The organism is Rheinheimera marina (genome assembly GCF_042654345.1).
GTDB lineage: Bacteria > Pseudomonadota > Gammaproteobacteria > Enterobacterales > Alteromonadaceae > Pararheinheimera > Pararheinheimera marina.
This window is the reverse complement of record NZ_JBHSGB010000017.1, coordinates 228,975-285,321: the sequence shown is the minus strand read 5'-3', so window position 1 is coordinate 285,321 and position 56,347 is coordinate 228,975. Positions and strand designations below refer to the sequence as shown.

56 protein-coding genes and 3 tRNA genes (2 of these 59 only partly in view) are annotated in these 56,347 nt (G+C 52.5%); 31 read left to right on the top strand and 28 right to left on the bottom strand.

The features are described 5' to 3' along the window. The 9 genes from ACFO3I_RS17640 to galE form a co-directional block, all read left to right on the top strand. Positions 1-97, top strand: partial view of a nitroreductase family protein gene (locus tag ACFO3I_RS17640; protein ID WP_377336305.1) — the end only. 980 nt of this gene lie to the left of the window's left edge; only the last 97 of its 1,077 coding nucleotides appear in the window; the start codon falls outside the window, past its left edge; it ends in the stop codon at positions 95-97. Positions 98-160: 63 nt separating this feature from the next. Next, positions 161-1,327 (top strand): polysaccharide pyruvyl transferase family protein, encoded by a 1,167-nt coding sequence (locus ACFO3I_RS17635; protein ID WP_377336303.1) that lies wholly within the window; start codon positions 161-163, stop codon positions 1,325-1,327. A 95-nt stretch (positions 1,328-1,422) separates the two neighbouring features. Further along, positions 1,423-1,779: a hypothetical protein gene (locus tag ACFO3I_RS17630; RefSeq protein WP_377336301.1), complete on the top strand. Its 357-nt coding sequence runs from the start codon at positions 1,423-1,425 to the stop codon at positions 1,777-1,779. A gap of 84 nt (positions 1,780-1,863) precedes the next feature. Beyond that, positions 1,864-2,544, top strand: a complete 681-nt coding sequence (locus ACFO3I_RS17625) for a YjbF family lipoprotein (RefSeq protein ID WP_377336299.1) — start codon at positions 1,864-1,866, stop codon at positions 2,542-2,544. Continuing rightward, positions 2,544-3,278 carry a capsule biosynthesis GfcC D2 domain-containing protein gene (locus ACFO3I_RS17620; protein ID WP_377336297.1) on the top strand — a complete coding sequence of 245 codons (735 nt, stop codon included), beginning with the start codon at positions 2,544-2,546 and terminating at the stop codon, positions 3,276-3,278. The genes ACFO3I_RS17625 and ACFO3I_RS17620 overlap by 1 nt, the downstream gene beginning before the upstream one ends. Then, positions 3,275-5,374, top strand: a complete 2,100-nt coding sequence (locus ACFO3I_RS17615) for a YjbH domain-containing protein (protein WP_377336295.1) — start codon at positions 3,275-3,277, stop codon at positions 5,372-5,374. The genes ACFO3I_RS17620 and ACFO3I_RS17615 overlap by 4 nt, the downstream gene beginning before the upstream one ends. A gap of 12 nt (positions 5,375-5,386) precedes the next feature. Then, complete coding sequence (gene rfbC, locus ACFO3I_RS17610; protein ID WP_377336293.1) at positions 5,387-5,941, top strand: dTDP-4-dehydrorhamnose 3,5-epimerase; 555 nt, start codon at positions 5,387-5,389, stop codon at positions 5,939-5,941. Beyond that, on the top strand, positions 5,938-6,816 hold the full coding sequence (gene rfbD, locus ACFO3I_RS17605) for a dTDP-4-dehydrorhamnose reductase (protein WP_377336291.1): 879 nt from the start codon (positions 5,938-5,940) through the stop codon (positions 6,814-6,816). Before rfbC ends, rfbD begins: the two co-directional genes overlap by 4 nt. A 188-nt stretch (positions 6,817-7,004) precedes the next feature. Further along, positions 7,005-8,030: a UDP-glucose 4-epimerase GalE gene (gene galE / locus ACFO3I_RS17600; RefSeq protein WP_377336289.1), complete on the top strand. Its 1,026-nt coding sequence runs from the start codon at positions 7,005-7,007 to the stop codon at positions 8,028-8,030. 337 nt (positions 8,031-8,367) lie between these two features. Here the strand turns inward: galE and ACFO3I_RS17595 are convergent, their stop codons facing one another. From ACFO3I_RS17595 to ACFO3I_RS17585, 3 genes are all read right to left on the bottom strand, one after another. Next, positions 8,368-9,987: a response regulator gene (locus ACFO3I_RS17595; RefSeq protein ID WP_377336287.1), complete on the bottom strand. Its 1,620-nt coding sequence runs from the start codon at positions 9,985-9,987 to the stop codon at positions 8,368-8,370. A 95-nt stretch (positions 9,988-10,082) separates the two neighbouring features. Then, the gene (locus tag ACFO3I_RS17590; RefSeq protein ID WP_377336285.1) at positions 10,083-11,093 is read right to left on the bottom strand and encodes an MJ1255/VC2487 family glycosyltransferase; all 1,011 of its coding nucleotides are present in this window, start codon (positions 11,091-11,093) and stop codon (positions 10,083-10,085) included. Between the two features lie 10 nt (positions 11,094-11,103). Further along, entirely contained in the window at positions 11,104-11,685 is a 582-nt protein-coding gene (locus ACFO3I_RS17585) for a thymidine kinase (protein WP_377336283.1), read from the bottom strand. A 128-nt stretch (positions 11,686-11,813) separates the two neighbouring features. Here ACFO3I_RS17585 and ACFO3I_RS17580 point away from each other — a divergent pair, with 128 nt between their 5' ends. The 4 genes from ACFO3I_RS17580 to ACFO3I_RS17565 all read left to right on the top strand — a co-directional run bounded on the left by ACFO3I_RS17580 (position 11,814) and on the right by ACFO3I_RS17565 (position 14,032). After that, positions 11,814-12,233: an MAPEG family protein gene (locus ACFO3I_RS17580; protein ID WP_377336281.1), complete on the top strand. Its 420-nt coding sequence runs from the start codon at positions 11,814-11,816 to the stop codon at positions 12,231-12,233. A gap of 30 nt (positions 12,234-12,263) precedes the next feature. Further along, positions 12,264-12,704 carry a YqaA family protein gene (locus ACFO3I_RS17575; protein WP_377336279.1) on the top strand — a complete coding sequence of 147 codons (441 nt, stop codon included), beginning with the start codon at positions 12,264-12,266 and terminating at the stop codon, positions 12,702-12,704. Beyond that, positions 12,701-13,570: a peptidylprolyl isomerase gene (locus tag ACFO3I_RS17570; RefSeq protein ID WP_377336277.1), complete on the top strand. Its 870-nt coding sequence runs from the start codon at positions 12,701-12,703 to the stop codon at positions 13,568-13,570. Before ACFO3I_RS17575 ends, ACFO3I_RS17570 begins: the two co-directional genes overlap by 4 nt. Positions 13,571-13,639: 69 nt before the next feature. Next, positions 13,640-14,032, top strand: a complete 393-nt coding sequence (locus ACFO3I_RS17565; RefSeq protein ID WP_377336275.1) for a DUF2750 domain-containing protein — start codon at positions 13,640-13,642, stop codon at positions 14,030-14,032. 130 nt (positions 14,033-14,162) lie between these two features. Here ACFO3I_RS17565 and queF read toward each other — a convergent pair whose 3' ends face one another. Then, a complete protein-coding gene (queF, locus tag ACFO3I_RS17560) occupies positions 14,163-15,002 on the bottom strand; it encodes an NADPH-dependent 7-cyano-7-deazaguanine reductase QueF (protein ID WP_377336273.1) in 840 nt (279 codons plus the stop codon). A gap of 54 nt (positions 15,003-15,056) precedes the next feature. On the opposite strand from queF, the gene syd reads away from it, so the two are divergent. Continuing rightward, positions 15,057-15,584 (top strand): SecY-interacting protein, encoded by a 528-nt coding sequence (syd, locus tag ACFO3I_RS17555; RefSeq protein WP_377336271.1) that lies wholly within the window; start codon positions 15,057-15,059, stop codon positions 15,582-15,584. 4 nt (positions 15,585-15,588) lie between these two features. Here syd and ACFO3I_RS17550 read toward each other — a convergent pair whose 3' ends face one another. Next, entirely contained in the window at positions 15,589-16,359 is a 771-nt protein-coding gene (locus ACFO3I_RS17550) for a DUF2310 family Zn-ribbon-containing protein (RefSeq protein WP_377336269.1), read from the bottom strand. Beyond that, entirely contained in the window at positions 16,359-16,640 is a 282-nt protein-coding gene (locus tag ACFO3I_RS17545; RefSeq protein ID WP_377336267.1) for a hypothetical protein, read from the bottom strand. Before ACFO3I_RS17545 ends, ACFO3I_RS17550 begins: the two co-directional genes overlap by 1 nt. A 158-nt stretch (positions 16,641-16,798) precedes the next feature. On the opposite strand from ACFO3I_RS17545, the gene ACFO3I_RS17540 reads away from it, so the two are divergent. After that, a complete protein-coding gene (locus ACFO3I_RS17540; protein WP_377336265.1) occupies positions 16,799-17,164 on the top strand; it encodes a DUF3192 domain-containing protein in 366 nt (121 codons plus the stop codon). Between the two features lie 24 nt (positions 17,165-17,188). On the opposite strand, the gene ACFO3I_RS17535 is transcribed toward ACFO3I_RS17540, so the two are convergent. After that, a complete protein-coding gene (locus ACFO3I_RS17535; RefSeq protein ID WP_377336263.1) occupies positions 17,189-17,416 on the bottom strand; it encodes a DUF2789 domain-containing protein in 228 nt (75 codons plus the stop codon). A 150-nt stretch (positions 17,417-17,566) separates the two neighbouring features. Between ACFO3I_RS17535 and ACFO3I_RS17530 the strand changes: the two genes are divergently transcribed. Then, the gene (locus ACFO3I_RS17530; protein ID WP_377336261.1) at positions 17,567-18,226 is read left to right on the top strand and encodes a GNAT family N-acetyltransferase; all 660 of its coding nucleotides are present in this window, start codon (positions 17,567-17,569) and stop codon (positions 18,224-18,226) included. Beyond that, complete coding sequence (locus ACFO3I_RS17525; RefSeq protein WP_377336259.1) at positions 18,227-18,550, top strand: Mpo1-like protein; 324 nt, start codon at positions 18,227-18,229, stop codon at positions 18,548-18,550. Here ACFO3I_RS17525 and ACFO3I_RS17520 read toward each other — a convergent pair. Further along, a complete protein-coding gene (locus ACFO3I_RS17520) occupies positions 18,547-18,843 on the bottom strand; it encodes a DUF3301 domain-containing protein (protein WP_377336257.1) in 297 nt (98 codons plus the stop codon). The two genes, ACFO3I_RS17525 and ACFO3I_RS17520, sit on opposite strands and share 4 nt — an antisense overlap. A gap of 97 nt (positions 18,844-18,940) precedes the next feature. On the opposite strand from ACFO3I_RS17520, the gene ACFO3I_RS17515 reads away from it, so the two are divergent. The 5 genes from ACFO3I_RS17515 (at position 18,941) to ACFO3I_RS17495 (ending at position 21,804) form a co-directional block, all read left to right on the top strand. After that, on the top strand, positions 18,941-19,282 hold the full coding sequence (locus ACFO3I_RS17515) for a YqcC family protein (RefSeq protein ID WP_377336255.1): 342 nt from the start codon (positions 18,941-18,943) through the stop codon (positions 19,280-19,282). Continuing rightward, the gene (gene truC, locus ACFO3I_RS17510) at positions 19,236-20,075 is read left to right on the top strand and encodes a tRNA pseudouridine(65) synthase TruC (protein ID WP_377336253.1); all 840 of its coding nucleotides are present in this window, start codon (positions 19,236-19,238) and stop codon (positions 20,073-20,075) included. Before ACFO3I_RS17515 ends, truC begins: the two co-directional genes overlap by 47 nt. Further along, positions 20,072-20,512 carry a flavodoxin gene (locus ACFO3I_RS17505; RefSeq protein ID WP_377336250.1) on the top strand — a complete coding sequence of 147 codons (441 nt, stop codon included), beginning with the start codon at positions 20,072-20,074 and terminating at the stop codon, positions 20,510-20,512. Before truC ends, ACFO3I_RS17505 begins: the two co-directional genes overlap by 4 nt. Positions 20,513-20,586: 74 nt before the next feature. Continuing rightward, positions 20,587-20,808: a bacterioferritin-associated ferredoxin gene (locus tag ACFO3I_RS17500; RefSeq protein ID WP_377336248.1), complete on the top strand. Its 222-nt coding sequence runs from the start codon at positions 20,587-20,589 to the stop codon at positions 20,806-20,808. Positions 20,809-20,913: 105 nt separating this feature from the next. Beyond that, complete coding sequence (locus tag ACFO3I_RS17495) at positions 20,914-21,804, top strand: aspartoacylase (protein WP_377336246.1); 891 nt, start codon at positions 20,914-20,916, stop codon at positions 21,802-21,804. Between the two features lie 43 nt (positions 21,805-21,847). On the opposite strand, the gene gloA is transcribed toward ACFO3I_RS17495, so the two are convergent. From gloA to ACFO3I_RS17435, 12 genes are all read right to left on the bottom strand, one after another. After that, positions 21,848-22,249: a lactoylglutathione lyase gene (gene gloA, locus ACFO3I_RS17490; protein ID WP_377336244.1), complete on the bottom strand. Its 402-nt coding sequence runs from the start codon at positions 22,247-22,249 to the stop codon at positions 21,848-21,850. 38 nt (positions 22,250-22,287) lie between these two features. Continuing rightward, positions 22,288-22,920, bottom strand: a complete 633-nt coding sequence (nth, locus tag ACFO3I_RS17485; RefSeq protein WP_377336242.1) for an endonuclease III — start codon at positions 22,918-22,920, stop codon at positions 22,288-22,290. Next, entirely contained in the window at positions 22,920-23,615 is a 696-nt protein-coding gene (locus tag ACFO3I_RS17480) for an electron transport complex subunit E (protein ID WP_377336240.1), read from the bottom strand. The genes nth and ACFO3I_RS17480 overlap by 1 nt, the downstream gene beginning before the upstream one ends. Then, complete coding sequence (gene rsxG, locus ACFO3I_RS17475; RefSeq protein WP_377336238.1) at positions 23,612-24,244, bottom strand: electron transport complex subunit RsxG; 633 nt, start codon at positions 24,242-24,244, stop codon at positions 23,612-23,614. Before rsxG ends, ACFO3I_RS17480 begins: the two co-directional genes overlap by 4 nt. Beyond that, positions 24,244-25,308: an electron transport complex subunit RsxD gene (gene rsxD, locus ACFO3I_RS17470; protein WP_377336236.1), complete on the bottom strand. Its 1,065-nt coding sequence runs from the start codon at positions 25,306-25,308 to the stop codon at positions 24,244-24,246. Before rsxD ends, rsxG begins: the two co-directional genes overlap by 1 nt. Beyond that, positions 25,305-27,698, bottom strand: coding sequence for an electron transport complex subunit RsxC (gene rsxC / locus ACFO3I_RS17465; protein WP_377336234.1), 2,394 nt, complete (start codon positions 27,696-27,698; stop codon positions 25,305-25,307). The genes rsxD and rsxC overlap by 4 nt, the downstream gene beginning before the upstream one ends. A gap of 1 nt (position 27,699) precedes the next feature. Beyond that, positions 27,700-28,254, bottom strand: a complete 555-nt coding sequence (rsxB, locus tag ACFO3I_RS17460; protein ID WP_377336232.1) for an electron transport complex subunit RsxB — start codon at positions 28,252-28,254, stop codon at positions 27,700-27,702. Further along, complete coding sequence (gene rsxA / locus ACFO3I_RS17455) at positions 28,251-28,835, bottom strand: electron transport complex subunit RsxA (RefSeq protein WP_377336229.1); 585 nt, start codon at positions 28,833-28,835, stop codon at positions 28,251-28,253. The genes rsxB and rsxA overlap by 4 nt, the downstream gene beginning before the upstream one ends. Positions 28,836-28,923: 88 nt before the next feature. Then, entirely contained in the window at positions 28,924-30,774 is a 1,851-nt protein-coding gene (locus tag ACFO3I_RS17450; RefSeq protein WP_377336227.1) for an EAL domain-containing protein, read from the bottom strand. A 91-nt stretch (positions 30,775-30,865) separates the two neighbouring features. Further along, positions 30,866-30,942: transfer RNA gene (locus ACFO3I_RS17445), tRNA-Asn, on the bottom strand. 24 nt (positions 30,943-30,966) lie between these two features. After that, a tRNA-Asn gene (locus ACFO3I_RS17440) sits at positions 30,967-31,043 on the bottom strand. A gap of 29 nt (positions 31,044-31,072) precedes the next feature. Further along, positions 31,073-31,149 (bottom strand) — tRNA-Asn (locus tag ACFO3I_RS17435). 533 nt (positions 31,150-31,682) lie between these two features. Here ACFO3I_RS17435 and ACFO3I_RS17430 point away from each other — a divergent pair. From ACFO3I_RS17430 to ACFO3I_RS17410, 5 genes are all read left to right on the top strand, one after another. After that, positions 31,683-33,035 carry an MATE family efflux transporter gene (locus ACFO3I_RS17430; protein WP_377336225.1) on the top strand — a complete coding sequence of 451 codons (1,353 nt, stop codon included), beginning with the start codon at positions 31,683-31,685 and terminating at the stop codon, positions 33,033-33,035. Positions 33,036-33,046: 11 nt separating this feature from the next. After that, complete coding sequence (uvrB, locus tag ACFO3I_RS17425) at positions 33,047-35,038, top strand: excinuclease ABC subunit UvrB (RefSeq protein WP_377336223.1); 1,992 nt, start codon at positions 33,047-33,049, stop codon at positions 35,036-35,038. Between the two features lie 204 nt (positions 35,039-35,242). Continuing rightward, complete coding sequence (locus tag ACFO3I_RS17420) at positions 35,243-36,022, top strand: putative porin (protein WP_377336221.1); 780 nt, start codon at positions 35,243-35,245, stop codon at positions 36,020-36,022. Between the two features lie 187 nt (positions 36,023-36,209). Next, a complete protein-coding gene (locus ACFO3I_RS17415; protein ID WP_377336219.1) occupies positions 36,210-37,622 on the top strand; it encodes a mannose-1-phosphate guanylyltransferase/mannose-6-phosphate isomerase in 1,413 nt (470 codons plus the stop codon). 2 nt (positions 37,623-37,624) lie between these two features. Beyond that, positions 37,625-39,049, top strand: coding sequence for a phosphomannomutase (locus tag ACFO3I_RS17410; protein ID WP_377336217.1), 1,425 nt, complete (start codon positions 37,625-37,627; stop codon positions 39,047-39,049). 12 nt (positions 39,050-39,061) lie between these two features. Here ACFO3I_RS17410 and ACFO3I_RS17405 read toward each other — a convergent pair whose 3' ends face one another. Beyond that, positions 39,062-39,949, bottom strand: coding sequence for a LysR family transcriptional regulator (locus tag ACFO3I_RS17405; protein WP_377336215.1), 888 nt, complete (start codon positions 39,947-39,949; stop codon positions 39,062-39,064). A 189-nt stretch (positions 39,950-40,138) separates the two neighbouring features. On the opposite strand from ACFO3I_RS17405, the gene ACFO3I_RS17400 reads away from it, so the two are divergent. From ACFO3I_RS17400 to ACFO3I_RS17390, 3 genes are all read left to right on the top strand, one after another. Further along, a complete protein-coding gene (locus tag ACFO3I_RS17400; protein WP_377336213.1) occupies positions 40,139-41,221 on the top strand; it encodes an efflux RND transporter periplasmic adaptor subunit in 1,083 nt (360 codons plus the stop codon). A gap of 3 nt (positions 41,222-41,224) precedes the next feature. Further along, positions 41,225-44,281 (top strand): efflux RND transporter permease subunit, encoded by a 3,057-nt coding sequence (locus ACFO3I_RS17395; RefSeq protein ID WP_377336211.1) that lies wholly within the window; start codon positions 41,225-41,227, stop codon positions 44,279-44,281. Positions 44,282-44,518: 237 nt separating this feature from the next. Continuing rightward, positions 44,519-46,294: a M14 family metallopeptidase gene (locus ACFO3I_RS17390; RefSeq protein ID WP_377336209.1), complete on the top strand. Its 1,776-nt coding sequence runs from the start codon at positions 44,519-44,521 to the stop codon at positions 46,292-46,294. Positions 46,295-46,441: 147 nt separating this feature from the next. Here ACFO3I_RS17390 and ACFO3I_RS17385 read toward each other — a convergent pair whose 3' ends face one another. The 7 genes from ACFO3I_RS17385 to ACFO3I_RS17355 form a co-directional block, all read right to left on the bottom strand. Continuing rightward, positions 46,442-49,195, bottom strand: coding sequence for a diguanylate cyclase domain-containing protein (locus tag ACFO3I_RS17385; protein WP_377336207.1), 2,754 nt, complete (start codon positions 49,193-49,195; stop codon positions 46,442-46,444). Beyond that, on the bottom strand, positions 49,192-50,160 hold the full coding sequence (locus ACFO3I_RS17380) for an ABC transporter substrate-binding protein (RefSeq protein WP_377336204.1): 969 nt from the start codon (positions 50,158-50,160) through the stop codon (positions 49,192-49,194). The genes ACFO3I_RS17385 and ACFO3I_RS17380 overlap by 4 nt, the downstream gene beginning before the upstream one ends. 76 nt (positions 50,161-50,236) lie before the next feature. Then, positions 50,237-51,574 (bottom strand): O-antigen ligase family protein, encoded by a 1,338-nt coding sequence (locus ACFO3I_RS17375; RefSeq protein WP_377336202.1) that lies wholly within the window; start codon positions 51,572-51,574, stop codon positions 50,237-50,239. A 105-nt stretch (positions 51,575-51,679) separates the two neighbouring features. After that, entirely contained in the window at positions 51,680-52,228 is a 549-nt protein-coding gene (locus ACFO3I_RS17370; RefSeq protein WP_377336200.1) for a hypothetical protein, read from the bottom strand. An 18-nt stretch (positions 52,229-52,246) separates the two neighbouring features. Next, positions 52,247-54,271: a bifunctional diguanylate cyclase/phosphodiesterase gene (locus ACFO3I_RS17365; RefSeq protein ID WP_377336198.1), complete on the bottom strand. Its 2,025-nt coding sequence runs from the start codon at positions 54,269-54,271 to the stop codon at positions 52,247-52,249. A 5-nt stretch (positions 54,272-54,276) separates the two neighbouring features. Beyond that, complete coding sequence (locus ACFO3I_RS17360; RefSeq protein ID WP_377336196.1) at positions 54,277-54,930, bottom strand: transglutaminase-like cysteine peptidase; 654 nt, start codon at positions 54,928-54,930, stop codon at positions 54,277-54,279. Then, the gene (locus ACFO3I_RS17355; RefSeq protein WP_377336194.1) at positions 54,872-55,210 is read right to left on the bottom strand and encodes a hypothetical protein; all 339 of its coding nucleotides are present in this window, start codon (positions 55,208-55,210) and stop codon (positions 54,872-54,874) included. Before ACFO3I_RS17355 ends, ACFO3I_RS17360 begins: the two co-directional genes overlap by 59 nt. A gap of 282 nt (positions 55,211-55,492) precedes the next feature. On the opposite strand from ACFO3I_RS17355, the gene galU reads away from it, so the two are divergent. Then, positions 55,493-56,347: the 5' portion of a UTP--glucose-1-phosphate uridylyltransferase GalU gene (gene galU, locus ACFO3I_RS17350; protein WP_377336192.1), read on the top strand. 78 nt of this gene lie beyond the right edge of the window; only the first 855 of its 933 coding nucleotides appear in the window; it begins with the start codon at positions 55,493-55,495; the stop codon falls past the right edge of the window.

The window sequence follows — 56,347 nt, the reverse complement described above, 5'->3', positions numbered from 1 at the left end:
GATGCTGCTGGCGATAGGCTATGCCGATCCGCAAGGTGGCATTGCGTTTTCTCAGAAGAAAACAGATGCACTGTTGGTGCGTGAGGTGACGTTATAAGCAGCTGCGTGTGTTTTTGTTCAGTAACAGGCTGGCTGGTTCAGGCCATAAACAAGGAATAATGTGACTTTTATAGAAATTCGTGGCGTGCAGTTTGTGAACAAGGGAGCAGAGCTGATGTTGCATGCCGTGTTGCAGCAGCTTCGGCAGCGCTGGCCACAAGCCCAGGTGGTGCTGCAAACAGGAGCGAACTCGCCTTATCAGGCCAGAGCCCTGTTAGGCGCTTATCAAAAAGCAGGTTTGCGGCTGTTTGGTGTCGAAATGAATGCGTACAGCCACTATCTGCCAAAAAAGCTGCGGCAGTGGTTAATCCGGCAGTTCGGTATTGTCACTGAAGCGGATATTGACGTCGTGCTGGATGCCAGTGGTTTTGCCTATGGCGACCAATGGCCGGAAGCGCATGGTTTGTACCTGGCCGATGAATTAAAACGTTTTGCTAAACGCGGCAAGGCCTATGTGTTTTTGCCCCAGGCCTTTGGGCCCTTTAGCCGGGAAAAAGAGCGGCAGGCTCTGGCAGAGGCGTTGCCGTTAGCACGGCTGGTGCTCGCCAGAGACCCACAAAGCCTGCAGCATTTGCGTGCGCTTTGCCCGCAAGGCAACATTCAGCAAGCGCCGGATTTTACCAACCTGGTGCAGGGGGCGTCGTTGGTGCCCGCCTTGCCTGCCAATACCCTGACAATGATCCCGAATTATCAGATGCTGAGCCCACGTAATTCGGATCAACGTTGGCAGAACAGTTATTTGCCGATGCTCATCCATCTGATGTTAAGGGCTCTGGAGCAGGGCATGCAGGTGCTGGTGCTGAACCACGAAGGCAACAAAGACCAAGAGTTGTGTGAGGCATTAGTGGCGGCCAGTCAGGGCCGGGCGACACTGCGTCAGGAAGCCGCTCCTTTAGTGGTGAAAGCCTTGATTGGACAAAGCAAAGCGGTGATCTGCTCGCGTTTTCATGGCTGTGTCAGTGCCTTGTCGCAGGGCATACCTTGTATTGGTACCAGCTGGAGCCACAAATATCAGGCCTTGTTCGCTGACTATCTGCAACAGCGGTTTTTGCTTGACCCAGGGCTGTCAGAGAGTCAGTTGGCTGAATTGATGGATGAACTGCAGGACTTACCGGCAGAACCATTATTGCAGGCCTCCGCGTTGCTGAAGCTGCAGTCAGAACAAATGTGGAACCTGGTGATGCAAGCATTGTCAGAGCAACGGAGCCCGAGTGCGGTGAATGGCTGAAGCCTTTGATTTCACCGCATTTACTCAAACCAGCTCTTGCCGCGAGGTTTTTTTTTCTCTATCCTGTGGGAGCTTTTTAAAAAGGGATGATAGTCATGACTAAATTAAATGCGTTATTCGCTGCCGCTCTGCTGGTTGCTGGTACTGCTTCTGCTCAGGAAGAAGCTGCTGCTGGTTCAGGTGCGTTCGGTGGTACTATCGGTGGCGTTGCTACTGGTACTGTGGTTGCTGGTGTAGTCGCTGCTGGTGTAGTTGCTGCCATTATCAGCAACTCTGACAGTGATTCAGTAACTCCACCACCACCACCACCAGAGAAGGAGTGGACCTGTAACGGTTCTGACCCACTGATCAACACCAACCAATGTGTTGGCACGTCAGTGACTGTAACTGGTACTGGTACTGCTACCCGTACAATGGCAGTAACCTACACTTACGCAGCTACGCTGCAATAAGTCGTCAGGTTCTGAGAAAGCCGCCAGTAGGCGGCTTTTTATTAGCTGTGTATCCAGTTAGCTGTGTATCCAGGGTGGATTGTTATGGTGATTTTCCGGTTGTGTCTGCTGGCCTTGACCTTCAGCTCTTTAGTTTCCTGTACTTCAACGTATCAAAATTATGCCTATAGCTTTGAACAAGCTTTTTTTCCGGACTCAGGCGTCAATTTAACCGCTGACGAGATTGCTGCGCAAAAATACGACGTGCTTTATGTCACCTCTGGCAACAGGCCTCGGGCTTTGGTGGTGCTGGCGTATGTTGAGCAGGATGATCGCAAATGGGTTTCCAACGATAAAGCCATGCTGGTTACCCGCAATGGCCGGGTGGTGAAGACTGCTGGTTTCAGCACAGATTTAGTCTACAGCGAAGCCACAGTGGCCGACCCGCTGCAGCATCAGGCGTTAGAGCTCCGACAAGGGCTGAGCTGGAATTCACTCAGTGACTGGTCTTCAGGTGACAGCTCTGTACAGACTTCCTATCGCATTAGCGATGTTCAGGCTGAAACCCTGGAGATTGCCGGCATGAGCTTGCCCACACGCAAAGTGACTGAGCAGGTTACTTTTGGCAACGGCCAAACGGCCGAGAATGTGTTTTGGTTGGACCCGTCTTCAGGGCAGGTACTAAAAAGCCTGCAATATATCGCGCCCTTCTTTTCCCCTTTATTAATTGAACATGTGACTGCTGCAGCCAAACTGCAGGCATTAACCAAACAAGGAGAAGCCTGATGCGGTTATGGCTCAGTGTTTTAGCCTTCTGCTGTGTACCTCTTCAAGCGGCAGAACCTTTTGCTTTGGTTGAATGGCAGGGGCAGTATCGTGGGTATTTTGAAGCACCCCGTTTAGCGCAGGTGCTGGAACAGGCGAGTCAACCACAGATTTATTGGCCTGCAGCCCGGTTGTTCAGAACCGATGCCGAATCGCTGGCGCAAGCTGCATCGCAGCAGTCCCTGGTACTGGCTCAGTTAGAAAAAGCCAGAGCGTATTACCTGGCTGACAATGATCAGGCTGAAGCTCAGGCGGTTGCCCAACTTATTGCCTCCATCAGTCAGTGGCAAGTTGGTTTGCCGGTGCCGGGTTCAATGGACATTGACCGAGTGCGGACTCAGCTCAAATTTAACCCCAAGCTAAACGCCGGCCATTACAAACTGCTGGCTGGAAAAAGACCTACGCAATTGACTGTGCTTGGTATGGTGGCAGAAAACACCTATCCGCTGCAGCAAGGCTTACGCGCCAGTCAATTGCAGCTCACTACGCTGCCCGGCGCCAATAAAGACATTGTTTATGTCGTGACGCCAGCTGACGTCAAAACTGTGGGTGTCCGTTTTTGGAATGCCGAAACAGAGCCGCTGGCGCCCTGGATGACCTTGCTGGTCGGATTGGATACAGATGCATTACCGGATGAGCTGGCCGAGTTAAACACCCAGCTGGCCATCTTAGTCGGCTACAGGATGGTTGAATGAAGACGTTGAATTACTTGACGCTGAGTCTGTTGGCTTGCTCAGTACAACAGGCGCTGGCCGCCGATTATTTCTGGCAGTCTCCGGCTGGATTGTCGCAAATGGCCCAAGGTGGCACTGGCTTAATTCAGATGCCGACAGCGCGTCATACCAAAGAAGGTGATTTTCACCTCAATTACAGTGACAGCCAGGAATACCGGTTTTGGACCGCGTCGTTACAACTCTTTCCCTGGCTTGAATCAACCATTCGTTACACTGATGTCCGGACCAAGCTGTACAGTGAGGATCCCAGCTTTAGCGGCGATCAGACCTATAAAGATAAAGGCATAGACCTGAAACTGCGCTTATGGCAGGAATCACTGTATTTACCCGAAGTGTCAGTCGGCATTCGTGATTTTGGTGGTACTGGCTTGTTTGAAAGCGAATTTATTGCCGCCAGTAAACGCTTTGGCCCTGTCGACCTGCACCTTGGCATTGGATGGGGCTATTTGGGCCGGCGCGACAATATTTCCAACCCGTTTTGTGATTTGAACGACCGTTTCTGTGAACGCCCAGGCGGTGTTTCAGGTTCGGGCGGTAAGGTTGAATATAAAAAGTTCTTCCGCGGCCCAGCGTCACTCTATGCAGGCATCGAGTATCAGACGCCATGGGCGCCGCTGCGGTTAAAGGCCGAATACGACGGCAACACCTATCAGCAAGATTTTGCCGGCGCTTTGGCGCAGGACTCGGATTTTAACGTAGCGGCTGTCTACGCGGTCAATGAAGCATTTGACATCAACCTGAATTACCAGCGTGGCAATACCTTTGGTTTTGGTCTGAGTTACAAGATTAATTTCCATACTGCCAGCCAAATTAAACTGGACCCGCCGCCGGTAGAGGTGACTGAGCAGCGGCCGGTCAGTGCTCTTGACCAGATTGATAAGGCAGAGCTGTCCAAGCAGCTCTACTTCAATGCGGGTTTTGTGGTCAACAATTACCAGCTGAACGACGAACAATTGGTACTGACAGGCCGCCAAGTAGCGTTTCGGGATGAAAACGTCTCGATGGAACGTATTGGCCGGGTGTTAGCGCAACACTTGCCGGAATCCGTCAAAGACTACCGTATCGTGCTGGAAGCGGGCGGTATGCAGATGGTGGAGACAAAAATTGATGCTCCGGCCTTTATTGCTGCGGCCACGGCACAAGAGCCAGAGCTGGCTATTAGTGACAGTTTTACCCGGCAAAACCCCGGAAGCTACCAGTGGGTGGGCGAGGTTGAACCATCCGGGTTTGGTTATGGCAGTAACCTGTTTTGGATCCAATCCTTTGGCAGTCCGGAAGACTTCTACATGTACCAGGCCGGCTTGTTTGCCAATGCGGCTTACCAGTTCAATTCGAACTTCGGTATTTATGGCACAGCCAAGATTAACTTACTGACCAACTTTGATGAGTTCAATTACAAGCTGGATGATTTTGACACCGATTTGCCGCGGGTCCGTACTTATGTTCGCGAATATGTAACCCGCAGTGACATCACCATGGAAAACCTGTACGGCCAATGGAAAAGTGAATTGGCGCCGGATTGGTTTGGTCAATTATACGCCGGTTACCTGGAAACCATGTTTGGTGGGGTTGGTGGCGAAGTCTTGTACCGGCCTGTTGACTCGGAGTTTGCCGTAGGCCTGGACCTGAACTACGTCAAGCAGCGCTCCTACGAAAAAGAACTGGCATTCTTTGACTACACAGCCTTTACCGGACACGTCACTGCCTATTGGCAGCCTCAGGATGGCTGGTTGAAAGACAGCATGGTGAAAGTCAGTGCAGGTCAGTACCTGGCGAAGGATAAAGGCGTGACGCTGGAATTTGCCCGGCGCTTTGACAGCGGCATTATTGTCGGTGCTTATGGAGCATTTACCAATGTCTCTTCTGAGCAGTACGGCGAAGGTAGCTTCACTAAAGGCATGTATGTTTCTATTCCGTTTGACCTGTTCTCCTTGAAATCGGCGACAGGCCGGGGTTTATTGCCTTGGGTGCCTATTTCCAGAGATGGCGGTCAGATGCTGAATCGTCCTGTACGCTTAATGGACGTGACCGAACTACGGTCGACCTTTAACCGTTAACACAGGCTGCCTATGAAAATCACTGCTGTGCAGGGATCTGAACTGTTATTGCTGGAACCTGAACTGCTGACGGACTCGCGGGGAAGTTTTGCTGAAGCTTGGCGCGAGTCTTTGCTCAATGCCCAGGCAAAACATCCTGTCCACTTTGTGCAGGAGTCGTTTTCGGTATCTGCCCAATATGTGCTGCGCGGTTTGCATTACCAATTGGATCAACCGCAGGCCAAGTTGATCCGGGTGATCAGCGGCGAAATTTTTGATGTCGCGGTGGACTTGCGACCTGATTCGGCCAGTTTTGGCCAGCACTATGGCTTAACGTTAAAGGCGAGGGACAGACAGATGCTGTTTGTCCCAGCTGGCTTTGCTCATGGCTTTCAGGTGTTGTCAGCCGAAGCGGAGGTGCAGTACAAGGTTTCGGCGTATTATGACGCGCCATCGGATCGGGCGTTGTTATGGAATGACCCTCAATTAGGCATTCGCTGGCCTTTCCCCACACAAGCGGTATTGTCGGAAAAAGACAAACGCGCACCGGCATTGGCGCAGGCAGAGTTGTTTAAGCACGGCTTATGACGATGAAGATTCTGGTACTTGGCAAAGCCGGGCAACTGGCACAGGCGCTGGCGTTCAGCCAGCCTGCTCATTTAGAGGTGCGGTATCTGGGGCGCGACAGCCTTGGCTTATTAAGCAATGCCGTGCTGAATGAACAGCTGCAGGCGTTTACACCGGATCTGATTATTAATGCAGCCGCCTGGACCGATGTGGATCAGGCTGAACGGCAGAGCGCAGCGTGCACCTTAGTAAACACAGCCTTGGTGCAATGGCTGATACAGTGGGCAAAACAGCAATCGACTCCGCTTATTCATATTTCCACTGATTACGTCTTCAATGGCGACGCATCGCAACCTTACACAGAGCAGTCAGCAACGTCGCCTTTGAACCACTATGGGCAAACAAAGCGAGACGCTGAATTGTGTTTGCTCAAAGACTACGCAGCGCAGACACTGATCCTGCGGACCTCGTGGCTTTATTCTGGCTTTGGCAGTAATTTTCTGGTAAAACTGCTCGCCATTTTGCAGAAAAATCCGCTGCAGGAGCTGCCTATGGTAACCGATCAATGGGGAAGTCCGACCTCGGCTCTCGATCTGGCCAAGCGGATATGGATGTTGGTGCAACAACAGTTCAGGCCTGGTCTCTACCATTATGCAGGAGCGCAGTGCGTCAACAGGTTTGACTTTGCAACCCTGATTGCAGAGAGGGCTCACCAAGCTGGCTTGCTAACAGAAGACGCCCGGTTTGCACCTGTCACTCTGGCTTCTTTTGGTGCTGTAGCCAACAGACCATTGTACTCTTGTCTCGACTCTTCACTGCTGCTGGAGTTACAAGGCTGGTCTCAGAGTGGATTATCTGCAGATATTGATCGCGAATTGCAGCGACTGCTGCCGTAGAGTGATTATTCATGGTAGCTTCAGGCTGGATGAGTTTCACTCTGCAATCAGATAAGCAAAACCTTGCTGAAAAGGGGCTTTGTGTTGGAATACGACCTGAATGGATTCAACGAAAGAGGTCTACGGCAATACTAAGGCGTGAATGACTGTATCGTCTGTTAGCCGATGTAGAAAGATGGGACGAATGAATGAAGAAAGTATTAGTGACAGGTGGCGCCGGCTATATTGGCAGTCACACTATTTTGGCTTTATTGAAAGCAGGTTATCAGGTTGTCAGTTTTGACAACTATTGCAATTCAAGTCCACAGGCTTTGCAACGGGTAAAAACACTGGCCGCAGCTGACGACAACGCCTTGGTGGTCGAGCAGGGCGATATCCTTGACGCTGCACGGTTAAAAGAAGTGTTTGTGGCCCACCAGCCTGCAGTAGTTATTCACTTTGCCGGCTTAAAAGCGGTCGGCGAATCTGTCCGCTTACCGTTGAATTATTATCAAACCAATGTGGCTGGTACCTTAATTTTGTGTCAGGTAATGCAAGAGGCTGGCTGCACCGATTTGGTGTTCAGTTCTTCTGCCACTGTGTATCGCCCGGAACAGCAAATGCCACTCTCCGAAGAGAAGGACCGCTTTGCGGTTAACCCTTATGGCCAGTCCAAACTGATGGTGGAATACATTCTGGAAGACTTTGCTAAGGCAAATCCTGAGTGGAACATCGCGCTGCTGCGTTATTTTAACCCGGTGGGCGCCGACGTTAGCGGTCAGATTGGTGAAGACCCCAATGGTTTGCCAAACAATCTGATGCCGTTTATTTCCCAGGTCGCTGTCGGCAAATTGGATAAACTGAGTATTTTTGGTGATGACTACCCGACGCCAGACGGCACGGGCGTGCGTGACTACATCCATGTCAGTGACTTGGCCGATGGTCACCTGGCGGCGATGCGTTACCTGGAAAGCAAACCCGGCCTGGAAGCTTTTAACCTGGGATCCGGTGCTGGCCATTCGGTGCTGGAAATTGTGAAAACCTTTGAACAGGTCAATCAGGTGTCGGTGCCGTATCAAATCGTCGAACGTCGACCAGGCGATGCACCGGTCAGTTATGCCTGTCCTGATAAGTCGCTGCACTTACTGGGCTGGAAGACGAAGAAAACCTTGGTGGATATGGTGCGCGACAGCTGGAACTGGCAGAAACAAAACCCAAACGGTTACACGTCTTAGCCGTTACTGCGCATCTCTGGCAAAAAGCACTTCTTTGGAAGTAATGCCAGTCAGATAAGCAGTTTTTATGCAAAAACTGCTTATCTATTCACGAGTTGGTTCAGCTGCAGCGGAAAAGGCAAAGCCCACGCAGACACGCCGTGAATACATTCCCTGTAGGCTCGGCTTTGGCATCCCTGCCAAAGACGGTCTGCTTAGTTCTTTACCTTTCCTCGCTTTGGATAGATTCAGTTCGTTTACAGTTTTAGTTCAGGTGAATGCTGATAGTGTGCGGTAAAAAGTAATGCCAGTCAGCTTAACTGACTGGCATTACTTCTTCGGAAGTGCTTTTTTGTTATTAAATCATCTGCTCAATTTGTTTGCGGATGTACTGATAACGTTTGCGCTGATCCTTGGGCAGCTCAGCTTCCTGTTCAATCACATTCATGCATTTGTGTGCCAGAAACAGCAAATCCTCGTTCAGGCGGCCGCGTTGGCTGATGGCCTGCAACAGATTCAGCGCAATATTGGCATTGGCCGGCATGGATTTCTGCGCTTCAATAAAATAGTTGATGGCTTCGGAATAATGGCCTTGGCCATAGGCTTCAATGCCGGCGTTATGGCTGGACAACATGGTGTTGCGCTTCTGCGAGTATTTTTGCTGCTCGGATAACAGCATGGTGCTAATGGCTTTGTGGTACAAATCAGCACTTTGCGATTGCGAGTTCAGCGCTTCCATATAATGGTCGCTCATCGCCAGATTGCCGCTTTCAAAATAAGCACGGGCCCGGTCAAGCAGGCCAGAAGCACTGGGGGCTTTATGCTGGCTTAAGTCTTCACTTTGCTTCAGGTACTGTCTGGCTTGTTCGGTTTTACCTTCAAGGGCCGCCACGCGCGCATCCAGCACCAGCCGATCGGCTTCGTAGGTACTGGGGTGAAAGCGTTTTTTAATGTCTTTCAGAAAGTGCTCAATACGTTGCAAGGTATTGCGCCGCTCACCTGGTTTTTGCTGCTGGGCTTGCTGCAAAAGCGCCCTGGCGTAGTTCAGCATATTGTCGGCGGTGTCGTGAATGGAGTAACGGGCGGCTTCCAATAAACGGCGGTGAATTTGTACCGCAAGCTCCGGCTGATTATTGACGACAGCCAGGTTCGCCAGCACATGCTGGCGCAGGTAATTCTTCGGCGAGGCATCAGCAACCGTACGCACCGTGTCAAAGGCTTGTTCCAGCTTATGCTGGCTGAGGTAAAGCCGGGTCAGCCAGTCCAGTGCTTCAATCCGGGTTTCATTCTGATCGGACAATTCAAGCAGCATCTCTTCAGCTTCTTCGCTTTTGTCCAGGTACCCCTTGGCGACTGCCAGGCCCAGTTTGGCCCATGCCAGCTCGCGTTCTGCCAGCATGGTCTGATACAACAGCTCGGCTTCATTAAAACGGCCAAGCTTGACCAGCAATTCACCTTTTAAGCGGATAATGTAATTACGGTGCTGCGGGTGTGCCAATTCGGCTTCGTTGCATTTGTCCAGCGCCGGTTCAAACTGCTCTTCGGCAATGGCTTCGTAGGCGTGTTTCAGGCTTTGTTTGATATGAAAAGCGCGCTCAATGCGCCGCTGCAATTCGGCATAACTAAAGGGTTTCAGCAGGTAATCATCGGGCAAGAACTCAATCATGCCGTACACCGCCTGGCGCTGACGTTCACCACTGATCACAATAAAACAGCTGGATGGCTTTAAGCAGCGTTCTGCTTTCATCGCTTCAAACAGCTGATAACCGTCACGGCCTTCGCCTAAATTGTAATCACAGAGCACAAAGTCAAATTCATGACGACGGCAGGCCGCAATAGCCGTTTCCGCATTGCGGGCGAAGATCACCTGCTCAAAGCCAATCAGCGTCAGCATGCTGCGCATATAAGCAATGACCTGTTCGTAATCTTCAATCACCAGCACTTTTTTGCTGCGGTAAAACGCCTGTTTTGTTGCCACGACCTGTTGTCCCTGATAACCCAAGGCCAGACTAACACAAAGTTTTCCGCTTTATGCAGCAGGAATGTGTAACAGCAAAAGAATTAACCTGTTGTTTACCACCAGCTTTTTGGATCAAGGGTTGTGGCTTCTGCGCCCTGTGCAATCCAGGCAGACAGTCGCTGCGCCACATTCGGGTACTGCACTTGCTGATACGCTGCGTCACTGACTAGCCAGCGGCCAATCTGCTCAGTGTTTAGCTGTGACACTGCACTGCCAAGTTGAAGCTTGGTCAGCGCCAGCGCATTAGATTCTTGTTCCATCTGGCGGTGCAGCGGTTTGACCAGAATACGTTTTTTCAGCTGCAGCGCTTCACTGACCAGCTCAAAACCGGCATTGCAAAGGACAAAAGCGCTGCGGTGTAAATCCTGCTTAAAATCGGCCAGACAGGGCGGGGAGGTGCTGATATGACCCAACTCCGCTTTAGCGAGACCAGGGCCGTACAGCTTAAAGCGAAAATCAGTCAGCGGGGAGAGCCAGTGCAACACCTGCTCTGGTGCTTCAAAGGGCAGATACACCAACACCTGCTTTGGCTCCGCGCTGTGGCAGGTGGGTTCCAGGTCGACTATGGGCGGTAAAATCGGCTGATCAAAGTGATGCCAGTGCAGGCCAATTTGTTGCCGGGCCGGCGCATAGTGTTGAAATACGCTGCGACTGACCCAGTTGTCATGCGTCATCGGGATTTGATGCAAAAAGGCGTATTGGTGACCAAAGGCGACTGAGCGTACCTGCTGACGCCGGGCGGCCAGCGCTGTGACGGGTTCAAAGTCGGTGAGCACCAAGTCGTAGGCGCGGCAGTCAAGTGCGCGCACATCCTGCCAGAGTTGCCATGGCTTCGATTGCAGTGCTGTTTTCAGGTAATTGATCTGGCCTTGTTCTGTGACAAAACTAAGGCCGCTGCGGGTCTGGAACTGACCAAATTGCTCCATGGCAAACAACTGATCGGTGGGGCGGCCGGAAAACAGATAATCGACCTGCACCCCGTGTTGCTGCAGATATTTGCCCATGGCACGGGCTCTGCTGATATGACCATTTCCAGTGGCTTGCACGCCGTACAACACCCGCATTCAGGCTCCGTTAGTCTCTCCAGACCAACGCTTTAAAATGGGCCCGGCACATCGAGACGTATTGATTGTTACCACCTATCTGCACCTGGCTGCCCGCCGTTGCCGGCTGGCCCTGTTCGTCCAGCCGCACCACAAAGTTGGCTTTCCGTCCGCAGTGACAGACTGTTTTCAGTTCAATAAGTTTGTCGGCCCAGGCCAGCAGCGCCTGACTGCCGGAAAAGGTCTCGCCGAGAAAATCCGTTCTCAGGCCAAAGGCCAGCACAGGCACCTTCAGCTCATCGACAATATCCGTCAACTGGCGAACCTGGGCTTTGCTTAAAAACTGCGCTTCGTCAATCAGCACGCAGTCCAGGGTTCCTTGCGCAAGCAGCGCCTTGCAATGGCTGACAAAATTAAAGTCGGCGTCAAAAATTTGCGCGTCCATCGACAAGCCAATACGGGAGCTGATTTTGCCCACGCCGAAACGGTCATCAATGGCGGCGGTAAACAGCGCGACCTGCATGCCGCGTTCCTGGTAGTTGTAGGCACTTTGCAGCAGGGCCGTCGATTTACCGGCATTCATCGCCGAATAATAAAAATACAGTTGCGCCATGGAAGCTTTCCTTCTGAAAATCCGGCGCACTATAACAAAAACCAATCTAACGGGGGAACATGACAGATTCGCGACAAGCACGTACACTGCGCTCAACAACAATGGCGGGTGGCCTGGAGTAAGAAAATATGGATAAGTGGTTATTCGGTTCTGTGCTGGTGCAGGTTCTGCTGACCCTGGCGGTGATGGTGCTGATGGGGCGGCGGCGTTTTGCCTCAGCCCGCAATAAAGAGATTTCACTCAAAGCCTTTCGTACTATGGACCTGGCGGGTGCCAATGAAGGGGTAATCACGGCCAGCCGTAACTTTGATAATCAGTTCCAGTTGCCTGTGCTTTATCTGGCCGCGGTGGCGCTCACACTGCCGGCAGGACTGGCAGAGTTGCCTTTAGTCTTGTTGGGCTGGTGTTTTGTGGTTAGTCGGGTGGCCCATTGTCTGGTGCATACCGGCAGCAATAACGTCCGGTTGCGTTTTAGCCTGTATTTGCTGGGCGCGGTGTTTTTACTGCTTTACTGGGTGAGGCTCAGTGCCTTGGTATTGCTTGCGTAAATTCATCGTTGCAGTGCTGGTGACTGGCTGATGTGGACTGAGCTGCTGGCGTACGCCAGTCTGGCCGCCAGTGCTTTTGTCTCAGCAACTTTATTGCCCTTTGGCTCCGAGCTGGTGCTTCTCGGTTTGTTGCAGCAGGGCTATCCGGCGCTGCTGCTCTGGTTGTTAGCGACGTTGTTTAACACATTGGGTTCTGTGCTTAATTGGTACCTGGGTGGCAAACTGAGCCTGTTTCAGCACAAAAGCTGGTTCCCTTTTACGGCCGGACAAATGCAGCGCGCCAGTGCGCAGTTTCAGCGTTATGGCCAGCTCAGCCTGTTGTTTGCCTGGCTGCCTGTGCTTGGCGACCCACTAACCCTGATTGCCGGCACCTTAGGCACCCGGCTGCGCTGGTTTTTACTCTTGGTTGCTTGTGGTAAAGGCCTGCGGTACGCTGCCTTGATTTGGTTGTTTCCTCTGGAGTTTTCATGAAGACATGGATAAAACTGGCGCTGCTGTCGGCCAGCCTGGCCTTTGGCAGTGCCGCTGCACAATCGCAAAACAAAGCCCCTGCCTGGCAACTGTTGCCGCAGCAGGATTTATTGTATCTGGATACCGACCAGGGCACTGTGGTGATCCTGCTGGCCAGTCAGTTTGCGCCGCGCCATGTCGAGCGGGTGAAACAGCTGACCAAAGCAGGGTTTTATGATGGTGTCAGCTTTTACCGGGTGATTGAAGGCTTTGTCGCCCAGTTTGGTGTGCCAGAGCATGAATGGGGTAAACGTGCCCAACTGGAGCCGATGAAAGCCGAATTCAGCTGGCCGGTGCGCTCCGGCGATGATTATCTGCTGGTGCAAAAGCCTGATTTATTGGCGGAAGAAACCGGCTTTAACCAAGGTTTTGCGGTGGCGCGGGAAAAAGGTCAGGAATGGCTGGTGCACTGTGCTGGGGTGGTGAACCTGGCGCGTGCTAATGAGCCGGACACCGGCGTGGCCGATTTAGCCATTATGATGGGGCAGGCGCCGCGTCATCTGGACAAAAATATGTCGGCGTTAGGCAAAGTGGTGTGGGGTCAGTCCGTACTGAACCGTATTCGCCGCGGTGATGCTGAGCAAGGTGGTGTCATTGCTACCGCGGCTCAGCGTACCACTATTAAAACGGCTCGCCTTGGCAGCGACCTGGCGAATGACCGGCAACTGCCACTGGAATGGATGTCCACCTCCAGTTCTGAGTTTGCTCAGGGCCTGGCTGAACGCCGCTCGCGCACCCATGTGTTTTATCAGCACAAAGGCAATGGTAACCTTGATGTCTGTTACCCGCAGGTGCCGGTGCGGTTGGCAAAAGCGCCAACGCCATAAAATTCGCTGGCAGGGCAACCGAGTTTCAGTCATCATACGCGCCTTTTCTGGCGCCTGAGGGGAAAACCTATGAACTATGAATTAACAGCGGACGATCTGAACAAACTGGCTGAGCTGGATGCTGAGCAGCGTTATGATTATTTCGTAAACGCGGTCGCTGATACAGAGCAAATCTGGATCCTGGTGGACGAAGAAGGCTTTGTGCTGGTCGATGCAGACGACGAACGTTGTATTCCGGTCTGGCCTCATGCGGAGCTGGCTGAGCAGTGGATCAATGGCGACTGGGCGCAATGTCAGGCGCAAGCCGTGGACGTTTCTGTGTGGCTGGACAAGTGGACAGCTGGCCTGAATGGCGACGAACTGGCCATTGCCGTGTTCCCGCATGCACAGCAACCTGGTGTGGTGATTGGCCCTGAAGAGTTCGCTGAAACCCTGATTGAAGCGACCGAAGACAACAACTAAGTTGAGCTTTCGCCAATAAAAAAACCGCCTGAATGGCGGTTTTTTTATTGGCGTATTTGGGGTCACATCTTTGGGGTCAGGTCTTGTATTTTGCATTGAAACGCAAAATACAAGACCTGACCCCAACTCATTACTGTCGGGTTAGCCGGAATTGCGGCACATCGCAGGCTGATGAACTGCGAAACGGGTTGATGTCGAGGCCGCCCCGTCTGGTGTAACGGGCGTATACGGTTAACTGCTCTGGCGCCGCCAGTTGCCAGATATCCAGAAAGATCCGCTCGACACACTGTTCATGAAATTCATTGTGGCTACGAAAGCTAATCAGGTATTTAAGCAGGCTGGCATGGTCCAGAGCTGGCCCTTTGTAATGAATGTACAGACTGGCCCAGTCTGGCTGGTTGGTGATCAGGCAATTGGATTTCAGCAAATGCGAATGCAGTTTTTCTTCGACCGGCTCAGCCTGCGCTTTCAGTTGCAGCAAGTCCGGGTTGTAGCCGTATTGATCGACCTCAATGTCAAGCTCGTCGATGCAGCGCCCTGGCAGCCAGGTTGGTTGAAACGCCGACAACTCATTGACGTTATGCAAAGTGACCTGCACCAGGCCACCGGCACAGCGGCTTAAATCATCACGTAACGTGCGGTACAGCTGGCTGATATCGGCAAACTTGCTCTGATTCAGGCTGTTCAGATACAGCTTAAAAGATTTGGATTCAATCAGGTTCGGCGTATCAAAAGGCACCACAAAAGTAGCCAAAGCCACCATCGGCTTACCTTTGGGGTTGAGCCAGGATAATTCATAGCCATGCCAGATATCCTGGCCGACAAAAGGCAGTTCAGCTGTTAAACCAATGGCTTGACGGCCCAGGCTGCGCGGCACGCCTTGCAGCAATTCGGGGTGGTACTGGTCGATGTAAGCGGTGCTCTGGCCCAGGGTTAAACCGGCCAGAGCTTCAGTCTGGATTTTTGTCATCTGTGCGGGAACCAAGTTAGAATGGCGGCAATTTTAGCACAGAAGTGAGTTGTGATGCCGAGCGCCTTCCTTGTTCAGTACCAGCAGTTTATTGGAGCCTACCTGCAAAAACACCCAACCTTGTGGACCTGGGCCGATCCTGCCCAGCTTTCACCCTGCCAAATCGGTGAGGTGGTTGATGAGCAGGTGCGTTGGCAACCTGTGGCTCAGCCTGAACTGCAGAGTTTTTCTGCCCTGGAGCAGGCGCTTGGTTTGCAGTTTCCGCAGCAGCTGACTGAGTTTTATGGCAATTGGTTTGGCGCTGGTTTGTCGGTGCAGCATGAACGTGGTGGGGTTGAGCTGCTAATGGCCTGGCATCAGGCCGACTTTGAGCGCTTGCAGCAAAATATAGTCGCTCACGTGCTGATGAAACGGCGTCTGAAGCAGCGAGAGACGGTGTTTATTGCGGCGACCGACGATGACCATTATCTGATTTCCATGCTGCTGAGCAGCGGCGAAGTCTACCTGGAACGGGTGGGTGCAGAGGTCAGTGATTGCCTGGCCGCGGATCTAAGCCAGTTTTTACAGCAGCTCAGTTTTTGAGGGCTTAGCTGCAATCAAAGGCGATATTCGACACCAGCTGGCAGCGGTCGCAGCGAAAATCAAACAACTGGTGCCAGGGCTGCTCCAGCCGCCATTGGCCACCACAAGCCGGGCATGGTTTTTCAGCTTCTAACGCACAGTTGTGGCTGCTGCCGCTGTACAGGTAGTAATACACCGGCTTGCCGAGCTCAGCACTTAAAGCCCGGGCCTGCTGATAGCCCATCTTGTTTAATGCACTGCCAAACTGCTGCAAAGAGAGCTCAGCCTGTCGCGGTAACACCCGGTCCTGCTGCATCTGAATTTCATCCAGCGCCTGATACTGCAGCTGCCAGCGGATCAGCGCTTCAAAATCGTCGCCGCCTTGGCGCAGCCGGTACAAAGGCACTGGGGCGAAATGCTCCGCGCAATACAGTACTGAGTTCATCGCACTGAAGCTGCAAAACTGGATCAGTGCCTCAGGTTCAGCGCAAGGGTCGGTGTGATTGGCCATCAGATCCTGACCCAGCAGCCTGAGCTGAGGGTACCCCAGTCCGGCTTGCGCCAACTGCTCTAATGCGTCAGCACCACGCTGGCTATGCCAATGCTGCTGTAAAGCTTCGGGTTCAGGCACTAACAAACGGCTGATAAAACCGTCTTCTGTCTGGTAGGTCGGAAATTCCCTGCCCAGCATTTGCCCCTGAAAAATCAGGCATTCCAGGTAGTGGCGAATGGCCTGTTCAGCCCGGCTCAGGCTGGTATCTGCAATCAGGGTAAAACGAAGTTCAGCCACCCACATCAGAGGTCCAACTTTTGCAGCAGCCGGTCTAACTTGGCTTCGATCCGGTTTAATTGTTGTCGCAGGTCATCCTGTTCAGTCGGCGGCGTCGCCGCAGTCACAGCTGGAGCCAGTGGTTCTGTCGGCACCTGACCATTACGCCATGCCTGGTAGGCTTGCAGCAGGGCAGGGCTCATCGCCACCTGGCCAAGCCGGCCTTTGATCAATGCCAGACTGGGTTCTTTGCCTTCTTGTTGCAGGGCATAGGCGGCCGCAGCCACCTGTTGGGCTAATTGACTCATAACGTTACTATCCGACTAATTTATGGTGAAATTTACCACCTGGTAGAATGCTACCACCAGTGAAATTGTGTAAGTTATTGATTTTATATGGTTTATATTTTTGGCCTGCACTTTGCAAAACAGTCAATAACTTCTTCATAACGACAAGGGAAAGCCCAATGAACTATTTAAAAGTAATTACTGTTGCCAGCGCGATGATGGCCTTATCTGGCTGCGTGGTGGCTGTGGGTGGTCATGACAATGACGACAGTTCGAATTCTGCCTGGCGCAAAACTCAGAAACACAACAATCAGGTGATTAGCGCGCTGCAAATCGGTACTTCATTGGACAATGTGCGGGGCCAGTTAGGCACGCCGGACTTCAGTGAATCTTTCAGTAACAATGGTGCTGACACTGTGGTGCTGTTTTACCGCACGCATCATGAACACAGCGACGGTGAAACCAGCAAAGATGAATGTACGCCACTGATTTTCCGCAACGGCCTGCTGACTGGCTGGGGCGACAAAGCGTACCGTCAGTTGTAACCAACTACTTCATTCAGTGTGCTGCTAACGCAGCAGCACACTGAGTTCATCGATCACTTCACACCAATCTGCGTCTGCTTTGAGCTGCTCCGCGAGAAAGGCGGCTTGTGCTGTATCCCAGAACGGCGCCCGTTCTATCGCCAGGTCCGGCGCCAGCTTGTGATGTTCAATAAAGTTGCGCATGCTCTGCTCGGAATTATCCAGCCCCAGCTGGGCAAATAAACTGGGTAAATCGTGGTTGATCTGGTGCATAAAGCGACTCCTCTGTGTTTTTAGCCAATTTAATCTCGAAACGTCAACAAGCCCTAACTATAGCCAATTCAACTCTGGCGCAGAAAAAACCTTGGCATTGGCAAGATCCTGCTTCACTGCTATGGTGTATAAAAACCAGAGGATAGTTCAATGACAAGTCCCGTTCCTTTAGATCTCAATAGCTTAAAAGCCCGCTTGTTGGATGCCGACGAATTAAAACTGGCGGCCTCCCTGTTGTATCAGGCCTACCATGATGATCCGGTCTTTATGGACATCTTCCGCGCTGAAAAGTCGGATTATGAACAGCGCCTGCGCGCCACCATCCGCGAAGAACTCAATTTGTTCTGGCAGGAACAACAACCTGTGATCGGTCTGTTTCAGCAAGAGCAATTGCTGGGGGTTGCCTGTGTAGTGATGCCTGACTCGCCACTCAGTGGTGACCGTTTCTGGCACTGGCGGCTTAAAATGCTACTGACCGCTGGTTACGTGTCGATGAAGCAATTGTTGGAAAAAGAACAGCGTATTCACGCCGCCATGCCGGTACAGCATTACCATATGCTGGCTTTTATTGCGGTGGCACCGGCGTATCAGCAGTCGGGGCTGGGGCATTACCTGCGCCAGGCGGTGGATTCAGTGGTGGAGCAGGACCCAAATTCTCTTGGGGTAGGTGTCTTTGTTACGCTGGACAAGAACCTGAAATTCTTCAGTGACGACCATTACCAGAAAATTACCAAACTGAGTTTTTCCAAAGTGTCAGGCACCCTGATGTTCAGACCGCGGCAAACCTCGCCGTTAAAAGTGGTGGAGTAAATGCAGTTTAAAAGCTTCGCGGAGTTTTACCCTTATTACTTATCTGAGCACCGCGACCCGCGCTGTCGCCAGCTGCATTACGCTGGCTCGACGCTGGTGCTGTTGTTGTTGGTCGGACTGATCTGGAGTGGCGCCTGGAGTTATTGGTGGCTGCTGTTGCTGGCGGGTTACGGCTTTGCCTGGGTTGGGCATTTTAAATTTGAGCACAATAAGCCGGCGACCTTCAAATACCCCTTTTACAGCCTGCTGGGAGACTGGGTGATGTATAAGGATTTTCTGACCGGGCAGCTTAATCAAAAGCTGCGCCAGCTTAACCCGCATTAGATCCGGTGCGGTGGTAATTGAAAGCTCAGGTAACGTAAGCCGCTTAAACGCAGTTCGCCCTGATAGCGGCTTTCACCGTCACTGGAAAAATCAACTTTATAGCGGGTAAACCAACGAAATCTGTGGTCGAGGCGGGCAAATTGGTGGCCGTCTCTGGCACATTCCAAAAATTGCAGTTGTTGCTGTTTGCATAATTGGCGGGCTAACTTTTCGGCCACTTCATCTTGCTTACGTTGTAATAAAAAGGCGTAGGCAAAGGCCATTACCGCCAATAATAACCAGACAAAATCCATCTGAATCTCCTTAAATGCAGGGGCATAATGGCGACTGTGATTCGGCTTTGCAAGGGGGTCAGTGCCCTGTGTTAAACTGCCGCCTTTCGGAGGACCTATGAATTCACAGGTTATTTTACTGCTGGACCAGATAGAAGCTGAGCTGAAAGCTCTGCAGCTCTGGAGCCCAAATCCACCCGATGCCGCAGCCCTGCAAAGTACACTGCCGTTTTGCTACGACACTATGCCGTTACAGCAATGGCTGCAGTACGTGCTGTTACCGCGGATGCGGGCGCTAGTGGAAGGGGGCTTGCCGCTGCCTGGGCAAATCAGTATTTGCCCAATTGCCGAAGAAGCCTTTAAACCTGTGGATAGCGCAAAGCTGGCACTGATTAATCGTATTGGGGACCTGGATGAACTGCTTAGTGGACAGCGTCAGCAGCAAAGCCCCCGCGACTGACGAGCTGCGGGTTTTATACCGCGATGAAGCGCTGATCGCCATCGACAAACCTTCGGGCTTGCTGATGCACCGTTCTTTTCTCGATAAACATGAAACCGAATTTGCTGTACAGAAGCTGCGGGACCAGATTGGTCAGCATGTGTTTCCGCTGCACCGGCTGGACAGGCCGACCTCTGGCGTATTGTTGTTTGCTTTGTCGTCCGATATTGCCCGGCTGATGACGGCACAACTGACCGCCAAACACTGGCAAAAGTATTACCTGACCCTGTGCCGCGGCTTTTTCCGTGAGGCTGGTGTCCTGGATTACCCGTTAAAGGAAGAACTGGACGCCATTGCGGACAAAAAGGCGGACCAGGACAAAGACAAACAACAGGCGCAGACCGCGTTCTGGCCTTTGGCCAAGGTGGAGTTGCCTATTGCGGTTGGCAAATACCCGGTCGCACGGTATTCCTTACTGCTGGCGCAGCCGCTGACCGGCCGTAAGCATCAAATCCGCCGTCATCTGGCGCATTTACGTCACCCTGTGGTGGGCTGCGTCAACCACGGCGAAGGCCGGCACAACCGCTTGTTTCGCGAGCATTTTGATTGCCACCGGCTGGTGCTGCATGCGGCCAGGCTGGAACTGACGCATCCGCTGACCGGTTTACCGTTACAGATTGATGCCCCCTTAACGGATCTGGCATCCTTGTTTTCGCGTTTGGGCTTTGAAAGCGACTGGCACTGGTATCAGCAGCAGATGCTGAATAGTCAATCAGAACTCGCACAGTTACCTGCATTAGGAGAACACGAATGAAAAAAATCGCCATTATGGTGGGCACTGTGTACGGCGGTGCGCAATTTGTGGCTGAAGAAGCCGAAAAAATTTTGCAGCAAAAAGGCTACCAGACCTGGCTGTCCGTTGAGCCGAAATTAAACGACGTGCTGGCCTTTGCACCGGATATCTGGCTGGTGATTACCTCCACCACAGGTCAGGGCGATATTCCGGATAACCTGCTGCCGTTTTTTATCGACGTAAAAGACCGTTTCCCGTTATTAACGGGCAAAAGTTATCAGGTGATAGCGCTGGGCGACCGTGGTTATGGTGACACCTTTTGTGGTGCTGGCCGCCAATGGGAAGAGCTGCTGGCGGAGTTGCAGGGCAGGGCACTGGCCCCGATGCTGGAAATTGATGCCGGTGAAACTTTGCAGCCGGAAGATCTGGCTTTGCCTTTTGTCACAGAAAAGTTCTAACGCCAAACTTTTGGCTATTGATAACCATTCTTGATTAGATTAAGATGCACTCACTGAATAAATGTGAGTGCATTATGTACGTTTGCCTGTGTAAAGCTGTCACCGACAAAGCCATTCGCCAGCAAGTTGCTGAAGGCGCCACCAGTATGCGTGAAATTCGCAAGCAACTGGGCGTGGGCAGCCAATGTGGCCAATGTGTCTGTGAGGCCAACCAGGTGTTCAGTGAAGCCTTAAGCAAATACGCCGCGTTACAAATTCCTTGTCTGGTACTGACCGAAACACGTCCTGCTGCCTAAACTGAATTTTTATCTTTATTTTTTGCATTTTTATTAAATAAGCTGCAATTTCATCCGTTTAGCGGCATACTATGGCCATTCTTTTTGCGCCGAGGACTGCATTTTATGACCCCTATCCGCACTGTCGCCATTGTTGGTGGTGTACACGGCAATGAATTTTCCGGTATTTACGCCATTCGCCGCTATCAGCAGCAACCAGAGCTTATTCAGCGCCCCAGCTTTTCGGTCTCGACACTCTTTGCCAACCCACAAGCGCACCAGGCCAATAAACGCTATTTACACAGTGATTTAAACCGCCAGTTTAAAACGGTGGATCTGAATAACCCGGCGCTGGCCAATTACGAACAAAGCCGGGCCAAGGTGATTAACCAGTTGCTCGGGCCTAAAGAAAACCCAAAAACAGATTTCGTCATTGACCTGCACAACACCACCAGCAATATGGGGGCATGCCTTATCATGACGCAAGCCGGGCCTTTTTATAACCAGCTGGCGGCGTACGTCAAAATGGTGATGCCTGAGGCCATTATCTCGCGTGACGAAGACCACTTTGCCCGCGAAGACCATGCGCTGCTCTGCACTTTAGGCAGCTATGGGGTGATTGTTGAAGTGGGGCCGCAATCGCAGTCGGTGCTGCGTCAGGACGTGCTGGAACAAATGCACGAGATGACCAAACATATTCTGGACTTTGTTGAGCTGTATAATACTGGCACCTTGCCAGAACTGCCTAAACGCACCGAAGCGTATTTATACCTGCACAGCATTAAGCTGCCGATGAATGAAAAAGGCGAGCGTCTGGGCATGGTGCATAAAAATGTGCAGGACAATGACTACAAAGCTATTGCGCCGGGAGATCCTATTTTCACCTTGTTTGATGGCACTGAAGTGCCGTACGACGGTGACACCGTGGTGTACCCCACCTTTATTAACGAAGCGGCGTATTACGACAATAATCTGGCGATGTCGCTGAATGACAAAGTCTGGATTGAGCTGGAGTAAGTCACTGCAGAATAAAAAAGGCGAGCTGAGCTCGCCTTTTTTATTACAGCTGATCGTAGCTGGCTTTTTTCTGAATAAGCTCAATGGCGTAGTTATCCGGATCGCGGACAAAAGCGATTTCTGTGGTACCGCCTTTCACCGGGCCTGGTTCACGGCTAATCACGCCGCCTTTGCTGCGAATAAGCTCGCACGCCGCGTAAATATCATCCACTTCCAACGCAATATGGCCGTAGGCGTTGCCCAAGTCGTAACTTTCTACGCCCCAGTTATAAGTCAGTTCAATAACCGCACCGTCACGCTCGTCCTGATAACCGACAAATGCCAGCGTGTATTTATATTCCGGGTTTTCTGAGGTTCGCAGTAGCTTCATACCTAAAATTTCAGTGTAAAACGCAATGGAACGCTCTAAGTTGCCGACCCGCAACATGGTGTGCAATAAACGCATTAATCATCTCCTAAGTTTTGGTCTGGCCACCAGGTGGCTTAATCAACTTTTTCGGTAAACTCGCACAAGTCTTCAATTAAACAGCTGCCACACTTAGGCTTGCGAGCCACGCAGGTATAGCGGCCGTGCAGAATCAGCCAGTGGTGCACGTCCAGCTTAAATTCAGCCGGTACCACCTTTAGCAGTTTCTGTTCTACTTCGTCAACGTTTTTACCAGGGGCAAATTTGGTCCTGTTGCTGACGCGGAATATATGAGTGTCGACCGCTATCGTTGGCCAGCCGAAGGCGGTGTTCAGCACCACATTGGCAGTTTTGCGGCCGACACCTGGCAGCGCTTCCAGCGCTTCGCGGTTTTCCGGCACTTCACCCTGATGCTGGTCCAGCAAAATGCGGCAGGTTTTGATCAGGTTTTCGGCTTTGGAATTAAACAGGCCTATGGTTTTGATGTATTCCTTCAGACCATCCACACCCAAATCCCAGATCTTTTGTGGCGTATTGGCGACCGGGAATAGCTTGCGGGTCGCTTTGTTGACCCCAACGTCGGTGGCCTGCGCGGATAACAACACGGCTGCCAGCAATTCGAACGGGGTGCTGTATTCCAGCTCTGTGGTCGGCTTTGGGTTGTTATCCCGCAGCCTGACCAATATCTCGCGTCTTTTATCTTTATTCATCAGCTATTTACATGAGTAACCCGGGCGCGGGCGATTTTCTGTTCGGCGGGTTTGCTGCGGGTTTTGGCGCGTAGGTCCAACTGGTTTTTACTGGCGATTAACAGCGCCATCACCAGAAAGGCACCTGGCGGCAGAATGGCCAGCAGCATAGGGTTTTCTGGCGAAAACAGCTGAACTGTCAGCACTTTGGCCCAGTCACCCAGCAGTAAATCGGCCCCGGCAAATAAAGAGCCCGAGCCGACCAGTTCGCGCACCGCACCTAAAGTGCAAAGCACCAGCGAAAAACCAATGCCCATCATCAGACCGTCAAAGGCGGCTGGCCCTACGGAGTTTTTCGAGGCATAGGCTTCGGCGCGACCTATCACAATGCAGTTGGTCACAATCAGCGGAATAAAAATCCCGAGGGCCTGGTACAGGTTATACATCCAGGCGTGCATCAACAGCTCAATGACGGTGACCACAGAGGCAATCACCATTACAAAAATGGGGATGCGAATTTCATTGGGCACAAAGTGACGGATTAACGACACCACAGTATTAGTACTGACCAGCACCAACATGGTGGCCAGGCCAAGGCCCAGTGCGCTGGTTAAACTGGTCGTAACTGCCAGTAGCGGGCAGAGCCCAAGCAATTGCACCAGACCGGGGTTATTTTGCCATAAGCCCTGACGGACTATGTCTTGGTAGACGCTCATTGGGCTGCTCCACAAGTGGCTGGCTGCTGGGCCAGCTCAGGGTGTTGCTGAATATACACTGCGGCATTTTTCACGGCTTTCACCACAGCACGCGGCGTGATAGTGGCGCCGGCGAATTGATCAAACTGACCACCGTCTTTTTTCACCGCAAAGCTTTTGTCTGTGGCAGAGCTCAGCACTTTATCGGCGAAACTTAAAATCCAGGGGTTACGCTTAAGCTCAATTTTGTCGCCAAGGCCTGGTGTTTCTTTGTGCGCCAGTACCCGCACCCCGAGAATTTTCAGCTCGGGGCTAATGGCAGCCAGCACCTCGATATTGCCGCTGTAACCGTCCGGCGCCGTGGTTTCCACCAGATAGGCTTTCACCTGGCCATCCTGCTGGTAGCGATAGATGCGCTGCTCTGCCGCTTTACCCAATAATTGTGCATCCTGGGCCAGTACGCAGTTGGCCAGGATCTCTGTGTTGCCTTTTAGTTCCGGCAGCACTTCCACCAGAGTTCTCAGCTTATTCTGCTCTTGCTGGTGGGCAATTTCCTGCAAGGTTAATTCGTTCACCACAGCCACCGCCAGCACACAGCTGACCGCGGCCACGCCCAGGATCAGGGCATTTTTACTGACAAACTTCAGCATTAATGGCCTCCTTTGGCCTGATGGCCGTAAGTGCGGGGGCGGGTGTAGTAGTCAATCAATGGCACTGTCATATTGGCCAGCATCACTGCAAAAGCCACGCCGTCCGGATAGCCGCCAAAACTGCGGATCACGAAGACTAAAAAGCCAAGTAAAGCACCAAACAGCAAACGGCCTTTTTCTGTGGTTGAGGCTGAGACCGGATCGGTAGCGATAAAAAATGCACCGAGCATGGTCGCACCGGAAAACAGCTGAAACAGCGGTGTGGCATGGGTGTCTGGCGAAATCAGCCAGGCAATCAGGCTGCAGCCAAACAGGCTGCCAAGCATAGCGACCGGAATACGCCATTGAATGACTTTTTGTTGCAGCAGTAACAAACCACCGACTAAATAAGCCAGGTTCACCCAGAACCAGCCTTCACCAGCGCCATAAGCAAACACCGGCTTTTTCTGGCTTTCGGTGGTGGTCAGGCCTTTGCTGAGGTCAGTACGCAAAGTATCCAGCGGGGTGGCCATACTCAGACCGTCGGCGTCCTGACGCAACTGGCTGGTGCTGTAGCCTGCACAACTGTAATTGGTAAAGATGGTGCAGACTGCATCCGCCGGTGTCAGGGCTGTGGCCTGCAAAGGGGTGGCCGGTAACCAGCTGGTCATTGGTTGCGGAAAAGACACCAGCAGCATCACATAAGCCGCCATCGCCGGGTTAAACAGGTTGTGGCCCAAGCCGCCATACAACTGTTTTACCACCACAATGGCAAACAGTGTACCGGTCACCACCAGCCACCAGGGTGCGTACGACGGAATAGCCACTGCCAGTAACACTGCGGTGACCAGCGCGCTGTAGTCATTCAAGCGGCCTTTAATGGCTTTATGGCGCAACCACAGCACCGCCGCTTCGGCGGCCAATGCCGTCACGATCGCCAGCACCAGTTGAACCAAGACACCATAACCAAAAAACCAGGCTTGCACGGCAATGCCAGGCAGGGCAGCTGCGGCTACCCAGCGCATCAGCGAACTGGTTTTTTTCTGCATATGCTGGTGCGGTGAGCTGGCAATTCTGAAACTCATGATGGCTCGTTATCCTGTGCTTTTTTGGCTTTGGCCCGGGCTATGGCGGCCGCTATGGCTGCCTTTTTTGCTGTGGCGGCGTCGGCAGAGCTGTCCTGGGGCACTGGCGGAGCTGGCTCACTGACGGTCGCAGTCTCTGGCGGCTCCGGCTGGCTTGCAGTCTCTGTGGTGATGTCACTTTCTGTGGCTGCTTGTTGGGCTTTTTTCGCTTTGGCGCGGGCAATAGCGGCCGCAACCGCGGCTTTGCGCGGATCTTCGGCCTCTGCGACCGGGGCGGTTTCGAGCGGCGCTGTGTCGGCTGATCCAGCTGTCACTGAAGGCGCTGCGCCATGATCATCCGTTTGTTGGGCTTTTTTCGCTTTGGCGCGGGCAATAGCGGCCGCAACCGCGGCTTTGCGCGGATCTTCGGCCTCTGCGACCGGAGCGGTTTTGACCGGCGCTGTGTCGGCTGATCCAGCTGTCACTGAAGGCGCTGCGCCATAATCATCCGTTTGTTGGGCTTTTTTCGCTTTGGCGCGGGCAATAGCGGCCGCAACCGCGGCTTTGCGCGGATCTTCGGCCTCTGCGACCGGAGCGGTTTCGACCGGCGCTGTGTCGGCTGATCCAGCTGTCACTGAAGGCGCTGCGCCATGGTCATCAGTTTGCTGGGCTTTTTTCGCTTTAGCGCGGGCTAAAGCGGCGGCAATAGCCGCTTTGCGCGGATCTTCCCCGGCGACAACTTCAGCGGTGGCTGGCTGCTCACTGTTGCCAGATGCGCCCTGATCTGCAGCGCGTTTTTGCTGCTGATAGGCCAAGGCTTCGGCTTTTCGGCGTTCGCGCTCGGCCTGCACTGCGGCTTTATCCAGCTCAGGCTGAGCTTTTTGTTGCACCCGCTCAAGCGCTTGCTGCACTTTGCTGGCGGCCGTTTCGGCTTCGCCTTTGGCCTGTTGAGCGGCCAGGCGCTGCGCTGCCAGTTGCTGGTTTTTCTCTAACCGTTCTTGTTTTTCCCGCTCCAGCCGTTCGGTGCGTGCATCAAAGCGGGCTTTGGCCTGTTCTGCTTTTAATTCTTCCCGTTGGGCTTCACGAATTTCGGCTTTGGCGACACGGTAATACTGCACCAGCGGAATTTCGCTTGGGCAGACATAAGCGCAGGCGCCGCATTCAATACAGTCCGACAGATTGTATTCTTTCAGTTTGTCCTGATCCTTGGCTTTGCTGTACCACAGCAACTGCTGCGGTAATAAGCTTGCTGGGCAGGCGTCGGCACAGGCGCCACAGCGGATACAATCCATTTCATTGCTGGCGGCTGGTAATTCGGCGTCGGTCGGCGCCAGAATGCAGTTGGTGGTTTTCACCACCGGGATACGCCAGTCGGCCAGGGTGAAACCCATCATAGGCCCGCCCATAATGATCCGCTGTTGTGGTTCGGCGTTAAATCCACAGGCGCTGAGCAAATCACTGACCGGGGTGCCAATCAGCGTCAGCATATTCTGTTGCTGGTTCAGTGTGTCACCGGCCACAGTCACTACGCGGTGAATGAGTGGAATATCGTCCAGTACCGCCTGGGCAATCGCAAAGGCGGTGCCGACGTTTTGCATCACAATGCCTATGTCCAGTGGCCGGCGGCCGGCGGGCACTTCTTTGCTGGTCAGCAGGCGGATCAGCTGCTTTTCACCGCCGGACGGATACTTGGTCGGCACTTCGCGCACGAAAATATGTTCTTTCTGGCCAATGGCGGCTTTTAACGAAGCGGCTGCGATAGGCTTGTCATCTTCAATACCAATCAATACTGCTTTGGGATTCAGCAGTTTCATCAGAATTTCGATACCGGCCAGAATGTCGGACGCTCGTTCCTGCATCAGCAGGTCATCGGCAGTAATGTAAGGCTCACACTCCACCGCATTGATGATCAGGTAATCCACCGGCTGTTTGCTGCTAAGTTTCAGATGGCTTGGAAAGCCTGCGCCGCCCATCCCGGCAATACCAGCATCCTGAATACGCTCCAGCAAGGTAAAGGCATCGCATTGATCCGGGTCCAGCGGCTGGCGTGGCCGCCACTCGTCCAGGCCGTCCGGTTCCAGGATCAAGGTAGGTTCTGGCAAGGCAGAAGGGTGAGCACTTGGGTGCACTTCAATTGCCGTGACAACACCCGAGGTAGGCGCATGCACTGGCACCGCCATGGCGTTGCTCGCTTTGGTTAACGCCTGGCCTTTTAATACCCGCTCACCCACTTTCACCTGTAACTGCCCGGCCACGCCAATATGCTGGCGCAGCGGAATATACAGCTGCGCCGGAATATCCATCAGCGCGACAGGTTTATGGTTGGTGCGTTCTTTACGGCCTGGTGGATGGATACCACCATGAAAATCCCACAGATCACCGGCCTGAATTTGTTGAAATAAGGTAGCCAAATCAGGACTCCACGACTTTGACCGGTATGGCCTGTAAATCCCATTTCCAGCGCTCCAGGCTGGGTGCAAGCGGGCGCATTTCAATACAGTCGACCGGGCAGGGCTCGACACACAGGTCGCAGCCGGTGCATTCATCCACAATCACCGTGTGCATCTGTTTGGACGCGCCAAGAATGGCGTCGACCGGACAGGCTTGAATACATTTAGTACAGCCAATGCACTCGTCTTCGCGAATAAAGGCCACCCGTTTTACTGCCGGGGTTTGCGCTTCATTCAGCGGTTTGGCGTCCACGCCCATTAAATCGGCGAGCTTCTTGATGGTCGCTTCGCCGCCTGGTGGGCATTTGTTAATCTCATCGCCATTGGCAATGGCTTCAGCGTAAGGGCGGCAGCCCGGGTAACCGCATTGGCCACACTGGGTTTGCGGCAGAATTTCGTCAATTTGGTCGACCAGCGGGTCGGCTTCCACTTTAAAGCGAATGGCGGCATAGCCTAATAAGGCGCCAAAGATCAGGGCCAGGATCCCCAAGGCCCATAAAGCTGTCAGAATGGTCATACTGCTTTCACCAATCCGGTAAAGCCCATAAAGGCCAGTGACATCAGGCCTGCGGTCACCATGGCAATGGCGGCCCCTTTAAAACTGACCGGCACATCGGCAGCGGCCAGGCGCTCACGCATAGAGGCAAATAGAATCAGCACCAGCGAGAAGCCGACTGCCGCGCCAAAGCCATAAATCACCGATGACAGAAAGTCGTGGCGCGCATTCACATTCAGCAGTGCCACACCGAGAACGGCGCAGTTGGTGGTGATCAATGGCAGGAAAATACCCAGTAAACGGTACAAGGTCGGGCTGGTTTTATGCACCACCATCTCCGTGAACTGCACCACTACGGCAATCACCAGAATAAAGGCGAGTGTGCGCAGGTACATCAAGTTCAGCGGTTGCAGCAACCAGGTGTCAACCAGATAACTGCATAAAGACGCCAGTGTCAGTACAAAAGTCGTGGCCATCGCCATACCAATGGCGGTTTCCAGCTTTTTGGAGACACCCATCACAGGGCAGAGGCCAAGAAATTTAACCAACACGAAGTTGTTCACCAGTACGGTACTGACTAACAACATCAGAAATTCGGACATAAGAGTTTCCCAGAAAAAACTGGCGATATTATGCGGCCTTGCAAAGCGACAGACAACAGTTCAGCGTTGAATCGACAAGTATTGCTTATTATTCCAACGCTGCGGGTTTATTCAGGTAGTAGCCTTGCAGGCCATCCACTAACAGCGATTCCAGCATTTGTTTTTCGGCGGCGGTTTCAACATTTTCGGCCAGCACCGCAATACCAATCCGGTGAGCCAGGTCGACCATCAGACGAATAAAGTACTGGTTGTTTTTGTCGTCCTCAATTTGCCGGGTATAGCTGCCATCCAGTTTGACAAAATCCGGCTTTAACTCGCGGAAAAACTTAAAGGAGGTAATGCCCATCCCAAAACGCTCCACCGTGACGCGGGCACCTTGCTGGTGCAGCAAATCCAACAAGCGTTTCGACAAGCGTAGATTGTGCTGCAGGCCTTGTTCACTGATTTCAAACACTAAGCGATTGCACAGCTCAGTGTCCCGGCTCAGCCGTCTGTCCAGCCAGGCAACAAACTGCTCGTCCTGCACGGCACCAGCCGACAGGTTAATGCCCAAGGTCTGGTTGGGCAGACGGGCTGCTAAAGCGATCGCCTGCTCGACAATCAGTTTTTCCAGTTCGACCAGCCGGTCCAGTTTAGCCGCCATATCCAGCACCAGCGCGGTGGGCAGCAGCTGTTCGTCTTTGCTGCGAAAGCGCACCAGCAACTCAGTGTAACTGCGGCTGGCTTTATTCAGCGGCTGGACCATTTGACCAAGCAGGCTCAGCAACTGATGCTCAATAATGTCATCCAGCAGCTGACGCCAGTTTTGCGGTGAAAAACTGGTTTGATGCGCGCTGTGTTCCTGGTCGTTATACAGGTAAAGCCGCACAGAACCTGTGCCGTGTTGTTGTCGCGCCAGCCCAATGGCGGTGTCGGCCAGCGCCAAAAGTTCGCCCAGTGCTTTGCCTTGGTGCGTCAGTACCAGACCCAGGTGAACAGGATGCGTCAGGTCTTTTTGCTGCAGGTAGTGCTGGCACTGTTGCAGCAGCATTTTCGCAATCTGCTGAGCCTGCTCCAGACTGGCGTCTTCCTGCAGCAAGCAAAAATCAGTGTGATTCAGCCGGAACAAGGCTGGGGCAGGGTCCAGACCCAGCTGGCGCAGCTGGTCGGCCATCTCCTTTATATAGAGGTCGCCTGCGATATAGCCCTGCTGCTGATTAATGTCGTTCAGGTTTTCGCAGCGGATCACCACAAACAGACAGTGGTGCACTGCATTGGCATTCTTTAACAAGGTTTCGTAGCTGCGGACAAATTGCTGGCGGTTCGGCAGCCCGGTCAGTTGGTCCACCAAAGCCAGCTCCAGTAAATAGTCGGCGGCTGTGGTGCCAGTAGCTGGCGCTGGGGTTGGCACCGCCGATTGCACTGTGGCCTGATGCGCCGCAGTTTCCATTGGGTGAATGGCGTGTGCCAGTTTTCGTATTGACTGGTTTTTTACCCGATAAAACGGTAGCAGTACCAATAAAGCACTTCCCAGGCATAACAGCAGGCTTTGCCATTGCAGTTGCTGCAGCAGCGTCTGTAACGCAGGCGAATAGCTGACTTTCAGGCCGTGCAGTTCATCACGGATTTCAGTTGGCTGCAGCGACACGCCGAATAAGCCCAGCGCGATGCCCGCCAGCTCAATACCAGATTCTGTTGTCTCTTGCTCGTGCAACACGGCACCATCCAGCTGGCTGACTTTTAAATAAGGCAATTGAAAGCTCACACTGAGCTGGCGGGTCAGAATTTTGGTGTCACCGGTCAGGTGATTGGCCAGCAATTGCTGAATAGCCGCCTGATGGGTTTGCTGCAATTGGCTGATTTGGATGGCGGCAGATTGCCAGAATAACCAAAAACTCAGCACGGCAGAGAGCAGGGCGCAACTCCAGGACAGCAGACTCAGACGCGTAGGTAGTTTCATAAATAAATTCTAATCAGCAATCATCACTTCGGATCTAAGATCCTAAGAGTAAGATATTTCAGAGGAAAAACGAAAGAATTTATCAGGAGTATGGCTCCCCAGGTTGGACTCGAACCAACGACCTACGGATTAACAGTCCGCCGCTCTAACCGACTGAGCTACTAGGGAATAGTGGGTGTATCAGAAGAAATTTGGCTCCCCAGGTTGGACTCGAACCAACGACCTACGGATTAACAGTCCGCCGCTCTAACCGGCTGAGCTACTAGGGAGTGGTATAGCATGTTGTGGTTTTGCTGTTTGGCTCCCCAGGTTGGACTCGAACCAACGACCTACGGATTAACAGTCCGCCGCTCTAACCGACTGAGCTACTAGGGAACAGCTTCACAACGGGGCGCAATACTAATGCCAGCCCCTACCCCTGTCAACACTTTCACCCGCGCTTTTTCAGCAAATAGATTCAGTTGCTTGTTGTTTCGCCAAGCCGCTTAAAAAATGGCTGTTCGGCAGGTTTACGCAGCTATGCATTGCTTATTCATCTCGTATTGAGAATAACCTCAGGCAACGTAAGGGCTGGGTAAGGTTGTCCACAGATTCTGTGGATAAGTCTGTGGGTTTTTGTGCCTGAGGTGTGAAAACCCCAGAGGCAATGCGGTTTAGCGCCAGATCAATAGCTTTGCGGTGAATTTTATAGCGTATAAAAATCAATAACTTATAAAATTAATACAATTGATAATTTATGCATAACAGCGCATAACTGGAAAAAGTTTCGCTTTCTTTGCACTGTGAACACTTTTTAGTAAATTTGCACAATTTCTCCGCGTCCTGACTGGCTTAAAAGCCCAGAGCGCGCTGGAGTCGTCCGCTGCTTTTGACTACAATGGCGGCCCCGTCGACCTAAAGTACCAGTGATGACTGACTCTGCCAGCAAAAAGCCAGATTTATTAAACGGCGATATTCGCCGCACTCTGACCCAAATGACGGTGCCCGTGTTGTTTGGCATGATCACCCTGATGTCGTTTAATCTGGTCGACACCTTCTTTATCAGTATGCTGGGCACCGCTGAACTGGCGGCGGTCAGCTTTACCTTTCCGGTGACCTTTACTGTGATTAGTCTGGCCATAGGTCTGAGTATTGGCACCTCGGCGGTGATTGCCCGGGCCGTTGGGGCAGGGCAGCATCAAGATGCGAAAGCTGACGGACTGGCCGCACTCTGGTTGTCGGCTTATTTAGTGGCCTTGTTGTCGGTTGTTGGTTATTTCAGCATTGACCCCTTATTCCGTTTACTTGGCGCCAAAGCCGATACGCTGCCTTTTATTCACCAATATATGGAGATCTGGTTCCTTGGCGCTGTGTTCCTGATCACCCCAATGATAGGTAACGCCGTGTTACGGGCGTCAGGCGACACCAAAACCCCCAGTATCCTGATGGCCTGTGCCGGGCTGTTAAACGCTATTCTGGACCCTATCCTGATTTTTGGCTGGGGACCTGTGCCTGCGATGGGCGTGGCCGGTGCGTCATTAGCTAGTTTGATTTCCTGGCTGCTGGGTTTTGGCCTGATCCTGCATTTACTGATGTACAAACGTCAGCTGATTGAACGTGGGCACCAAAGCTGGCAGGAGTTTTCCCGCATCAGCCGCAAAATTCTGCATATCGGCTTGCCGGCCGCTGGAGCCAATATGCTGACGCCTTTGGCAATGGCGGTACTGACTGCGGTGATGGCCAGTTACGGCGCTGAGGCGGTCGCTGCGTTTGGCGTTGGGGCCCGGCTGGAAAGTATTGCGTCTTTGGTGGTCCTGGCCTTGTCGATGACCTTGCCACCTTTTATTAGTCAGAATCTGGGCGCCTGTGCTTACCAGCGTATTGATCTGGCCTACCGCACCTGCATTCGTTTTATTCTGCAGTGGCAATTTGCCGTGTACCTGCTGCTTTGTGTCACCGCGCCCTGGCTCGCTGCCGTGTTCACCTCGGACCCGCAGGTAGCGCGCTACATCTGTTACTTCATCTGGATTTTGCCATTGGGCTACGGCCTGCAAGGGCTGATTATTCTGACCAACTCGTCATTTAATGCGCTGCATATGCCACTGAGTGCGCTGCAGCTGTCGGTGGTCCGGCTTTTTGTGTTTTATGTTCCATTCGCCTGGGTGGGCGGGCAGATAGGTGGTGTGATTGGCGTTTTTGTTGGCTGTTTACTCGGCAATTGCTGCACCTCCCTGGTAGCCCGTTTCTGGTTTAAACATAAAGTGGCGCAGCTGCAAGGTTAGGAGGCCCGGGTATGAGTCGTGATTTTGAATTGGTTTCTCAGTACCAGCCTGCTGGCGACCAGCCAACCGCCATCCGCCAACTGGTAGACGGGCTCGAGGCTGGCCTGGCGCATCAAACCCTGCTTGGTGTCACCGGCTCTGGTAAAACGTTCACCATGGCCAATGTGATTGCGCAGGTGAACAGGCCCACCTTAATCATGGCGCATAATAAAACCCTGGCGGCTCAGTTGTACGGTGAAATGAAAGAGTTCTTCCCGAATAATTCGGTCGAGTACTTTGTGTCTTACTACGACTATTACCAGCCCGAAGCTTACGTTCCGGCCAGCGACACCTTTATTGAAAAAGATGCCTCTATTAATGAGCACATTGAGCAAATGCGCTTGTCGGCCACCAAAGCCCTGATGGAGCGCCGCGACGTGGTGATCATCGCGTCGGTGTCGGCTATTTATGGTCTGGGCGACCCAGAATCCTATATGAAAATGCTGCTGCACCTGAAAGTGGGCGACATTGTCGACCAGCGCAGCATTTTACGCCGGCTGGCCGAGCTGCAGTACAACCGCAACGACGTAGCTTTTGAGCGCGCAACCTACCGGGTGCGTGGCGACGTGATTGATATTTTCCCGGCTGAATCGGACGAAATTGCCGTTCGGGTGGAACTGTTCGACGAAGAAATTGAACGTATCAGCCTGTTTGACCCCTTAAGTGGCGCGGTAGAGAAAGTACTGAGCCGTTACACCATTTACCCGAAAACTCACTATGTGACGCCGCGGGAGAAAATTCTGGAAGCGGTCGACAAGATCAAGCTGGAGTTGAAAGACAGGCGTGCGCAGTTGCTGGCAGAAAATCGTCTGATTGAAGAGCAGCGCATCGGCCAACGTACTTTGTTTGATCTGGAAATGATGGTGGAGCTGGGTTACTGCTCCGGCATTGAAAACTACTCACGTTATTTATCCGGCCGGGCCGAAGGCGAACCGCCGCCGACCTTGCTGGATTATTTCCCGGCTGACGGCCTGATGTTTATCGACGAATCGCACGTGACCATTTCGCAAATCGGCGCCATGTATAAAGGTGACCGTTCACGCAAAGAAAACCTGGTGAATTATGGCTTCCGCCTTCCGTCGGCACTGGATAACAGACCGCTGCGGTTTGAAGAATTTGAAGCCATAGCGCCACAACGTATTTATGTGTCGGCCACACCGGCAAATTATGAGCTTGAGCATTCAGCCGGCGAAGTGGTGGAGCAGGTGGTGCGGCCAACGGGTTTGGTTGACCCGCAAATCGAAATCCGCCCGGTGGCGACCCAGGTCGACGATTTGTTGTCCGAAGCTTACCAGGCCGCACAGCGGCAGGAGCGGGTACTGGTCACCACCCTGACCAAAAAGATGGCGGAAGATCTGACTGATTATCTGTCCGACCATGGTGTGAAGGTGCGCTATTTGCACTCGGATATCGACACCGTCGAACGGATGGAAATTATCCGTGATTTACGTTTGGGGGTATTTGACGTGCTGGTGGGTATTAACCTGCTGCGTGAAGGTCTGGATATTCCCGAAGTGTCGCTGGTGGCGATACTGGATGCCGACAAAGAAGGCTTTTTACGTTCCGAACGTTCACTTATTCAAACCATAGGCCGCGCCGCCCGTAACCTGAACGGTAAAGCCATCCTTTATGCCGACCGCATCACAGGTTCAATGGACAGAGCCATCAACGAAACTGAGCGTCGCCGCGCCAAACAAATTGCCTACAACGAAGAGCATGGCATTCAGCCGCAGGCCATTCGCAAAAAAGTGGCGGATGTAATGGATTTAGGCCAGGACAATGCCGAGCCGAAAGTGGCAGAGAAACTGAAGCTGGCCAAAGGCAAAACCCCGTATCAGCTGCAGGCCGAAATCAAACAGCTGGAGCAAAAAATGCTGGCTCACGCCAAGAACCTGGAGTTTGAACAAGCCGCAGCCGTGCGCGACCAAATCCATCAACTGCGTGAAGCCCTGCTCGAAATCTAACTGTGGGGTCTTTTGGGGTCAGGTCTTGTATTTTGCGTTTCAATGCAAAATACAAGACCTGACCCCAAAGGTACAAGACCTGAACCCCAGTGGTTGTTTTTTAACCTTCTGAAATGTTTACATATTTTCACAGTGATATTCAGAAAGCATTAAGTTAACCCGCTGTAAACTGCCGGAGTTTTCTTAAATAAAAGGAATATCCTTATGAAAAGTTCTTTGCTTGCTTTAATGATTGCTGCTGTATCAACGGGTGTAGCAGCGAACGGTTACCAGAACGAAAGCACCGTCAATTATGGTTGGGGTGACCTGGGTAACACCGGTTTGGACTTCGATGCCTGGCAATTAAGTCACCGCTTTTTCCTGACGCCGGTCGATACGTCAGGCGCTACTCCTCTGGCTGAGTCCGCATTCATCAATAAAAACGCCAGTGTTTTCGGTACTTTAGGTCGTACATCTGTTGAAGACTATGACCAAAATAACTGGTCTGTTGGCGGCGAGTACATGTCGTCTCAACATAACTTCTACGGCGCTCTGGAATGGACTCACTACAGCAATACTGACGACCAGACTGCCTCTGCTACCCTGGGTTATTTTATTACCAATGACTGGCTGGCGGGCCTGCTCGTTGAGCACAACCGCCCAGACGGTGAAGGCAGCTACACCAACTACGGCATTATGACCAAAAAACTGTGGGATTTAGGCACAGGCGACATGATGAATCTGGAAGCCAATATCCTGGATTACCGCAACTCGTCGGCCACCCGTTATGGCGTCGGTGCTGATTATTACTTCGGTAAAAACTTCTCTGCCGGTGTCGGTTATCAGTGGATTTCTGATGACGTGTTCAGCGAAAGCGAAGACAGCCTGAGCATGCGTGCCCGCTGGTTTGCCATGCAAAACCTGTCGGTACAGGCTGAAGTGGCGTTTGACACACTGGAAACCGGCGATGACGTGTATTCAGTTGGCGTTAGCTACCGTTTCTAAGCTGTAGTTCAAAAACTTAACTGAGAATAAGGCCCTGCGGGGCCTTTTTTTATGGCGGCTACTGGCTGTGCAAAACGGCAGCACCTCGCAAGTTGGCGCTTGCTTTGCTGCTGATTTTGCAGGAGTTCAGCCAGAGTCTGTGGTAGCTTAACAGTGAGTTCGAGATCAGCTTCAGTGAAGGACAGTTATGATTTTCCCCGTAGTTATGGCCGGAGGAACCGGCAGCCGTTTGTGGCCTTTATCGCGTGATTTGATGCCGAAGCAGTTTTTAAAGCTCAATGGTCAGCAAACCATGTTGCAGGCGACCATTGGGCGTTTGGAGGGGCTGGATTGCAGCGCACCTTTGGTGATTTGTAACGAAGAGCATCGTTTTATTGCTGCAGAGCAGTTACGGCAAATTCATCAGCTGGATCACAACATCATTCTTGAGCCTGTTGGCCGCAATACGGCGCCGGCCATTGCTTTAGCGGCATTTACTGCAGTGAAGAAGGCGCAGGATCCGTTACTGCTGGTGCTGGCCGCAGACCATGTGATTGCGCAAAACGACTATTTTCAGACCGCAGTCCGTCAGGCCACGGTGTTGGCGGAGCAGGGCTTGCTGGTCACCTTTGGCATTGTGCCGGTCAGCCCGGAAACCGGTTATGGTTATATCCGGCGAGCCAGCAAGCTGAACGAGCAGTTCTCTGCGTACAAAGTGGGGCAGTTTGTCGAAAAGCCCAAACGTGAGGTGGCTGAGCAGTACCTGGCGTCAGGCGATTATTACTGGAACAGCGGCATGTTTATGTTTCGTGCCAGCGTTTACCTGCAGCAGTTAAAGCAGTTCAGGCCCGACATCTATGCAGCCTGTGAGCTGGCGATGGGCGAAGTGAACCCGGATCTGGATTTTATCCGGGTTAATAGCGACGCTTTCCTCGCCTGTCCGGATGATTCGGTCGACTATGCGGTGATGGAAAAGACCGATGCCGCCGTGGTGGTGCCGCTGGACGCTGGCTGGAGTGACGTCGGTTCCTGGTCATCCTTGTGGGACATCAGCCCAAAAGATCTGCAGGACAACGTGCATCAGGGCGATGTGTTGTCCGTCAACAGTACCGGCAATTTTGTGTTGGCAGAAACCTGTCTGGTGGCGACTGTGGGGTTGGAGAATACCGTGGTGGTGCAAACCAAAGACGCGGTATTGGTGGCGGCGAAAGACCAGGTGCAGAACGTTAAAGCCGTGGTGCAGCAATTAAAAGCAGCTGAGCGTAACGAGCATAAAGTGCATCGTGAAGTCTATCGGCCCTGGGGACACTATGATTCCATTGACAGTGGCGCGCGTTATCAGGTGAAACGTATTTGCGTCAAACCCGGCGAGAAACTGTCCATTCAGATGCACCATCACCGGGCCGAGCACTGGATTGTGGTCTCAGGGACCGCCAAGGTCACTGTGGATGGCAAAGAAAGCCTGCTGGCGGAAAACCAGTCCATTTATATCCCGCTGGGCGCTGTGCATGCGCTGGAAAACCCGGGGAAAATTCCATTGGAACTGATCGAAGTGCAATCGGGCGCCTATCTGGGTGAAGACGACATTGTGCGGTTTTCTGACCGTTACGGCAGGGTTTGAACATGAGTCGGACTGTTCAGCAGCAACTGGCACAAAGTGGCATTGCGTTTGGTACCAGCGGCGCCCGAGGGTTGGTGTCCGCTTTCAACGACGACAACTGCGGTGCATTCACCCAAGCCTTTATTGAGGTGATGCGGCAGGGCTTCCAATTTGACCGCATTGCACTGGGCATTGATAACAGGCCCAGCAGTGTCAGTATGGCCGCAGCCTGCGCCGGTATGGCCCAGGCCTGCGGCGTACAGGTCGATTACTACGGTGTGCTGCCAACTCCGGCGCTGGCCTGTAAAGCCATGCAGGACCAGGTGCCCGCCATTATGGTGACAGGCAGTCATATTCCGTTTGACCGCAATGGCCTGAAGTTTTACCGGCCGGATGGCGAAATCAGCAAAGCCGATGAATTGGCCATTCTGGCGGTAACGTCGGCTCCTGTCGCCTTTAGCCCAGCTGTACTGCAGCTGAGTCCTGCTGCCGCAGATGCCTACCTGGCGCGTTATCTGGATTTGTTTCCGGCCCATTGTCTGCAGGGTAAGCATATTGGCGTGTATGAACACTCCAGTGCCGGTCGCGACCTGTACCGTCAGGTTTTTGAAGCCTTAGGTGCCCAAGTGACCACGTTGGATCGCACCGATACCTTTGTGCCCATTGATACTGAAGCGGTGGCGGATTCCGATAAGCAAAAAGCCAAAGCCTGGGCGGATGAATTTGCTTTTGACGCTATTTTTTCTACCGATGGTGATGGCGACAGGCCACTGATCGCCGATGAAAAAGGCCAGTGGTTACGTGGCGATATGGTTGGTTTGCTCTGTGCCAAAACTTTAGGTATCCAGCAACTGGCTGTGCCTGTCAGTTGCAATACGGCCATTGAAGCGTCCGGCGCTTTTGCCCGGGTGGTTCGCACCAAAATTGGTTCTCCGTACGTTATCGCAGCCTTTGACGCCTGGGCCGGCAGCTCCGAACCTTATGCCGGCTTTGAAGCTAACGGCGGTTTTATCCTGGGTAGCGACGTCGCGTTTCTGGGCGGCCATTTAGCGGCATTGCCAACCCGGGACGCTTTGTTGCCTGGGTTGGCGTTGTTATTTGCCGCGGGTTCACATCCCTTGTCCGCGCTTTGCGCCGATTTGCCGCAGCGTTTTACTGCCAGTGATCGTTTGCAGCAGGTGCCGGTAGCCCAAAGCCAGGCGTTACTGCAGGCCGCGGCCGCGGATCCGGCTTGGTTGTTGGCTCAACTTGGGCTGGCCGATCTGCAGGTGCTGGCGCAGGACCTGACCGATGGTTTACGGCTGACGTTAAGTGGTGGCGACATAGTGCATCTGCGCCCTTCAGGTAATGCGCCAGAGCTGCGCTGCTATGTGGAATGCGAGACCGAAGCGATGGCTGTGGCTCTGGTTGCTCAGGTGCTTACCGGCCTTAAGCAGCAACTCGGTTAGTCCGCTGTCTGACTAAATTCGCCCGGCCAGTTGCTGCCAGATAGTGTCAGCAACAGGGCCGAGCAGCTGATGTTTGTGCCGCACCAGGTGCACTTCGCCGCCAATAAAACGTGGAAACTCGGTCGGGTGCAGTTGCACCAGCGTTCCTTGTTCAAGCTCTGCCTGCACCTGATAGTGCGCCACCATGCCCCAGCCTAAGTGAGCAAGCAGAGCCTGCTTCATACACAGACTGTTATTCACCTTAACCCGATGCGGCGATTGCAGCGGCAACAAGGCGCCGGCATCAAAACTTAATGCATCCGAATCAGCCACCAGTTGAGGCAACTCCGCCAGCTGTGTGTGCTGCGTCAGTGGTTTGCCAAGCCGGCTTAGCAATTGTGGGGTGGCGACACAAATAAGTTCGAAGCGACCGACCGCAATGGTGTCGAAATCGCCAAGGCCAATAAAAACGTCGTACCAGGGGCTTACCGCCAAGTCAGCCTGCTGACTGTTCAGTTTTTCCAGAGCTTTCAAACGGTAATCACAGCTGAGTTTCAGCTCGGTTTGAGGGTAGGCCTGTTGCGCTGCGGCAATAACGGGTAAATACTCTGACAGATCAATGGCTTCATCAAAGGCAATTCGTAAGCTGGGTTCCGCACCTGAACTTAAATGACGGGCCAGAGATTTCAGCTGGTGGCTTTGTTGCAGCACTTGTTGCGCCTGCAGATAAAAGCGCTGGCCAGCCGGAGTCAGCTGCAGCCGGTACTGGCTGCGGTCCAGTAATGCAAAACCACAATCCTGTTCCAGTTTTTTAAGTGCCATGCTGAGAGCTGGCTGAGTTTTGTGCAGTTTCTGTGCGGCCTGCTGCAAGCTTTCGCAGTGCACTATGGCATCCAGGATCTGAAGTTGTTGTAAATTCATCGGCAGCAGCTTCGCTCTATTGGGGTCTATTGGGGTCAGGTCTTGTATTTTGCGTTTCAATGCAAAATACAAGACCTGACCCCAAAGGGTTATAAGTAAAGTTTATGAAGTAGAGAAATAAATATAAATTTTAACTTCAAAATGGCTTTTGTATAGTGCTGTTTTCTGGAAGGAATAAGGGAGATTTCCATGCGTTTATCATGCTGGCTGCTTGGCCTGGCGCTGACCACTCTGGTTGGCTGTTCAAAACCTGAAACCACAGAGGCGGAACCTGCCGCCCGGCCTGTGAAACTGTTTCAGGTCGACGATGGTTCAGCCAGGCTGAAACGTCAATTCCCTGCCGTGGTCGAGCCAACAGAAAATGCCCGACTCACCTTTCGGGTTAGCGGCAAGCTGACGCAATTTGCCATTCGCCCGGGCCAGGAAGTCAAACAAGGCCAGTTGCTGGGGCAACTGGATCAAACCGATTTTAAACTGAAAGTGGAGCAGGCCAGCGCCCGTTTCCAGTTGGCCAAAGCCCAGTTTGACCGCGCCAACTCGCTGATAGGTCAGCGGCTGGTGTCGCAATCGGTATTTGATGAAGCCAAAGCGCAGTTGCAAGTGGCCGAAGCCGATTTAAAAACCGCCCAGACCAACCTGAGCTACACCAGTCTGGTGGCGCCTTTTAGTGGCACCGTCTCGCGCACCCTGGTGGAAAACCATGAAAACGTTGCTGCGCAGCAAGCCATTCTGGAATTGCAGTTAAAAGGCATGGTGGATGTAGTGATCCAGGTGCCGGAAGACGTGATTGCGCTGGTGAAAAAAGACCAGACTTATCAGCCGGACGTGGTGTTCGACTCTTACCCAAGCTTAAGTTACAAAGCCAGTATCAAAGAGTGGGACACCAGAGCCGACAGCGCCACCAACAGTTTTAAAGTGGTGTTTTCCATGCCACAACCGACCGAATTTAATGTGCTGTCCGGCATGACCGCCAATTTGATTGCCGATTTAAGCTCGCTGATGCATTTGCAGGAACATGCCGTGCTGGTGCCTGCCAGCGCGGTATTTTCCGCCAATGACCAGGCCGCCGATGCCAAAGAGCAGTTTGTCTGGGTGTATCAGCCGGAGCAAAGCCAGGTAACACGCCGCGCAGTCACCACAGGCCGCTTGACTCAGCAAGGGCTGGAGATCCGCTCTGGCCTGAGTGCGGGGGAACAGGTGGTCACCGCCGGTGTGCATCAGCTGCAGGAAGGACAGAATGTGCGGCCTTGGCAGCGTGAGCGGGGGCTGTAAGCCATGGATGTCGCACAGTATTTTATCCGCAGCAAAACGTCATCCTGGATGGTTACAGCCATTTTGCTGATTGGCGGTATTCTGGCTTATCTGGGGCTGGGTCGGTTGGAAGACCCGCAATTTACCCTGAAGCAGGCGATGGTACTGACCCAATACCCTGGCGCCTCGCCGCTGCAGGTGGAAGAGGAAGTCAGTTATCCGCTGGAAAGTGCTATTCAACAATTGCCTTATGTGGACCATGTCACCTCCATTTCGACTGCCGGCAGCTCGCAGATCATGGTGGAAATGAAAGGGATTTACCGCGCCAAAGAGTTAAAGCAAATCTGGGATGAGCTGCGCCGCAAGGTCAACGATTTAAAACCTCAGCTGCCGCCGGGTGTTGGCACTCCAGTGGTGAATGACGATTTTGGTGACGTATACGGCATTTTGTATGCCATTACCGGCGATGGTTACAGCGACGAAGAAATTCGTGACTATGTCGACTTTTTGCGCCGCGATCTGGTGCTGGTAGACGGTGTCGGCAAAGTGTCCGTCAGTGGTCGTCAGCAAGAGCAAGTGGTGGTGGAGTTTTCCCGCTCCCGCCTGGCGGCGCTTGGCATTCCACCCACGCAAATTGCCAGCCTGCTGCAAACGCAGAATGTGGTGTCCAATGCCGGCAGCATTAAAGTAGGGGAAGACCGGATCCGCATTCACCCGACCGGTGAGTTCCAGTCGGTGCAGGAGCTGGAGCAACTGATCATCAGCAACCCGGCAGCAAAAGAGCTGATTTACCTCGGTGACGTCGCCAGGGTATACCGCGACGTGGTGGAAAGCCCCAGCCAAATCCTGAAATTTAATGGCAAAAACACCCTGACCTTGGGCATTTCCTTCGCCAGTGGCGTCAATGTGGTGGATGTCGGCCAGGCTGTGGCGGCCCGTTTACAGCAGCTGGAATACGCCCGTCCGGTCGGCATGGACATCAATACGGTGTACAACCAGCCGGCCGAGGTGGAAGTGTCGGTGCAGGGTTTTGTGCTGAATCTGGTGGAATCGGTTGCCATTGTTATTGTGGTGTTGCTGGTGTTTATGGGGCTGAAAAGCGGCGTGCTGATTGGCCTTATTCTGCTGCTGACCGTGCTTGGTACCTTTATTTTTATGCAGCAAATGCAAATTGAGCTGCAGCGGGTGTCGCTGGGCGCGCTGATTATTGCGCTGGGTATGCTGGTCGACAACGCCATAGTGGTGACTGAAGGTATTCTTATTGGCCTGCAGAGGCGCTTGTCGGTGACTCAGGCGGCCTCTGCCATCGTTAAACAAACCCAGTGGCCGTTGCTGGGGGCCACCGTGATCGCGGTCACCGCTTTTGCGCCTATTGGCCTTTCCAGTGATGCCACCGGCGAGTTTGCCGGGTCGCTGTTCTGGGTGTTGTTGGTCAGTTTGTTACTAAGCTGGTTAACCGCCATCAGCCTGACTCCATTTTTTGCCAGCCTGTTTTTCAAAAAGACAGCCGCTGAAGCAAGCGACGCTGAGCCCGAATTGTACAAAGGCTTTATTTTTGACGCTTACCGCACCTTGTTAGGCGCCGCATTGAAACACAGGGTGCTTAGCTACAGCCTGATGCTGGTGCTGCTGGTGGTGTCGGTGCTGGGTTTTGCCAAAGTAAAACAGGTGTTTTTCCCGCCATCGACCACGCCGATTTTTCTGGTTGATTTATGGCAACCGGCCGGTACGGATATCCGCCAGTCTGATCAGGACGCGCTGGAGCTGGTGAATTACCTGCAAGGGCTGGAAGGCGTCGAAGCCGTCACCCTGACCAGTGGTCGCGGTGCGGACCGTTTTATGCTGACCTACCAGCCAGAGAAATTCTACGCCAGCTACAGCCAGCTGATAGTGCGGGTGCAGGACTTAACTGTACTGACGGAGCGGATGAAAGACGTGCGTCATTATGTCACCGAACAACAGCCACGTTTGCTGCACAAGCTGAAACGGCTGGAAGTAGGGCCTGCCACCACGGCGAAAATTGAAGCCAGGTTCAGCGGGCCTGAGCCCGAAGTGCTGCGGCAACTGGCCGAGCAGGCCAGACAGATTTTGCAGCAGGACAGTGGCACCACCAATTTGCGTGACGACTGGAGCAACAGAGTGAAAGTGATCCGGCCGCAGTTTAATGAAGCCATAGCGCGCCGGGTTGGTATCAGCAAACAGGACATCGACGATGTACTGCTGACCCATGTCAGTGGCAAGACGGTGGGTATTTACCGTGACGGTACTCATCTGCTGCCTATCATCACCCGGGCGCCGGAGGACGAGCGGCAGAATGTCGATGCGCTGAGTGATATTCAGGTGTACAGCAGCAAGCTGAACCGCTATGTGCCGATCAGCCAGGTGGTGTCCGGTTTTAACATTGAGTGGGAAGATCCACAGATCATGCGCCGCGATCGCAAGCGCACGCTGACCGTGATGGCCGACCACAATGTGTTGAGTGACGATACCGCGGCCGCCTTATTAAAACGGGTACGCCCGGCCATCGAAGCCATCGAACTGCCGCCTGGTTATCAGCTGAACTGGGGTGGGGAACTGGAAGCTCAAACCAAAGCACAGAAGGCCTTGTTCAGCTCCTTGCCTTTGGGCTACCTGGTGATGTTTGTGATCACCGTACTGCTGTTTAATTCGATGCGGGACGCGGCGGTGATCTGGGCTTGTGTACCTATGGCCATTATTGGTGTCACCTGTGGTTTATTGCTGCTGCGGGTGCCCTTTGGTTTTATGGCCTTGCTGGGCTTCCTCAGTCTGTCCGGCATGCTGGTGAAAAATGGCATTGTGTTGCTGGACCAGATTGAGCTGGAATTATCCGAAGGCAAAGCGGCCTTTGCGGCGGTGTTTGACAGTGCGGTCAGTCGGGTGCGGCCAGTGGCCATGGCGGCCATCACCACCATTCTTGGCATGATCCCACTGGTGTCGGACGATTTCTTCGCCAGTATGGCGGTGGTGATTATGTTTGGTCTGGGCTTTGGTACTGTACTGACGCTGCTGTTCTTGCCGTTGATGTACTGCTCTATTTACCGGATCAAAACGCCGGCCTGAGCCAGCCAAAGGCGCCAGGTCGGGTCCGTACAAAATCTTTGCTGAAATTCCTGCACAAAGTCCGGTTTTTACCGGACTTTTCTGTTTCAGAATATGCTAACCTGAGGTCACTGCAGGCAACAGTTCTGTGCGCTGCAGTGCCTTACAGCAGCTTGGTCGTGATATGCCTTCTTCATCGGCCAACTGGTTCTCAGGACAACGGGAGTCAGGCTCCGGCTCCCCGATGGATATGAAGCAATGAACAAAATAAAAATTTTAACTTTGTCCGCCTTTTGTTTTTCTGCGTTTGCAGCTGATCATTTACCTCCGTTACCGGCCTGGTCTGGTGCCTCCACCCAATTACAAAAAGAAGCCCAATACCCTTGGGTGACTCCTGCCGAAATATCCGGCCTGACCAAAACACCAAGCTACGACGAAACCTTTAAATTCCTCGACCGTTTAGTGGCCAGCAGCCCGCTGGTGACCATGGACATGATTGGCGTCAGCCCGCAGGGCCGTTCTGTCTATCTGGTCAAAGCCGGCACGGATCCGGAGCAAATTGGCAAAGATGGCAAGCCAGTGTTGCTGGTGCAGGCCGGTATTCATAGCGGTGAAATTGACGGCAAAGACGCTGGTCTGATGTTGCTGCGAGACATAGTGCATGGCGACAAAGCCAGCTTGCTGAATGACGTCAACCTGTTGTTTATTCCTGTTTTGTCGGTTGACGCCCATGAGCGCAGCGGCAAATACAACCGGATGAATCAACGTGGTCCTGAACTGCAGGGCTGGCGCTCTACCGCGCAGAACCTGAATTTAAACCGGGATTACGCCAAAGCCGAGGCGCTGGAAATGCAGGCGCTGCTCAAAGTACTGAACAGCTACAAACCCGATCTTTACCTGGATATTCACGTCACAGACGGCGAAGACTATCAATACGACATTACCTTTGGTTTTAACGAGCCTGTGCATGCGGCAAGCCCGAATGCTGCCAGCTGGCTGGCGTCTGTGTACCGCCCTGAGCTGAACCAGGCGTTACGTGAAGCCGGTCATATTCCGGGCCCGCTGGTGTTTGGAGTCGACCCGCTGGATTTCAGCAAAGGCATCAGTGGCGCGCATTTTACCCCGCGCTTATCCAATGGTTATGGCGATATCCGCCATATCCCAACGGTGTTGATTGAAAACCACAGCTTAAAACCGTACCGCCAGCGGGTGCTCGGTACTTATGTGTTGCTGGAGAAAACGCTCAAGCTATTGGCTGAACAAGGCAAAGTGCTGCAGCTGGCGAAAAAAGCCGACGAAAACGCCCGGCCTGCGACCTTAACTCTGGCCTATAAAGCCAGCGAGACGCCTGACCCAATCCGCTTTTTAGGCGTAGCGTCAGAGCTTCGCACCGACAAAATTACTGGCCTGAAGTACCAGGCCTGGACCGGCGAACCGAAAGTGTATGACGCGCTGCCTCAGTACTGGGAAAAAGTACCGGCACTGGAAGTGGACGTACCTGCGGCTTATTGGGTCATGCCAGAGCAGCACCAGGTGCTGGCCAAACTGGCTTTGCATGGTATTGCGACAACGCGCATTAAGTCACCGAAGACCATTCAATTGCAGCAACTGACGGCCACTCAATGGACTGTTGCTCCCAAGTCATTTGAAAGCCGCTTTATGATTGAAGCTCAGTTCAAACGCGACTGGAAAAAAATTACCTTGCCAGCCGGAGCCGTACGTGTCAGCACCGACCAGCCACTTGGCCGCCTGGCCGTGGCACTGCTCGAACCTTCAGCGCCAGATTCATTGTTCCACTGGGGTTATATGCCAGGTATGTTTGAACGCACCGAATACTTCGAGCCTTATGCCATTGTCCCTCTGATTGAAGAAGCCGCCAAACAGGACAAAGCGCTGAAAAAGGAATTTGATGAAGCCGTCAAAGCCGACAAAGAACTGGCCGCGTCGCCGGAAGCCAAAGTGCAGTGGTGGTATAAGCGTTTACCTTATTACGACCAAAAATACCTCAAATACCCAATCCTGCTAGAACACTAATCCATTGCTAATCCATTGGGGTCAGGTCTTGTATTTTGCATTGAAACGCAAAATACAAGACCTGACCCCAATGAATACAGAAACGCAAAATACAAGACCTGACCCCCAGTGAATACAAAATACAAGACCTGACCCCAAAAGAGTGATTTATTCTTTTTGCGGTTCGGGCTCTTGTTCGAGTTGTGGTTGCCAGAAGCTGTATTGGTTTTTGCCCTGACGTTTGGCGTGATACATCGCCAAATCGGCTTGACGTAACAGGCTGGCGGCGTCGGCGGCTTCAGGTTGTGGGAAGACGGTAATGCCGATACTGGCACTGACCCGGACTGTGTTTTGGCCAATTTGCACCGGCTTCCCGGCCGCAGCAAGCAAGCGGTCAGCAAATGGAACCGCATCTTCTGGTGCGGCCAGCTCAGTGATCAAGGCAATAAACTCATCCCCACCTAAACGCGCCAGCGTGTCATTCTCGCGCATCGCTGTGCGCATCCGGTTGGCAAGTTCAATCAGCAGGTAATCACCGGCTTCATGACCCAGACTGTCATTCACCGCTTTAAAGCCATCCAGGTCGATAAAAATCACCGCCATTTTGCTTTTCTTCCGCTTCGCCTGCGACATGCTCTGTTCGATGCGATCGGTCAGCAGTAAGCGGTTCGGTAGTCCGGTCAGCGAATCATAATGGGCAATAAAACGCAGTTTTTCTTCCTGCGCTTTTTGTTGGGTAATGTCAGAAAACAGTGCGACGAAGTGCTGCACATTGCGCTCTGCGTCGCGCACCGCTGACAAAGTAAAAGACAACACCATGCTCTCGCCGGATTTTCGGCGCCCCTGCAGTTCACCTTCCCAAAAGCCGTCGCTGACCAGCTTTTTGCGTAGTTTTTGCTGGTAGCTTTCTTCCGCCAGATTGCCACCCAGCATGCCAATCTGACGCCCAAGCGCTTCAGTTTCTGAGTAACCGGTGATACGACAAAACGACGAATTGAGGTCGAGAATAGTGCCTTGGTTATTGGTGATAAAAATACCTTCCCGCGCCTGAGTGAATACGCTGGCCGCCAGTTCCCGTTTCATCTGGCTGAGCTGATTGTCGGTGACATCAATCTGAGAGCCAATAATTTCGACCAGGTTGCCATCGTCGTCCCGCACCGCACAAAGCTGGGTTTCAATCCAAAGCTGCGAATAACTGGGATCGGTAACGTCCCGGTACAGGCTGGCTGCCTGGCCGCGCTGCAGCGGGTAGCTGTATTTCAGCACGCCGCTGTAATTCGACTCCACCCAATGCCGGAACTGCTCATCAATTGCTGTCTTGTGTTCGGCAGCAATGGTGCTTTGCAACCAGTCCGGGGTTCGCAAAATGTCATGGGCACTTTTCAGATGCAAGGTAAAGCAATTCGGGCTGATGTAGTTCAGCTGCATGCTTTTCGGTTCAAACGCCAGGATCACGGCCGGGCTTTGCTCCAGCAACTGGTCGAGGCGCTGCACGCTTTTTTGCAGCTTCTGCTTAATGGCTTTACGGCGACTGACGTCGGTTCCTATCAGGGCAAACGCAGGTTTGTCTGACGGCGCGCCAGGCAGTAATGACAAGTCAGCATCCAGATGCACTATTTCCCGGCTACTCAGCTGCAGGCTCAGTTCCAGCGACTCTGTCAGTCCGGGTTCACTCTGAAGTTTGTGCAGGGCAGGCACTAAGGCTGCACGTTGTTGCGGCTCCTGGATCCAATCCGGCAGAAAGACATTTGTTGCTTGGTCAAAGCCGGTGCCCAGTAGCTTCAGGGCGTAATTATTGCAGCCAAGAATACGGCCCTGGATGTCGAGTTTGATAAACAGCAACTGTTTACTGCTGTTCAGCGCTGCATGGTGTTGCTGGTCATTTAACTGCAGCTCCTGATTGGCGTGCGTCAGCTGTGCAATGGTTTCATGTTGCAGCAGGTTGTGCCGTCTGAGCACTAAAAAGGTGGCGGCTACCAGCATAAGCAGGCCAAGGGTCACTAACAGGTAGTTCAGGTACTGATGAAACCAATGGAATGCCGAAGGCGCTGCAACAGGGGAAAATGGCGGTAATTGCAGCTGCTGCAGTGCATACTCAACCCCGCTGTAGTCGGCCGGAGCAGAAAAGCCGTAGCTCAGCTGGTGCTGCCGGGCAAAGTCGTTGAACTGCAACAACGCCGGGATCAGTTTTTCCTGCAACTCTGGTGGGACTCCCGGCATCGCCAGTACTGGCCATTCCGGATACAACCGGGTGGAACTGACGAAAGGCACATTGGCCAGTTGCTGCGGGTTCAGCACGGAAAGCAGCGCAGCCGTTTCACTGTCTTGTTTTGTCAGATCTTCCAATGTGCCACTGCGAACAAAACCAATGTCAACGAACTTATCCAGCACCTGCTCTACGACTTCCTGGCCTGAATGCAGGTGCCTTAACCGGCGGGCGTCCAACTGAATACCAAGTTGTTGCAGTTCCAGGCGCTGAGCAGCGTAGCCAGACAATGAATAGTCGCCACTGGAAGCAATTTGCGCGTCGCTCAGCTGGGTCAGGTCACAGCGTGGGTTGTCTTTCATGCAAATCATGGTGCCGCCCAGTTGGGCCAGTTCCCCTCGGGGGAGCAGTGACACCTGGCTCAATAAAGGCGGCTGCAGGTAACGGTTGGCTTTGAGCATCAGGTACACATAAGGATCCGCCAGCAGAAAATCAGCCTGATAACTGACCTGCCGGACACTGAGCTGGTCAGGCGAAAGGAACACCAATTCGGCTTTCATCGGGGCTAATGCGGTCGACAAATAATCTGCCAGCGGTGCGTATTGCATCCTGGTTTTCAGGTCTGTCGAATGCGCCATCACACCAAAACGCAGCACGGCTTGCTCTGCGCTGGCCCTGCCGGCAAGACAACAAAGTAACAGCAGCCATCTCATCATAATCTTTGCTCCAGATGCAGATGGTACAAGGCCTCAGTATGAAACAGTTTGTCGGTGGCTGGCCTTGTCGGCAGGTAGTCCGACAATAACTGGCAAGACTGAGCCATCAGCGCGGTCTCAGACATTAGCCGCAGGTTGGTCTGTACATCAGGGATCTCAACCGGACGGAAGTAGTCGTAACACTCGGTCAGGCTTAAATTGCGCCAGCCAGCAATGCGGTTGATGCTGTCGTTATAAAATAACCGCAAGTGCGATTGGCCGGCCAGGCAGGCACTTAACACACCAAGTAGTGTGGCCTCGTCACCCATACGGTCTGATCTGACGGCCAGCATCTGATACAAAGGTGGCAGGTTGCAGCTGTCTGGATATAACGCATTGGCGCCCGTCCGGCGGATGTAGTTCGAAACAGGAGGGCTGGTGATCACCAAATCAATTTGCTGGTCCTGCCAGGCCATTAGTTGTTGCAGCTGGGGCAAATAGGCCAGCTGAATATCGTCTCTGCTCAGTTTGAGTTTGTTCAGTGTCTGGTCGAGCAGCATTTCAGTGGCGGGCCGTTGTTCCAGCGCAACCACTTTGCCTTTGATCTGGCGAGGCTGCTTCAGCTCAGGGCGACATAACAAGTAGTCAGAGCCGCAGGAGTTTGACAGCACGAGCACTATGCTCAATTGCACACCTTGTTGCAGGCAGGTCAACACTTCGTCCAGGGCTAGCGTGGCTGCATCCAGTTTTCCCTCAAGCATCGCGCTTAGCAGCAAAGACGAAGACTCACTTTTGCGTAAGCTGACATTGGCGGGCAACTGGCCGAAATGCTCGGCCAGATAAAAGGCTTCGTGGCCCGGGTGAGGGTAGGTGCCCAGAATAAAACTGGCTCTGTCCCGGCAGCCAGAAAACAGCAAAGGAGCCAGAGGGCTCAGCGCCAGCATTTTTAAAAAATGCCGACGATTAAGGCTAAAATCGTTCCCCATAAAACGCGCAATCCTTGCAACCTATGTTGCTAAATACTCTCCAGCTTAACAACCGACAGCACCTGTTCCTCAGGCATCAGGCTGGGGTGGAACTTTGTGTTTTGTAATCTTTGCGCACGTACACAATGCTGCTGAGGCATAACAAGGTAATAAACAATAACGCATTGGCCGGGGCCTGCAGGTTAAAGTCCACCACGTTATGGATCAGCATATGCACTATGGCCATGGCGCAACCAAAGGCCAGGCCTCGGCTGAGTTTGTTCTGTCGCAGCCTCATGGTCTGCATATTCAGCCACAACAACCACAGCAACCAGGCACCAAGTAACAAGGTCACAGGTACGCCAAGCTCAATCGAGAACTGCAGGTATTCATTGTGAGCGTGGTCATAAAAACCATGGTAATGCCGGGGCTGATAGCCTGGGAACACCGTATAAAACGACCCACCGCCATGGCCAAACCAGGGGGCGTCCGCCACTATCGGCAAACTGTCTTTCACCACCTCATCGCGGGCTTCCGACGCAAAAGAGGTTTCTTCGTAACGTTGCTGCAGTTTTTCCAGGCCAAACATCGACCCAATCACGATACTGTCGATAATAAAAATACTGATCACCAAAGGCTTCAGCAGCGCAGGCCGGTTTTTGTAGAACCACACGGCGTAAAGCGACACCACCAGCAGGGCCGCAAAAAAAGCCGCATTGCCCATCCGCGACCGGCTTAACACCAAACCTATCACCATAATGACAATGGCCAGACGTAGCAGAATTTTGCTGCTGAGTAAGGATTCCAACAAAGCCCGGCTGACGTTGCGCCAGTTCCACTGCATGGCCCGGCTCGACAGTTCGGCCATTAATAAACCCAGGCCCAGCGACAGCACCATCGCCAGGTAGTTGGCAAAATGGTTCTGGTACACAAAGGAACCGCGGGCTCTGTTGCCTTCAACCACACCAAATACAGGCGAGGTTTCAGCACCTAATAAATTCAGAATGGCGCCATAACTGGCCTGGAAAACGCCACTGGCAATAATGAAATAACACAAAAACTTTAACTGCTTGTCACTGTGGAAATAGCTGCCAATCAACCAGACAAACAAAGCGTAACAGAGCGTCTTTACCGCCATAATCTGAGTTTGGTTCGGGTCGACAGTACTTAACCAAGTGAAAGGCGAAAGCAATTGCAGACCAAGAGTCGCCAGCACCAAGCCGAAAGGCAGCAATGCCCAGGCCTGCCAGCGCCCTACCAACCAAGGTTCACGGCCTCGCAACACAGAAACCAAATGCAAAGCGAAGGTCAGCGTGATCAGAAATTCAAGAATCGACCAGGCCCAAGGCCTGTTGCTTGCCAAAGGAATAGGGGACCAGACAAGAATAAAGCAGCATAAAAACCGGATGAAACCTGATAACAGCGAAGTACTCATTGAATAATGCTTTCCATGCCCTGCAGGTTTTCTATTAAACAACTCTGCATAAAAGATGTACACAAGAAAAAGGGCCCGAAGGCCCTTTTAAACAACATTTCAGCTTTAGTTGCCGGAGCCTTGGTTTCCACCGCCGCCACCGCCGCCACCGCCAGAGCCGCCGCCGAAGCCGCCGCCACCTGGAGCGCCAACGTTACCGCCTGCACCAGCACCTGCACCGCCACCAGCGCCACCGGCACCAGGACCACCAGCAGCAGTTGCAGCAGCAACTGCACTAGTGTTAACGCCTGGGGTTGCAGCAGCGATAGTCGTAATGCTGTCAGTAGACATACCGGCAGCAGAAGCACCTGAAGCAACTGCGGTTACCGCAGCGTCACCCAGTGTAGCTGCAGCTGCCAGCGCAGCTTGCAATAACGCTTCTTTGGTAGCTTCGTCCGGAGCAGCTGCAATCAGCGCCTGGATGTTAGCTTCAATATCAGCAGCAGCTAACGCTTGAGCTTGCTCAAGTGTTACGTCGCCAGTCTGATATTGGGCAACCAAAGTCTCGTACTGCGCCACCGCATTAGTGATCGCAGAAGTATCCTGCGCTAATGCTGGTGCTGAACTGAAAGTCGCCGCTGCTAATAATGCTGCAGCAATAGTTACTTTCTTCATGTCGATCATCCTTCTTGGTTAAAATTTGGGCGAATGAGCCAAGTCTAGGTTAATGAGACTTGCCGTCAAGGTAGATTTTTTCACCTGTTCGGTAGCCTTTTGCGGAGCAAGTAACCAATTTCCCTGTACTGCATCCACCCCTGCTGCGAAGCAACTATCCATCATTTGCTCGCATTCAATATGCGGTGCCAGAACCTTGATACCAAGGCCTTGGCAGATCTGACATAAGGTCTTAATAAAGAACCTGTTTTCCTGATCTTCAACCGCGGTACTGTAGGCACCATCAATTTTTACGTAGTCTACATTCAAGCCTTGCAGGTATTTGAAGGTAGTCATACTGGCACCAAAACGCTCGATACAAATTTTGCATCTGTTGCGTTTAATTAATTCAAAAAGAGCTTTGCATTCTTCAGGCGCTTTCAGCACTGAATACTCTGACAGCTCAAATACCAGGCGAACTTTGCCGCCCAGTTGTTGTAACTCTTTATCCAGCCAATCGGCGAAAGCTTTCGAGCCAATTGCACCCAACGACAGGTTTATGGCGTACATATGCTCAGGTTTGTGTTTTACCTGGTTCAGAATAAAGCTAATTACCTGCTGGTCCAGCTGCAGGGCCAGGCCTTGTTGTTCTGCCATCGCATAGGTTTCAGCGGTAGACAAATGCGCATGACGGTAAATAAAACGCACAAAGGTCTCAATGTAGGCAATGGAGTTGTCGCTGTTCACCACTGGCTGAGCCCATAGCTCAAAGTCCTGTTTGGTGATCAGGTCCTGGATCAAATGGTTCCAGGCCATTCTGCCTTCTGGTTTTACCAGGCTTTCATTGCTGATCACCACAGGCAAATCCGGTTGCTGCTTACGCTGAATATTGGCGTTGTCCAGCGTAGACAGGCAGTAAGACAACTGATCTTTGGCGTCCACTTCCATCATCATGACTGAACCAAAACCTTCAGTGTAAAAGTCACTGTCGAGCAGTTTCAGCCGGCTGTTCAGCATATTGAGCAAACGTTCCAGCACAGAACCGTGCTCATGGCTTAAAAACACAATGTCGCTGCCGCTGATGCGGAACAGTTCCACCTCAATGCCTTTGTCCACCAACTCTTTAAATTCGTTTACCGCGCGCAAAATGTATTGGTCAGCCGCTTCATAGCCATTCAGATGGTTAACCTCGGCCAGCGAATGCAGGCTTAACATACCAATATGCAGATGACTTTCATGGTTCTGCATATTTTTTTGCTCGGCAGCAAAATGCTGTTCCAGTAAACGGCGGTTGCCCAAACCAGTTAAATGGTCGGTAAATACTTTTACTTTCAGCTCATCAGCTTGTTTGCTTAACGAGGTAAAACTGCGCTGAATATTGCTGACCATGGCGTTCATGGCCTTTACCACAGAACGCAGGTCGGTGGTGAAGGGCAGTTTGTCCAGCAACATAAAGTTCTTTTTGCCTACTTCCAACGCCTGGCTTTCAATCTGGCGCAGCGGGCGTAACACGGCAAAGGCAATCAGCTGAATCACCAGAATGCTGAATACCGTAATAGCCGCAATGCTAAAAAAGCTCTGTTTGGCCTGGTGCCATAAGGTTTTGTAGGCAATGCCGGGGTTAGACTTAATGGCCAGTACACCGGCAACCATCCAACCACTATTCACTTCCGACTGCTCCATTGGCGGTGTCAGCGGAAACATCGACACAAACCACATCGGCACTTCATCAAACTCCACCGGGTTTTGCCGGTGAATTTTCACTTCACCCGCAGTATTGGTGAAGGTGAGCTCTTCGTAATAACCTGAATCAAAAATAGCGCTTACCATGGTTTGGGCTATCACTAAATCCGGGTCATCCATATAAGCCGAAATAGACAAACCCAGGCTGGTGGCAGCGTCCTGAGCGTGTGATTTCATTTGAGTGTTCAGGTACTGCTGAGTGCTTTGCACTGACAGGTACAGGCTGGACGCAAAGGTAAAAAGGGCAACCAGCACTATTAATAGATGCAGCTGAAGCCGTAGAGAAATGCCTGGGAACTTACCCTTTAATACAAACGCCATAACAGTTACATTCCCTTTTCTATTCTGCTAAGCAAATCCTGCCAGTTCGAACCGCCTGTTTTGCCTTCAACTTTGCGGCCGAGACCTTGCGCTTTAGCCAGCCATAACCCTTCAGCATTAAACCCATAAATTGGTTTTAAGTCTGGACGGCGGGTTGCTGGCTGTACTCTCTTGATCAGATTATCCAACACCAGCGGTATTGAATTTTCATTCTCTAAATACAACAACACCATGTGAGGTTCGTTTACCGACAAGGCCCGCACGTACATAATGCGCAGCTTGCTGTCGGGAACGCCCATAGCTCTTAACGACACATACTTGGCTATAGCATAGTCTTCACAATCGCCGGCCGCAGTACCCAGGGTTTCAATGGGGGTGGCCCAGTAATCCAGTTTTCCCCAATGCGCCTGATCCGACTTGTACTCGATACGCTCGTTGAAAAACTGATTCACCTTATTAATTCGTATCCAGTCGGCTTCATTACGGCCTTGCTCTAGCAACACCTGCCACTGGTTTACCCGCTTTAAAGCGTTGTCTCCGTATTTGTCCCGAATCATGTTTAACAGTTCTGGTTCAAATACAGCGCTCAGGTAGCTGGCATTACCTAATAAAGATACTGAAAAAGACAGCAGTAAGATGCCTATGTACCTGACCAGCATAGTTCTCCCATCCATGCAGAATGCCAACCGGACTTGCCACCAGGGCCTCGCCAATTAACTTAAAAGACAATTCCAGAGTAACCCAGAAATCACTGTACGGGAAACCAAGCCTCAGATCTTCTTCGGAAAAATAAAACATGGTGGAAAAATCACCGACACTTTGCCATTTCAGCCCAATTTTGCCAAGCCAAAATGAAAAATTTAATTGTTTGCGGCGAAAAATGCTGCATAATGCAGCGCCTTTGCACCAAAAAAGAACTAAAGTTGCACTTTTTTGCATTTTTTGGTTATATATTTATCAAATTACGACGGTGACACCAGAATTTGCGGTGAATTTCTAAGCTGGCACAAACTATGCTTAGAAACTTAAATTCGAGCCTTAAGCAATATTTTGCACCAAGGTTAGCTGATGCGCTGTCACCGCAATGTCACAGAGATTTGATTAGACTTAAATGCATTGTTTGCCCCGCAAGGGCTGGCACGGAATCGCCAAAGCTGAGTTGTTGAGCGTTGTATAAAGCGTTTCTGAAACCTATAACCAGCAAGTTAAAACGGAGTTTTTATGCAAAATACCCCACCAAAAAAAGTGACCAAAGCCGTTATCCCCGTTGCTGGCTTAGGCACCCGAATGCTGCCCGCTACCAAGGCCATTCCAAAAGAAATGCTGCCAGTGGTGGACAAGCCACTGATCCAATATGTGGTGGAAGAGGCGGCTGCCGCAGGTATTACTGAAATTGTGCTGGTAACGCACAGCAGTAAAAACTCCATTGAAAACCACTTCGACACCAGCTTTGAGCTGGAAACTCAGCTGGAAAAGCGGGTTAAGCGTTCCTTGCTGGATGAAGTGCGTTCTATCAACCCAAAAAACGTGACTGTTATTTCAGTACGCCAGCCAGTAGCGCTTGGCCTGGGCCACGCCATTTTGTGTGCCGCGCCAGTTATTGGTAACGAACCATTTGCCGTGCTGCTGCCAGACGTATTAATCAGCAAATACGAAAGCGATTTAAAGAAAGACAACCTGAAAGCCATGCTGCAGCGCTACGAAGAAACCGGCGCCAGCCAGATTATGGTAGAAGCCGTGCCGCAGGCCGCTGTTAGTTCTTACGGCGTGGTCGACCTGCAAGGTGCAGCGCTGGCTGAAGGCCAGTCAGAAAAACTGTACGCCATGGTAGAAAAGCCAAGCGTAGAAGACGCGCCGTCCAATATGGCGATCACCGGCCGTTATGTGTTGTCGCCAAACGTAATGGAACTGTTAGGTTTTACTGGCCCGGGTGCTGGCAATGAAATTCAGTTAACTGACGCCTTAGCGCAGTTAGTACGGGAAGAAGAAGTAGAAGCTTACCGCATTGTAGGCCGCAGCCACGACTGCGGCAGTAAACTAGGCTACCTGGAAGCCATAGTGACCTACGCACTGAAA

Bases quoted from the DNA above. Each gene is read 5' to 3' on its own strand.
- ACFO3I_RS17550 (WP_377336269.1), bottom strand. From the start codon at position 16,359: ATGTGGGTGGCTGAACTTCGTTTTACCCTGATTGCAGATACCAGCCTG.
- ACFO3I_RS17545 (WP_377336267.1), bottom strand. From the start codon at position 16,640: ATGAGTCAATTAGCCCAACAGGTGGCTGCGGCCGCCTATGCCCTGCAA.
- ACFO3I_RS17625 (WP_377336299.1), top strand. From the start codon at position 1,864: ATGGTGATTTTCCGGTTGTGTCTGCTGGCCTTGACCTTCAGCTCTTTA.
- ACFO3I_RS17385 (WP_377336207.1), bottom strand. From the start codon at position 49,195: ATGATGAGATGGCTGCTGTTACTTTGTTGTCTTGCCGGCAGGGCCAGC.
- rfbC (WP_377336293.1), top strand. From the start codon at position 5,387: ATGAAAATCACTGCTGTGCAGGGATCTGAACTGTTATTGCTGGAACCT.
- ACFO3I_RS17395 (WP_377336211.1), top strand. From the start codon at position 41,225: ATGGATGTCGCACAGTATTTTATCCGCAGCAAAACGTCATCCTGGATG.
- ACFO3I_RS17535 (WP_377336263.1), bottom strand. From the start codon at position 17,416: ATGCACCAGATCAACCACGATTTACCCAGTTTATTTGCCCAGCTGGGG.
- ACFO3I_RS17585 (WP_377336283.1), bottom strand. From the start codon at position 11,685: ATGGCGCAACTGTATTTTTATTATTCGGCGATGAATGCCGGTAAATCG.
- ACFO3I_RS17480 (WP_377336240.1), bottom strand. From the start codon at position 23,615: ATGAGCGTCTACCAAGACATAGTCCGTCAGGGCTTATGGCAAAATAAC.
- nth (WP_377336242.1), bottom strand. From the start codon at position 22,920: ATGAATAAAGATAAAAGACGCGAGATATTGGTCAGGCTGCGGGATAAC.
- rsxD (WP_377336236.1), bottom strand. From the start codon at position 25,308: ATGAGTTTCAGAATTGCCAGCTCACCGCACCAGCATATGCAGAAAAAA.
- ACFO3I_RS17420 (WP_377336221.1), top strand. From the start codon at position 35,243: ATGAAAAGTTCTTTGCTTGCTTTAATGATTGCTGCTGTATCAACGGGT.
- rsxG (WP_377336238.1), bottom strand. From the start codon at position 24,244: ATGCTGAAGTTTGTCAGTAAAAATGCCCTGATCCTGGGCGTGGCCGCG.
- ACFO3I_RS17365 (WP_377336198.1), bottom strand. From the start codon at position 54,271: ATGGCGTTTGTATTAAAGGGTAAGTTCCCAGGCATTTCTCTACGGCTT.
- ACFO3I_RS17410 (WP_377336217.1), top strand. From the start codon at position 37,625: ATGAGTCGGACTGTTCAGCAGCAACTGGCACAAAGTGGCATTGCGTTT.
- ACFO3I_RS17500 (WP_377336248.1), top strand. From the start codon at position 20,587: ATGTACGTTTGCCTGTGTAAAGCTGTCACCGACAAAGCCATTCGCCAG.
- uvrB (WP_377336223.1), top strand. From the start codon at position 33,047: ATGAGTCGTGATTTTGAATTGGTTTCTCAGTACCAGCCTGCTGGCGAC.
- ACFO3I_RS17620 (WP_377336297.1), top strand. From the start codon at position 2,544: ATGCGGTTATGGCTCAGTGTTTTAGCCTTCTGCTGTGTACCTCTTCAA.
- ACFO3I_RS17360 (WP_377336196.1), bottom strand. From the start codon at position 54,930: ATGCTGGTCAGGTACATAGGCATCTTACTGCTGTCTTTTTCAGTATCT.
- ACFO3I_RS17590 (WP_377336285.1), bottom strand. From the start codon at position 11,093: ATGCGGGTGTTGTACGGCGTGCAAGCCACTGGAAATGGTCATATCAGC.
- rsxB (WP_377336232.1), bottom strand. From the start codon at position 28,254: ATGACCATTCTGACAGCTTTATGGGCCTTGGGGATCCTGGCCCTGATC.
- rfbD (WP_377336291.1), top strand. From the start codon at position 5,938: ATGACGATGAAGATTCTGGTACTTGGCAAAGCCGGGCAACTGGCACAG.
- rsxA (WP_377336229.1), bottom strand. From the start codon at position 28,835: ATGTCCGAATTTCTGATGTTGTTAGTCAGTACCGTACTGGTGAACAAC.
- ACFO3I_RS17565 (WP_377336275.1), top strand. From the start codon at position 13,640: ATGAACTATGAATTAACAGCGGACGATCTGAACAAACTGGCTGAGCTG.
- ACFO3I_RS17380 (WP_377336204.1), bottom strand. From the start codon at position 50,160: ATGGGGAACGATTTTAGCCTTAATCGTCGGCATTTTTTAAAAATGCTG.
- ACFO3I_RS17450 (WP_377336227.1), bottom strand. From the start codon at position 30,774: ATGAAACTACCTACGCGTCTGAGTCTGCTGTCCTGGAGTTGCGCCCTG.
- ACFO3I_RS17400 (WP_377336213.1), top strand. From the start codon at position 40,139: ATGCGTTTATCATGCTGGCTGCTTGGCCTGGCGCTGACCACTCTGGTT.
- ACFO3I_RS17615 (WP_377336295.1), top strand. From the start codon at position 3,275: ATGAAGACGTTGAATTACTTGACGCTGAGTCTGTTGGCTTGCTCAGTA.
- ACFO3I_RS17580 (WP_377336281.1), top strand. From the start codon at position 11,814: ATGGATAAGTGGTTATTCGGTTCTGTGCTGGTGCAGGTTCTGCTGACC.
- ACFO3I_RS17405 (WP_377336215.1), bottom strand. From the start codon at position 39,949: ATGAATTTACAACAACTTCAGATCCTGGATGCCATAGTGCACTGCGAA.
- ACFO3I_RS17530 (WP_377336261.1), top strand. From the start codon at position 17,567: ATGACAAGTCCCGTTCCTTTAGATCTCAATAGCTTAAAAGCCCGCTTG.
- gloA (WP_377336244.1), bottom strand. From the start codon at position 22,249: ATGCGTTTATTGCACACCATGTTGCGGGTCGGCAACTTAGAGCGTTCC.
- ACFO3I_RS17390 (WP_377336209.1), top strand. From the start codon at position 44,519: ATGAACAAAATAAAAATTTTAACTTTGTCCGCCTTTTGTTTTTCTGCG.
- ACFO3I_RS17575 (WP_377336279.1), top strand. From the start codon at position 12,264: ATGTGGACTGAGCTGCTGGCGTACGCCAGTCTGGCCGCCAGTGCTTTT.
- ACFO3I_RS17520 (WP_377336257.1), bottom strand. From the start codon at position 18,843: ATGGATTTTGTCTGGTTATTATTGGCGGTAATGGCCTTTGCCTACGCC.
- ACFO3I_RS17515 (WP_377336255.1), top strand. From the start codon at position 18,941: ATGAATTCACAGGTTATTTTACTGCTGGACCAGATAGAAGCTGAGCTG.
- syd (WP_377336271.1), top strand. From the start codon at position 15,057: ATGCCGAGCGCCTTCCTTGTTCAGTACCAGCAGTTTATTGGAGCCTAC.
- queF (WP_377336273.1), bottom strand. From the start codon at position 15,002: ATGACAAAAATCCAGACTGAAGCTCTGGCCGGTTTAACCCTGGGCCAG.
- ACFO3I_RS17570 (WP_377336277.1), top strand. From the start codon at position 12,701: ATGAAGACATGGATAAAACTGGCGCTGCTGTCGGCCAGCCTGGCCTTT.
- ACFO3I_RS17505 (WP_377336250.1), top strand. From the start codon at position 20,072: ATGAAAAAAATCGCCATTATGGTGGGCACTGTGTACGGCGGTGCGCAA.
- ACFO3I_RS17430 (WP_377336225.1), top strand. From the start codon at position 31,683: ATGACTGACTCTGCCAGCAAAAAGCCAGATTTATTAAACGGCGATATT.
- ACFO3I_RS17495 (WP_377336246.1), top strand. From the start codon at position 20,914: ATGACCCCTATCCGCACTGTCGCCATTGTTGGTGGTGTACACGGCAAT.
- ACFO3I_RS17415 (WP_377336219.1), top strand. From the start codon at position 36,210: ATGATTTTCCCCGTAGTTATGGCCGGAGGAACCGGCAGCCGTTTGTGG.
- ACFO3I_RS17355 (WP_377336194.1), bottom strand. From the start codon at position 55,210: ATGCAAAAAAGTGCAACTTTAGTTCTTTTTTGGTGCAAAGGCGCTGCA.
- ACFO3I_RS17375 (WP_377336202.1), bottom strand. From the start codon at position 51,574: ATGAGTACTTCGCTGTTATCAGGTTTCATCCGGTTTTTATGCTGCTTT.
- ACFO3I_RS17370 (WP_377336200.1), bottom strand. From the start codon at position 52,228: ATGAAGAAAGTAACTATTGCTGCAGCATTATTAGCAGCGGCGACTTTC.
- galE (WP_377336289.1), top strand. From the start codon at position 7,005: ATGAAGAAAGTATTAGTGACAGGTGGCGCCGGCTATATTGGCAGTCAC.
- ACFO3I_RS17630 (WP_377336301.1), top strand. From the start codon at position 1,423: ATGACTAAATTAAATGCGTTATTCGCTGCCGCTCTGCTGGTTGCTGGT.
- ACFO3I_RS17540 (WP_377336265.1), top strand. From the start codon at position 16,799: ATGAACTATTTAAAAGTAATTACTGTTGCCAGCGCGATGATGGCCTTA.
- ACFO3I_RS17525 (WP_377336259.1), top strand. From the start codon at position 18,227: ATGCAGTTTAAAAGCTTCGCGGAGTTTTACCCTTATTACTTATCTGAG.
- truC (WP_377336253.1), top strand. From the start codon at position 19,236: ATGAACTGCTTAGTGGACAGCGTCAGCAGCAAAGCCCCCGCGACTGAC.